Consider the following 57,671-nt stretch of genomic DNA (forward strand, 5'->3'; position numbering starts at 1 on the left):
TGCCGGTAACCAACTGATATTCGTTCCGTTTAAAAACTTCCAGGCAGCATTGCTTTCTAAATATGTAGGCGAGCAGTATATGGATAACCTTGAAACATCGGGCAGTAAACTGAAAGATTATTTTATAAATGATATCAATGTTTCTTACGAGTTTAAAAACATATCGGTATTCAAATCGATTGTTTTAAGCGGGCTTGTAAATAACATTACAGATAAAAAGTATATTTCTAACGGATATATGTATGGAGCTGATCCTTATTATTATCCGCAGGCTACCCGCAACTTTTTAGTGGGGGCCACGCTTAAGTTTTAAAAAAGTTACTTAGTTGCTGAACAACTTAAAAATATCCTGCTTTGGCAACAAGGCAGGATTTTTATTTTCCGTTTTATTTTTTGTTTATTTCGCAAAGAGACACAAAGGAAACGCTAAGTTTCATAAAGAAAAAGCTGATGAAAAATATCGTTCACTAACTGTATGTGTTTAACCAGCAGTATAGCTTTGCGGGTCTGCGCCTTGGCGAGAAAAACAAATACTACACAATATGTGCTTTAAGCTCGTGCCTGTATTGTGATGCACTTTTTCCGGTTATTTCTTTAAACGATTTATTAAAGTGACTAAAGTTATTAAAACCGCTTTCATAACATACTTCTGAAATACTCATGGGCTGCTCTGCAAGCAACTTGCAGGCATGCACCACGCGGTACTCATTTACAAAGTGTACAAAGGTTTTACGCGTCATTTTTTTAAAGTAGCGGCAAAAGCTGGGCACGGTCATACTCGCTATTTCGGCAACGTCTTCCAGCGGTATGGCTTCCCTGAAATTATCTTTTACATAGTTGAACACCATGTTAATACGGTCGTTGTCCTGCACATGGGTTTCTATGGCAAAGCCTTCGGCATTAAGCACTTTATAATCATCAGCCTGCTCCAGATCGTGCAATATGCTTATAAAACCCATAAGCCTTTCAAACGGATGTTGCCCGGCGAGGGCTTCCATACGCTCGCCTACCAGGTAGCGGGTATCGGCACCAAAGGCTATGCCGCCCCTGGCCCTTTCAAAAAGCGCCTGTATGCTTTTTGTTTCGGGCAGATCCATAAAGGTAGTTCCTAAAAAATCAGGCTTCATCTGTATTACGGTTTCGTTACGGTTACCCGTAGTATCATCGGTAAAGCCACAGTGCGGCAGGTGGCTGCCTACGAGTATAAGGTCGCCATCGGTATAATAAGACAGGTGGCTGCCTATTTGCCGCTTTCCCGAACCGCCATTTACAAAAACCAGCTCAACCTCAGGGTGGTAATGCCATACATGCGATTTTATATTGGCATTTTGCTCATAACCCGTATAGGTAAAAGAACTACCAAAAGAGGGCTCTATAACTTCGAAGGAAGGCTTCAAGTTTTTCATAAAATTGGTATATTTTTCTCTGCAAAAATAATCAAAACAGGTCAATATTCGCTCAATTTAACTAAAAAACGTTTTCGTAAAGTTAATATAGCATACAAAGTGGAAAATATTGATGTAACTATATTTAGATAACGGGTGTAATTTAGCAGTATAGAATAAGTGATTAACCAAAAAGGTTTAAGAGTATGAAAAATCTAATGAAATTCGGAGTAGCCCTTGTAGCAATGTTTGCAACAGTTGCAATGCACGCTAGTGACAATGATTTTAATGTTAAGGCTAAAGAAGGCGCAGGTAAAGCAATCAGCTTTACGATAAACGATACTAAAAACGTTCACGTTTCCCTATATGCAAAAGACGGTTCTGAAATTTTTGACGAAACCCTAAAAGGTAAAGACGGCAAAATAAGCAGGACTTATGATCTTAACGCACTTCCTAACGGAACTTATTACCTTGAAACTGAAACTGCTGTAAAAGTAGCCCGCCACGAAATTACTATCGAAGGCAAGAAAGCTACAGTAAGCGAGCAGGTAGTAGCTGAAATATACAAGCCGGTTGTAGTAACTAAAGACGGTATTGTAACAGTAAGCATACTAAATAACGATAAAAAGCCGGTTGACATAAAAGTATATGACGAAAACAACAACGAGGTTTACAGCGCTACTGCTGACTCTCAAACAGTTGCTAAGCGTTTTGACATCACTAAGTCAACAGCTAAAAATTTCACGCTGGTTATGAGCTACAACAACAAAACGTTTGTTGAAACTGTAGCCGCGAGATAAAAATGAGGTTTGGTTATAAAAAGCCGCACAGCAATGTGCGGCTTTTTTGTGCTATAAATTTCCGGATATCTTATCCATGACCCAGCTGGTGTGCGCAGCAGTTGCTCCGGTAGACGGGTGTAACTCACTACCATTCAAATGATCGCGCATATTTTGCACATGGTATAGCTGTATGTTTTCAGGATGTGCTATTACCACCTCTTCGTTACCGTTAGCGGTTGAAAGCAGCAGCGGTACCTCGTCAAATACGGCAAAGGTTATTGTGCCTTTACTACCATATATGGTAACCTTATCTTCACGCTCATAAGCCCCGAAATTCCAGTTTCCGGAACCCGTAACATTGCTACTGTGCAGCCAGTTAGCCACAAGTGCATCTTTAGCAGTATACAACCCTTGCTGATTGAGGTTGAGCCCGTTAACATCAGTAATATTACCCAATAAGTAGGTAAACAGGTCGAGCCCATGACTGGCCAAGTCGTCAAAGTAGCCACCTGTGGCAATGGCAGCATCTGTACGCCAGTTATACTCTCCGGAAAGGTCTCTGGGTGAAGGTGTTCGCATCAGTTTCCAGCTAATATGGCGCACTACTCCTATTGCTCCGTTATCTATCCATTCTTTAACTTTTAAAAAGCGTGGAAGTGACCTCCTGTAATAAGCCACAAACAGCGCAACACCCTTATCTTCAAAGGACTTGCAAATATCCAGGCACTCCTGCCAGGTGGGCGCCATAGGCTTTTCTATACAACAGGGCTTACCTGCGGCAGCAACCTTAAGAGCATAGTGCTTGTGGCTATCGGGCGGGGTGGCTATATAAATGGCATCTATTTCAGGGTCGTTTATAAGCAACTCTGCGTCAGCGTAATACTTCTCTACATTATGCCGCTGCGCATAATCAGCAGCTTTAGAAGCATCGCGTCGCATAACTGCTTTTAGCGCAAAGCCTTCAACTTTTTGATAGGCCGGCCCACTTTTACGTTCGGTTACATCGCCACAGCCAATGATACCCCAACGGATAACTTTTATATCGTTGCTCATATTTATTCAGAAGTTATATTGGCTAATGTACATATTTTTGCCGGGTGAAATTTTGGCGTCCAAAATTTTCAACCGACAGTACTTTACCATCCAAAACCACTATTTTGTGATATTTTTATATTACTAAACGTCAGCGCTTTATGTTTTCAATTTCCACAATTGGTATATGTTTTTTCAAAGTACTCAAAAATTTACAATTGAAAATCAGGCGCTTATAAACAGTATTCCACATTTGCAGTGTTTTTTTTCTCAAAAAAGGCGGTGTTTCAGGACTGAAACAAGCACTTCAGTACACGATACCTAAAACTTTCGTATGGCTGTAGAATGAGGTGATTATAATTTTTTTATACTTTAGTAGTCCAAAAAACCACCAAATTATGAACCGACGCCTCTTTATAAAAAATACTGCCACAGCGGGTTTTGCCTTACACTTTTTAGGCAGTAAATTTATTCCTGATATTTTTTCTGTGGATGATACCTCAAAACCATTTTTTAAACTTTCGCTTGCGCAATGGTCTTTGCACGATGCTATTTTTTCCGGCAGGCTGGATGCACTCGATTTCCCAAAGAAAGCAAAGCAACTGGGCTTCGGGGCTGTAGAATATGTGTCGCAGTTTTACAACAAACAGGCCGAAGATGCCACAGCTTTCAAAAAGCTTATAGGCGAACTCAAAACCCAGAGTAACAGCGAGGGCGTGCGCAATGTACTTATTATGGTAGATGGCGAAGGAGCTTTGGCAGCCGCCGATGAAATTGAACGTAACCATGCCGTAGCTAACCACCGCAAATGGGTAGATGCCGCTGCCACATTGGGTTGCCACAGCATACGCGTTAATCTTTATGGTGGGCCTGAGCATGACACAGCAGCCTGGAAAACAGCATCTGCCGACGGGCTCACAAAATTGTGTACCTATGCCGCTACCCAAAAACTAAATGTAATTGTTGAGAACCACGGTGGCCTGAGCAGCAATGCTGCCCTACTGAGCGATGTGATGCAGCTGGTAAACCTTAAGAACTGTGGTACCCTGCCAGACTTTGGTAACTTTTGCATTCAGCGTCAAGATAATGGTACGTCATCAAACGCCTGTATTAATGAATACGACCGCTACAAGGGCGTTACAGAGATGATGCCGTTTGCAAAGGGTGTTAGTGCTAAGAGTTATGATTTTGACAGCACTGGAAATGAAACTACTATAGATTACCTGCGGATGCTGAAAATAGTTAAGTCATCGGGGTATACCGGGCATATTGGCATTGAGTATGAGGGGCAAAGACTTGGTGAAGAAGAGGGGATTATAGCTACAAGGGAGCTGCTGATGAGGGTAGCTAAAGAGATTAAATAATACACAAAATGAGGTACGTAATTGCATTCTTTTTTCCGTGGCTGTCATTGTTCTTCCAGGGAAAAATACTTAGCGGCATCATTTGCCTTATACTCCAGATAACAATTATCGGTTGGATCCCCGCATTTATATGGGCGGTAACATCACTTAACCGCATGTATGCCGACAGGAGAACCAGCAAAATAATAAGGGCAATGAAAAGAGGATAAGGCTTTAGGTCAGGGTAATGATTGCGGGCTGGTATGCAATTATATGAAAGTCAATAGTCGAACAACCTAATACTTGTCTACTTCGTGCAGGCTTACAATTTGGTCGCCCATAAACCAGCGTCCTTTAAACTGTATGGCCTTAGGCACTACAAAGGCATATTTTACGCCACCCGATGTAAAATAGAGTGATATGAACTTATTATATACCGCACCTATTTTCTTTTTATTCTGCATAATCTCAATGTCGTTATCAACCATATCGCTGCCGGTTATCTTAATGTCGTTTACATTGAGACCAAACTCTTTTATGGCTTTCTGGAAAAGCTCAAAACCATATACTGCCCCGGCCAGTCCTTTTGGATAGCAACGGGTAACCACATCTTTAGGAAACACCTTTTTTTTATCGCTTACCTTAAAGTATGTGGTAAGTATAGACTCTGACGGATACATGCGCTTAAAGCCGTTAAGGTCATTTTTAATACACGCCGTAAAAACCCTGCGTGCCAGTTCTTCTCCCGTTTTTTGCGCGAAGAGGCCCAGGGGTAACAATATAAGTAACAGCAGGTAAACCGTTTTCATGTTTGTATATTTTTGGCTTAATACAAAACGTTGTACTTTTTAAAACATTGTTACTGCAAGTTAATAAAAAAATCCCGGTGCCTGCAAGCTCCCGGGATTTTCGTGTATTGTTCTTAACAGAAAACTGTTTTAAAATGCAGTGCTTATTTGTAACGATACACCGGTACTTTCGGGCACATAACGGCACACACCACCCACACAAACAAGCCCACCCCTTTGGCGGCCATAATTTGCGGCAATGCGCGTTGCACCTATACGGTAGGCACCGCCCACGTTATAGTAATGTATCTGCTTATTAGGGTCGTCATTACCATAGTTATAAATATCCCATACATAAAAAGAGTATTTATCGTCTATATTAAGCTCTAGAGTAGCACCAGCCCAGTTCTTTTTATCGGCATCGGCCCACATGTGCTCTGCCTCCAGGCGTATCGACCTGTTTGGTGTAAAGTTATAAGTAGCCTCACCGGTAACAATGTTGGTATTAACCTTATCGCCACCTTCTATCCAGGCCTTATTATAAAACTGCCTCATGTAGTAAAATGCCGTATGCCAGCTTTCGCTAAACTGTTTGCGCACCTCTACGTTATAATCAGAAAAATATTTTTCACCTACACCAAAAAGCTTAGTATCATAATATGCGGGGCTAAGGCGGTAAGTACCCGCAAGGTTGTACCAGCTACTAAGGTTAGCGGCCAGTTTAGTACCATACTTGCCCCCCAGCGGTGTATCTTTTGCAAAGTCATAAAACAGGTCTATCTGTCCGCCGGTTTCACCCGCTTTTAATATGCTGGTGGTGCTAAAATCTACTTTGCTTTGCGCCTGGTAAACATAAATGTTAGCCAGGTTACTGTGGTGTTGTTTAGTAAGTGCCGGTGTAAAGTTAATTACCCTGTCGTTATAGTTAAGGCTTGATGAGTTAATGTCGTAAGACACGGGTTCTCGCTCGCTCAAAAATTTAAAATTCTCTGTACGGCGTAGTGTAGCATCTATACCAAGTCCTTCTTTAGAATAGCCAAAATTAAGCAAGATGGCATTGCCGGGTTTAATAAAACCGGGGTCTATAAGGTTTTGCACATTAAGCACACCATCTTTTTGCTTATAATCATACTCTCCGCTCAGGTAAAATGAATTGTGTATAAAGTTAAACCTTGCTCCCACAGCATTAGTCAGGGCATCAAAGCCTGCAATACTTTCGGGAAGTTTCTCATAACGCCCTATATAACTTGCGCCAAAAGAAAGGTCTGACACTTCAAACTTAAACAGTTTACTAAGGTTGAAGTCAGAGTCAAAACCATAAATATCGCCACGGGCTACATCAAAACCGGTACGCTGGCGGCCATATAATGCGGTAAACCTTACATTATCGCTGGGACGGTAAACAATTCTGCCACCACGTAGCGCAGTATTTATACCCAGGGCGCGGTCTTCCCACGCGCGAAACAGCATACCGCTGCCAAACTGCTCATAAAAATAGCCACCGGTAATTTCAAATTTATCCGTTTTATAAGCGGCATACCATGTACCTACATTAGTGCCCTTAAAACCGGGATTGTAGTTAAGCAATGCGTTAGGCTCATAAGCTTCGCCCTGCACACCCGCGCTAAAGCCTTTATACTGGTAGTTTACAAGCAGGTAGCTGTTAGACCTGATGGGCTTACCATTTATAGGATCAGTATCCTGGTTTACGCCCGTGCCTTTATCATTAAGGTACCATTGCGAGTTACTTTCAAAACCGCCATATACACGGCCATAATCTTTTTTCTCAGGTATAGAATCGGTTTCCTGTGCAAACAGTGGTGCTACAGCAAACATTGGCAGCAGCCATAATAGTTTTTTCATCAAATTAAAGCTGCTTCAGTTTTTCATAAAGTTCATTTTCAGCACCCTGGCTATAGCCATTGTGTATGTACACCACTTTTTTATTTTTAACTACTATGGTGTAGGGTACATTAGCTATTGCCAGCGCCCTTTTTAGGTCCTGGTTAGCATCCAGTAACACTTCATAAGGCCATTTTTTGCCATTTAGCAGTGGCTTTACCCTTTTTTGTGTGCGTGCGTCATCTATAGATATGGCTACAACCTCCATATTAAGTTCTTTGCTCCATTCGGCATAATGCTCGTTAATAGCATCAAGCTCATTAATACAGGGCACACACCAGGTAGCCCAGAATGAAAACACATACAGCTTGTCTTTCTCAGCAAAGTCTGTCTTTACGTTATAGCTTTTATTACTAACAGATTTGATAGAAACGTTAGGCATTTCTTTTTGGGCATAAGCACCTGCAGAAATCAGGAGCAGCAACATTAAAAGCTTTTTCATGAGGGTAAAAATTTGAATAAAATTGTCGTGTCGCAATATTAAAAAAAATTTAAGGTAAATTCCCTATAAAGTATAAAAAATGATACCCTATCGAACATATAGATTTATAGAAATCACAATTTTAACAATAAATCATTAATATTTAATCAACTTTTCGCGCAAAACCCTAATAATAACATCTTCAATAAACATTTTTACTTATTTTTTTTCACTTAACATTTTTTTTACATAATTTTCGACTCTATTCGAAAAAAACAACATAAAAAACTAAGGGTACATGAAAAGAACTTTACTATCAGGCTTACTATTATTTGCTGCCGGCATAGCAAACGCACAGCTTGCAGATGGCAGTGCCGCACCGGACTTTACGGTTAACGACATCAATGGGGTATCGCGCAGCCTTTATGCCGATTACCTAAATCAGGGAAAAACTGTAATTATTGACATTTCGGCAACGTGGTGTGGCCCGTGCTGGAACTACCATAACAGCCATGCCCTTGAAGATATGTACCAGGCTTATGGAGCAGACGGATCTAATGAGGTAGCAATATTGTTTATTGAAGGAGACAGGACTACATCTGTACAAAGTTTATATGGCACAAACGCCGCTTCAGACACAAGTACTACACAGGGTAACTGGGTAGCAAACACACCTTACCCCATTATTGACGATGGTACAGGAGCAATTGCAAGAGCATATAGTGTCCCATATTTCCCTACAGTATATAAAATATGCCCGGATGGTACTACCAAGCTAATGAACCCTACAGGCGTAGGAGCACCTAGCGCGGCTACCTTAAAAACGAGCATTAACAGCACCTGCCAAACGCTTACGGGCTTATCTGACTACCCTGTAGTAGCAGAGGCTAATGACCTTAGGCTTTGTGAACCAAACGGTGTAATGAAAGTAAAAATAAAAAACTATGGTGCTAACAGGATTACGGCTGCCACAGCAGTAATTGAACAAAATGGCGCGGTAGTAGCTACAAAAGAATATACAGGAAACCTGTCGCAGTTTAGCACTTCAACCATTACATTTAACGCTGCCGACTTTAACCCCAGCCTGCCGTATGTAGCTAAAATTTCGAATGTTAACACCGTTGCACCACACAGTGTTAGCCTTGCGCAAAAAGAGTTTAACGTTATAGTAGGCCATGAAACCGGAAACCGTATAGAGGTAAGAGTATATACAGACAGTTATCCGAAAGAAATAAAATGGGATATAAAGAATAGTGCAAATGTTATTGTAGCTTCTGGCGGGCCTTACCTTGGTGCAACGGGCAGTGCAGCGGGCGGTGCAGATGCTAATACAATAAAAACATCAACCTTTGAAATTCCTGAAGGAACAATTGATTGTTACAAACTTACACTTACTGATACTTATGGCGATGGCTGGGCTCTTGGCTCGCAAGAATTTAAGGGTATAAGGCTTTACAACAATGGCAATCTTATAGACGAATTTGCCGCAGATCACGGATTTGCATCTGAACCTATAAATGCTGCATTTAAAACAAATGGCACACTTAGTACAGTAAGAAACGAGCAGGTTAAATTTGCTCTATACCCTAACCCTACTACAGGCATACTAAATATAAGCACTACCGAGAATGTAAGCATTAGCATTGCAGATATTACAGGAAAAACAGTGTACAGCGCCGGCAACCTTGTTAACGGAAGCAGCATTAACCTGAGCAACCTTCAAAAAGGTATTTATATAGCACAGGTAAAAGGCACTGCTACTAATACAACACAAAAAATAGTGATTGAATAGCAACAGCCATTTTAACAAATAAAATTTTACAGAAAGCTATCGGATGCGGCCCTCTGCCTCCGGTAGCATTTTTTACTTAATACAAATTGCAAATAAATTATTACCACATTAAAATGAAAAAAATTATCCTTATCGCGGCACTGGCACTAAGTGCCCTTACACAGGCACAACAAATATCAGTAGTAAGGCCGGGCGGCGCAGAACTGCATGATGGCGATACCTTTATTACTAACAGCATTGTTTCTACAGGCAGTCCTGAAAACAAACTACGTTTTAGGGTTACAAACCTTACCGAAGATGAGCTTAATGTAGGTGTAAAAGTATTAGGTTTTAGCAGCAATGTAGACGGCTCGCACGTGCAGCTTTGTTTTGACACCTGCCTTTATGAAATTTGGCCTAACCTTATTATACCTGCGGCAACGTTAGATGCAGGCGCAACTACACCGTCTACTGACGACCACTTCTGGAATTTTAATGCCGGTACAGATGGCCAGCCGGTAACCTACCATCTTGCTTTTGTAAAAGGCACTAAAAATGAAGACGGAGATTTTACAGAAACCGAAGAGCTTTTAGACTTTACCTATACATATGACAGTACCGCAAGCATTAACACCCTGGATGGGCTTCAGCAAATGGGCGTTACACTGCAAAATACAGTAATAAAAAATGCGCTTAACATTACCGCTACCCAAAATGCAGGCCTGCAAATACTTGACATTAACGGAAAAGTAGTAAAAACGGCGAGCGTAAAAACAGGAGCCCAGGCAGTAGACCTTTCAGCATTTACAACAGGTGTTTACTTTGCACGTTTTACAACGGCAGCAAATAAAACTGCTACCGTTAAGATCGTTAAAAACTAAGTAACGGATATTTTATAAAGATGCCGCTGTTATAGCGGTAAATAAGATACATGAAAATGAAAAAAATATTCGCGCCGGTATTTGCTTTTGTACTGTTACTGGCAGGTTGCGCATCAGATTATGAAGTGCTGCAGTCTTACGATTCGGTTATCCTTACGGCAGACAGTTCTAATAAACTGGCCGGGCAAACCATAACTTTTACGGTAAAGGATAATAATGGTACAGACCACACTGCCGACGCGCACTTTTTTGTAGATGGCGAAGAAATAAGTACCAATACACTAACATCAGACAAGCTACAGTCTTATGAAGTTAAAGCCACTTATGGCAGCCTGGACTCTGAACCGCTTACGGTAACCTTTGGCGATGGTAGCGAGCTTAACTACCGTAAACGCCTTTTGATAGAAGATTATACCGGTACCTGGTGTGGTTACTGTACCCGTGTGGCCTGGGCTATAGAGCTTGTAAGGGCACAAAGCGATAATGTAGTACCTGTAGCCATACACAGGCCAAGCAGCAACCCTACCAGTGCTAACTACGACCCTTATAACTATGATGCAAGTGTGTTAGAAAACACCCTAAGTGCGGTAGGATATCCTAAAGGCTACCTTAACCGCCGCACCCGTTGGTCTAACCCAGAGCCTAACAATGTAGCGCAGGCCATAGCCCTTACCCAGGGCGAAAACCCAAAGTTGGGTCTTGCACTTAACCCTGTAGTAAAAGATGGCAACATTACAATTGATGTAAGCGCTCAGTTTAGCCGCGACTTTACAGGCCTTAAATTAGTGGTCTATGTGCTAGAGAACGGACTTATTTATGAGCAGCATAACTATACCGATTTTTATAATGGGGTAGATGTTATAGAAGACTGGCAACACAACCACGTTTTGCGTGCCTGCCTTACAGATATTATGGGCGATGCAATAAGCAGCGACCAGACAGCTATTTACAAAACCTTTACACGCAGCTTTAACACTGCCATACCAGCTAATGTTGCAAATAGCGCAAACCTTGAATTTGTTGCCTTTATAGTAGGCGAAAATGGCAGGGTCATAAATGTACGCAGTGCACATGCCGGCGATACACAGGAATTTGAAATTCTACAATAACCTTAGTTTTTTAATAGTAAGCCGCCCTTTTAGGGCGGCTTTTTTGTTTACAGGCTCTTGATATTTGCAAAAAACAGGTATTTCCACCTGTTTTTAAAAGGTCTTATTTCTAAATATTTGCACATGTTTAATATGAGCCTACCCTTTATAAATAACCGGGCAGGTAAAAAAACACCATAGCTACAGATTTTAAAGAGAGTGGCAGGTTGGGGCTATTATGGGAATGCAAAAAATCCCCATTAATGGGGATTGACACAGGTAGCCCTGCTTGCTATCTTGCACCCAGTAAAACCAACGAACCAATCGACAATTTTAGAATATAAATCCTGAGAGGCGTCCTGCCTTTCGGGATTTTTTATTTGTTGTAGTACGGGCTGTTCCAGATGTTGACATTAAAGTTCTTGCCTTTCCAAAAGCAATAATAGAGCGCTATGCCACAAAACGATTTAAATGTAAACAAAAAAGCCATTGCCATAAACTGTCCGGTTTGCGTACCATAAAAAAAGAGTTTTGTTATAAGCAGCGTAAATAAAATGCTTACAAAAAGCAGGAACAACAACAATGTACCAAAGCTACGCATGGGGCTTACCATAATTTTACGCAGCGGATGCAGGTCATTTCCCCACTTGTGTACCAGGTAATAATAGCCGTTACCTATGGGTGCGAACAGTAACGGATCGTCATAATTTTCAAGATGAAACTGTTTAGAGGGTGCCACGATCATAAAGCCGCCAAGCTTTGTTTTATGATTTTTTTGTAGCTGATTTATTTTAGAAATCGCTTCTTCCGGTATTATGCTTTTATAAAGGTGGGTGCTTAAAAACCTAAGCCGATAATCAATACAAACGGCGCGTATCTGGTCAATATGAAAAATACGGTTGGTTTCGAGCAGGTCAAAATTAAAGGTATTGGCACCAGTATCGGGGCTGCTCTGCGCAAGACTTTTCTTTATCGCGCGGCGTTCCGTTTCATTTTTTTCAAGTATTGCCCGCACTTCACGCAGTAGCGCTGCTTCGGCTATATCATGCTGCCGCTTTTGCATCAGGGCATCAAACAGGCTTTTGTTTCCCCATAACATACCATTGCCATTTTAAGGTTCAGTTTATTAAAATTAATAAATTATAAAATGCAACGTATCAGGGGCTGCGTTAAAAGTTACTAGGTTTTTAAAGCAATGTCATACTGAGCGCAGCCTTCCTCTCGACAAATAAATAGGTCAGTGTGGATAAACCGCATCCGGGTAGCGTCTTCAAGACCATCGCTCAGTAACCACATATGTCATAAAACTTCAACTTCTGACATTAATCTAAAATTTATATCTTTATAGAAACTTTGGCGCCATGAATGTGAAAGACCTCAACAAATATAGCAACGCAGAAAAAATAATTTTGGCTGAAGAGCTTTGGGACAGTGTCTCAAAAAAAGATATTAGTGTACCTGATGACACTAAAAAAGAGCTGGATATACGACTTAAAAATCTTGAAGAAGGTAAGAGTAAATTATATTCGTGGAGTGAAGTCAAGGCACATATGAAAAAGCTACGGTAATGTTGCCTGTTCATTTTATACAGGAAGCACTTTACGACATTGAAGATATTGTTATTTGGTATGAAGAGCAGCGTGAAGGCCTGTCCTTTGACTTTGAACTCTGCCTTGAAGCAGGAATTGAAGAGATTGTTAGAAGTCCAAAAGCTTTTCAAAAAAGGTATAAAAATGTAAAGATACTCTTCATTAAAAGATTTCCATACGGCATACATTACATCATACGTCCAAATGAAATTACTGTAATTGGTATTTTCCACACTTCAAGAGCCCCAAAAAGCTGGGCAAAGAGATTATAATATTTCATAAAAATAAACTAGCATTTATTTTCACATTACTCCATAATCCTCGCTTTGTAACCACAAACTATAAACTATAAACTTTCGAAAATACACTACTTTTGTACTTTTTGAGTTTATAGGGTTAAGATGCTAAAAAACGGGCTTTTATGGTTGATGTTGTTTTGTGCCGCGGCAGCGTATGCGCAGGACAACCCTACGCCCTATAAAACCCGCAGGGCACTGCCCGTTCAGGATACCATTCGTATTGACAGCATTTCGGTTAACCCCGCTTACTTTTCCTTAAAAGATGCCGCAGGTAAAGAAATTGACAGCACTAACTATAGCGTTGATTTTAGTACCGCTACGGTTGTGCTTAAAAATGGCTACACCACAGAAGACAGCCTACAGCTAAGCTACCTGCCCTACCCCGATTATCTTACCAAAAAATACAGTATTTACGAAAACAGCCGCGTAATACCTAACGATGCCCTTACCGGACAACGGTATGCCATACAGCAAAATTCGCAGGGCACCTTTAAGCCTTTTAACGGCCTTACCACATCGGGTAGTATAACCCGAGGAATAACTGTGGGTAACAACCAGAATGCGGTGGTTAACTCTAACCTCGACTTACAGGTTACCGGAAAATTATCTGATAAGGTAAGCCTGCGCGCGAGTATTCAGGACAGTAACATTCCGTTACAGGAGGGCGGCTACTCACAGCGGCTTGATGAGTTTGACCAGATATTTATAGAAATGTTCAGCGATAATTGGAACGTGCGGGCGGGCGACCTCTTTTTAGAAAACCGGCAGTCGCGATTCCTTAATTTCAATAAAAAAGTACAGGGACTCAATACCACATTTACCTTTGGCAAGCCCGATAGTAAAACAACCATCAATGCGGCGGCGGCACTCGTTCGTGGGCAGTATGCGCGCAGTACCTTTACGGGCACAGAGGGTAACCAGGGGCCGTATAAGCTTACCGGTAATAATGGCGAGTTGTATGTACTGGTCATCTCGGGCTCAGAGCGTGTGTATGTAAACGGGGTACTTTTAGAACGCGGCGAGAACAATGATTATGTTATTGATTACAACGCCGGTGAGATTATATTCACCTCCCTATTCCCCATTACCAGCGAAATGCGTATTAACGTAGAGTACCAGTACACCCAACAAAACTACACCCGTTTTGTTACCTACGGCGGTATTACCCACCAAGAAGAAGACTGGAGCATAGGCGGGTATGTGTATAGTGAGAACGACATGAAAAACCAGCCGCTGCAACAAAGCCTTACGGCAGAACAAGTGGCTACGCTGCAACAGGCAGGCGACAACAACAACTTAATGACAGCGCCGTCTGCCTATGTAGACAGCTATAGCGAAAACAAGATACTATACCGCAAAGTAATTATTGATGGTGTAGAGGTTTTTGAACAATCCAGCAACCCTGAAGATGAGCTGTACAACGTGCGCTTTACCCTTGTGGGGGCAGGCCTGGGCAATTATAACCTTTCTAACGCCAACGCCATTGGCAAAATTTATGTGTATGAAGCTCCGGTAGGCGGGGTTATGCGGGGCAGCTATGAACCTGTAATTCGCCTTACACCGCCAAGCAAAATACAAATTGCCACAGTACTGGGAAAATACAATCCGTCAGAAAAAACGTTGCTTGACTTTGAGGCCGGTATGAGTAATAACGACCTCAACCTGTATTCGCCCATAGATGATGGTAACAACAACGGCGTGGCTCTTAAGTTTGATGGTAAACAGCGCATTTTTACTCGCGAAAACCTTGCCCTTGATGCCTTTGCCAATTATCAGTTTGTGCAAAAAGACTTCAGGACGATAGAGCGTTTGTTCAACATCGAATTTAACCGCGACTGGAACCTTACCAATATTGTTACTACCGATAATAACCAGAGTTACCTTATAGCAGGTACTACCCTTAAACTGCCTAAGAACGGGCAGGCTACCTACCAGGTAGAAAAGCTTGATTTTGGCAACACCTTTACCGGTACCCGCCATGTAGCTAACGCGCAAATGAAATTTGGCAGCTTTACCGTGCAAAACAACGGCAGCTTTATGGATAGCGATGGCGCTTACAGCAAATCGACTTTTTTAAGGAACGAGGCGTTATCAAAATACCATTTTGGCAAGAACTGGGTGGGTGCGTCGTTAAGGTTAGAAAACAATAAAGAGAAGCTAAAAGAAACCAACCAGTACAGTACCCTGAGCCAAAGCTTTACAGAGTATGGCGCTTTTGTAGGCCGTGGCGACAGCACTAAGGTATATGTCGAACTTGGCTACCTGCAACGGGCAAACGACAGTCTTGTGGGCACCCTGCTGGACCTTGTTAACACATCACGCTCGTATTACTTAAAATCGCGCCTTTTAAAGACCGAGAAAAGCGACCTGAGCCTGTTTGTAAACTACCGTAACCTGAAGTTTACCGATCCTGCCTATAAAAACCAGCCATCGCTTAACTCACGCCTGTTATATAATGACCGCTACTGGAACCAGCTGGTACAGGTTACTACCGCTTTTGAAACCCTCTCCGGACAGATTGCCGAACAGGAATTTACCTATATAGAAGTTGCCCCCGGGCAGGGCGTGTACCGCTGGAACGATTATAACAACAACGGCATACAGGAATTGCAGGAGTTTGAAGTTGCCCCTTTCCCGGATCAGGCTATTTACGTTAGGGTATACCTGCCTAACCAGGTGTATCGCGGTACCCACCAGAACAAGTTTGCACAGTCAGTAACGCTAAACCCTACGCAGTGGCAAAGCCAGGGCGGGTTTAAAAAGTTCCTTTCATATTTTTATGACCAGGCTTCCTACCAGGCCGATCGAAAGATAGAACGCAACGGCAGCAACTTTGACCTCAACCCGTTCTCATCATCCGAAGAAAACCTGTTGGGGCTAAACGTGGCCTTTCGCAACAGCCTTTTTTATAATCGTGGCAAGCAAAAGCATTCTGTTACTTATACCTACCTCAACAGCCGCAGCAAAAGCCTGCTTTCGGTAGGTTCGCAGGATGGTACTATACTATCGCACCAGTTGCAGTATGCCCACCTTATACAAAAGTTGTGGCTGCTGTCGTTCGCCGGGCAGGCAGGCAATTCATCCAGCCACGCCAGTAATTATGATGCTAAAGATTATGACATCAGTAACTACCTTGTGGGGCCTAAAGTATCTTATATCTTTTCGCGCGATGCCAGCTGGGATGTGTTTTATGAATACCAGAATAAGGAAAATACCATTGGTGCCCTCGAAACCCTGAGCCAGCAACGCATTGGTACTTCGTTTACTTATGCTTCTGCCAAAGGTTTTACTACCAGCGGCGAATTTTCGCTATACAAGAATGATTTTACAGGCGAGCAAACCACTGCTGCTGCCTACCAGATGCTTCAGGGGCTTACTGCCGGTAACAACACTACGTGGCGCCTGCTGCTGCAAAAAAGCCTTACGCAGTTCCTGGACATCAACGTTAACTACCAGGGTCGGAAGAGCGAAACCAGCAAAGCCGTGCATACCGGAAGTGTGCAATTGAGGGCGTATTTTTAACAGTTAAATATTTGTTAACACACACAACAAAAGCATAAATACCAATACTTTAGCAGCGCAAAATAGCAAGCATTAGATGAGAACATAGACCCTCCTAAAATGCCGGAAAACATGATCTTTACTAAAGTAAACTAAGCATTGAAAAAAACACTAACCATATTATGTTTTATTATGGGCTGTATTTCTTACAGCCAGGATGTGGTTGCTGTAGAAAATTTTTTAAATAATTTGCCAGACTACACGACAATGAAGTATTATGCAGACATAAACCGTGTATTAGATAAATTTCTCGGTTCATGGAAGTACCAAAATGCATCTCAAAATCCAACGGAACATATAGAAGTTGTATTTTTTAAAGGGAATGTAGAATATCCAGGGGCAAATTATAGCCGCGATATTATAGATGCCCGGGTAAAATATAGTAAGAATGGACAGGTAATATTTAATACGCTTAATAGCAACGAAATCATGTATGATATATATGGCAGCAGTTTTTTAAACCCACAAAATACAAATAAAATAAGATTGCTTTATAGTGAGCCGGATGCGCCCGGTGCGAAGTATAGAGCATGGTTGTATCTTGAATTTATGCCCGGCACTCCTGCACAGCTAAAATGGCATATGGAATGGCAGGCATTAGATGAAAATATAGACCCACCAAAAATGCCGGAAAACATGATCTTTACTAAAGTAAACTAAGCATTGAAAAAAACACTAACCATATTATGTTTTATTATGGGCTGTATTTCTTACAGCCAGGATGTGGTTGCTGTAGAAAATTTTTTAAATAATTTGCCAGACTACACGACAATGAAGTATTATGCAGACATAAACCGTGTATTAGATAAATTTCTCGGTTCATGGAAGTACCAAAATGCATCTCAAAATCCAACGGAGCAAATAGAAGTTGTATTTTTTAAAACAAATGTAGAAAGCCCAGGAGCTAAATATAAAGAAGATATTATATATGCTCGTGTAAAATATAGTAAGAACGATCAGGTTATTTTTAACACGCTTAATAGCAACGAAATCATGCATGATATATATGGCAGCAGTTTTCCAGACCCACAAAATACAAATAAAATAAGATTGCTTTATAGTGAGCCGGATGCGCCCGGTGCGAAGTATAGAGCATGGTTGTATCTTGAATTTATGCCCGGCACTCCTGCACAGCTAAAATGGCATATGGAATGGCAGGCATTAGATGAGAATATAGACCCACCAAAAATGCCGGAAAACATGATCTTTACTAAAGTAAACTAACTATTGAAAAAAACATTAACCATATTATGTTTTATTACTTGCTGTATAACCTATGGCCAGGATGTGGTTAAACCCATTGAGCAATACTACACTTATTCTGACCAAAACAATATTTACTTTAAGGATGTAAACCTCATCTTGAATAAATTTTTAGGGAGTTGGGAATATAGTACCCAAAATGAATACTTCAAAATTACACTTGTAAAATACGAAAAAACAAAAGTTCAGGCTACTACACTCAGTCAGCATACCGACAGGATTAACACCGATTTTATTTATAAGCAAAAAATAAACAACGAATGGGTTACCGTTTATAACACCTATAGCAGTCAGGGAAACCCTGGTTCTTTCTATATTTGGGGTGATGAGGTCAAAAATTTTTCTGTTATTATCCTATTCTATACCGAGCCTCCAGTTTCAGGAACATGCGAGCGCAACAGGTATGGAAATATAGTTTTGGACTTCGTGACATCAGCACAAGGCTCAGCTCCTAAAATACAGTGGCAACGGCAGGAAATTTCTTTAGGCTATAACCCAAACGAGCCTTGCCCTGATGGCACCGCCAGAGATGCAACATCTTTTAAGATTCCCGCCGAAATGCTGCTTACTAAAATAAACTGAGTATTGAAAAAAGCACTAACCATATTATGTTTTATTACTGGCTGTATTTCTTACAGCCAGGATGTGGTTGCTGTCGAAAATTTTTTAAATAATTTGCCTAACACAAACACGACTAAGCATTATGCAGACTTAAACCGTGTATTAGATAAATTTCTCGGCTCGTGGAATTATCAAAATACCCCTGTGAACCCCACTGAACATATAGAGGTGAAATTTTTTAAAACCAATCGCGAGTATAGAGGTGGAAATTATAGTCGGGATATTATATATGCTCGTCTAAAGTACACTAAAAATGGTCAGGTAATTTTTAACACTCTTAATGAAAGCGGCTTATCAGACTATATCAGCGGTAGCTCTTTCCTGAATCCTCAAAACACTAACAAAATAAAACTAATATACTGGGAGCCTGATGCGCCCGGATCTAATTATAAAGCATGGTTGTATCTTGAATTTATGCCCGGTACTCCCGCACAGCTAAAGTGGCATATGGAATGGCAGGCATTAGATGAGAATATAGACCCACCAAAAATGCCTGAAAACATGATCTTTACTAAAATAAATTAAGCCCTGAAAAAACATTAACCACATTCTGTTTTACACCCAACGATAATTTATTTGAACTTCAAGAAAACGACAAAGCCGCCTTTCTCTGGGAGAAATAGCGGCTTTGTACCAACCAATATAAAAAAACCTGATAGTATTTATTGCTTTACAATGCGTACAGTTGCCGTAGCACCATTATCGGCTGAAGCCTTTATAAGATAAGTACCTACAGGCAGTTGTGCCATATTAACTTCGGCACTTGTGCCCGCAACTTTTTGGGTAAGCACCTGCTGCCCCAGCATATTATTAATAGTGATGTTTGAAAGGCTGCTGTTAGCACTTAGCGTTACCACACTGCTTACCGGATTAGGGTAGGCTTTAAGCCCTTTAAGGCTAAAGTTTTCAATACCCGCGGTTGCGTTTACAGTAATTCCATAATAAGCACTTTCGCAGTTGTTAAACACCTGGGTAACGTAATAGGTAGTACCGTCAACAAGTGGTGTTGTGTCAGGCACTCCGGTATATTCAGTTCCAACAAGGGTATACCAGCTAACAGCAGCCCCTGCAATAACACCCACAGTAAGGTCGGCAATGGTTTGGCCTTCAGTAAAATCCTGCGTCTGGCTGCCTGTTACTGACGCTGTAGTAGTTATCGTTACCGGAACCGGTGTAGCAGCACTTTCGCAGCCGTTAAGCGTGTGTGTAGCATAATATGTGCCGGTGGCCAGTGGCGTTGTACCGGCAAGCTCTGCACCGCCAATAGTACTGTACCATTTAATATTGCCGGTATTCGTCCAAATTGCCGACACAGTAACACCCGCACAAAATGTTTGCTCAGGAATAGTAGGTGCGGCAACAGTAGTAACAGTAACCGTTACAGCAGCCCTTGTACTTGAACAAGAACCTACGGTTTGTTCTGCATAGTAAGTACCGCTTGCAAGTGCAGCAGTATCCGCAAGTGCCGTGCCACCTGTTGCAGCTGTATACCAGCTTATAGTAGCACCGTTTGCACCTGTAGCTGTTAAGTTAGCCACAGTGCCTGAATTACAAAATGATTGCGAAGCAGCCGTAGGTGCGTTAACTGTAGTTACAGTAACCGCAACCGGTGTACGTGTACTTTCGCAAGCACCTGCCGATTGCGATACATAATATGTTGCAGATGTTAAAGCTGTTGTAGCAGCTAATGCCGATCCGCCTGTCGCAGCACTGTACCAGTTAAGGCTACTACCTGTAGCGGTAAGGTTAGCTACGGTAGCGCCACCACAAAATGCCTGAGGCTGTGCAGCAGGGGCATCCGGGGCAAGGCAATTGAAGGCTTTGTTAAGCTGGTAGCCACGGTTACCGCCATGGTTAGCAATTGAAAATGAAGCGCTTGAACCACGAGCCCATGCAAAATCAATATTGGCATCGGCATAGTTAAATACATAATCATTAGCACCGCCTGCAAAAGACCGGGTGGCTACAAGGGTACGGGTGCTGCCGCTTGTGGTATTGCTGGTTACAGTCCAGTCATTCGTATCTGTTGAAGGCATTGCACCAATACCGTTTTGGGTTGCATCTACAAGGGTAGTACCGTTAAAGTAAACCACATCAGTACCGTCCATCATTCCGCCTCCGGTAGCAAACGAACCAAATTGAAGGGCAAACCAGCGGTCTGATGGGCCTGCAAGGGTAAGTGTAGCTGTACTGGTGCCACTGTTAAGGTCCAGCTTTGCAGTATAGCCACTGCTAAGGGTAACAACCCCCGTAGTTTTGCTTTGGGCGAATGCCCCTAAAGCCGAAACCGCCATTAATGCTGTGAGTAATAATTTTTTCATGAGCGTTTTATTTTTTGAAAAGGTTTATGATTTCCTGGTTTTTAGAAATTACGGCATGGTCATAAGGTGTATGGCCGTCGTTATCTTTAATGTCGGTTTTTGCCTTATGCTGTAGCAGGAGCGTTACAAGGTCTTTATTTTCAAACTGTATGGCATATACAATAGGCGTCATGCCACCGCCATCGGGCAGGTTTGGGTTGGCTTTGTTTTCCAGCAGCAGCTTTGCGAGCGCCGTGTTTCCCTTTACGGCCGCCGCCGCCAGTGCAGTACCGTTACTACTGTTGTAGTTTACGTCCTTTACGTTCCTGGCAAGGTATTCTGCTACGCCATTGTTGCCACGGTAGCAGGCCAGTATCAATGGCGAAAATCCGGCAGCGTTGATCGCGTTAATGGTATCGGTATTTTTTTTGACCAATACCTTCATCTCTTCTACTGTGCCGGTACGGGCAGTATCAAACACATCTTTGCCCTGTGCCATACATAAGGCCGGGAGTACAACGGTTACAAAAAGGATAAATATTTTTTCCATAACTACTTATTTTACAAGTTGCAGGTTGTAGGCCACCTTAATTTTATCGGCCACTTTTTTGCTGACTAATGCCGGTATCTCTATGGCAAAATCTTCGGGCTTTACATCAAAGTCGCCTGTAATTACAAGGCTATTGCCCTGTTTTGATATTTTGGCAACATCGGTAATATGTTTCGTTTTTCCGTGCAGGGTAAGGTCGCCGGATATGGTAAAGGTTTTAGCTTCCGCCGAAACCTTAGTAATGTCAAATCCCTCGATCTTACCTTTAAAAGTCGCCTTCGGGAATTTATCCGACTCCACGTAGTTTTCATTAAAATGCTCCTCCATAAGGGCTACTTTAAAACGGAAGCCTTTCATGAGGGCAAGCACGGCAATGTCTCCCGTTTCGGCTACCACTACAGCACTGGCGGTTTTGTTTTCGCCTGCCACCTCCTCAAAAGACGGTACGCTGGCCTCAAATTTTATACTACCTGTTTTAGTGGTATATTTCTGGCCGTAAAAAACGGTCGTAGCCAGCAGGGTAAGCAGTAACAGTATATTTCTCTTTTTCATAGCAATTCTTATTTAATTTTCACGAAGGCCATCGGCACTCCATTGCAATATCACGTTAATATCACTTTGCGGCATGCGCCCGGTTTGTGGCATAATGCCGTCTTCGCCATTCTGGCGCTGTATACGGTCCAGTACTCCTGAATTTTGCACGGCATCCTTAACCTCAGCATAAGTAGTAAGCGGACGAAATGATGCCGATCGCCCATTAGCATGGCAGCTTACACAATTAGCATCTATAATGCTTTTTACATTAGCAGTGTAGGTAATTGTATCTGTAACGGGTACCGTATCTTCAATATCTTCATAGGTGTGCGATTCGCAACTCAGCAAACCCACGGCAAGTAATGGCAGTACTATATATTTTTTCATCTTTAGCAACTTTTAAAAAACCCTGTATAAATTAAACCCGAAAAAGAAATCGCCCTTGCTCCAGTCGCCCGCAGCATTAGTAAGGTAACCACTCTCTGTCATGGCCTGTGAATTGCTGAATACCATCTGGAAAATGTGGCCGCCGGTTTCTATATCAAGGCCTACAGATAATGGGTTTTTATAATAATCGGGCTTATCAACATTATAGGCATACTCCAGGTTAAGTGACATACGCTTGGTAAGCTTTATCCTGCCCCCGGCACCTACAGAGAACTGGTTTTCTTTTTCGTTAACGGCATCGCGCAGGTTGCGGTGAATGAACGATGGCACTAACTCAAGCGACAGCGCATCGCTAAACTTGCGCGATACTATAAGCTGCTGCACATAAGTAAGCCGGTCTGAAAATTCTATTTTGGGGTATGCTTCTTTTTCAAGGAACGTATTAATATCCAGCGTGCTGTAGCCTGCAACCTCAAACGGAAATGCAGCACTTTGGCGTGCCAGCCTGTATTTTAATGACCCTTCATACATTTTAAGCATGGTGTGGCGGGAAACACTTGCCGATAGCCAGTTCGTTACCCCATATATTGCCCCCAGTTTTGTTGTAGCATTATCAAGCCCAAAAAAGGTATCAAAGCCATTCTTTACGGTACCAAAGCGGTGCGAAACCACCACATACCATTCTTTAGCCGCGGGCATTTTAGTAGTTTGCAGCGTTACTACCTGCAGGCCTTTAAAGGCTGCAGCGGCATAGGTATCCTGCACCTGTGTACTATCCAGCTCGTTGAGCAGGTCGTCCTGCGCGTGGGCAAAAAAGCCGAACATAAGGCATAGCGCCGGTAAAAATCTCTTCATTGTATTTAGGTAATTATTTAAGTGTACACTGGTCCAGCTTTACTTCGCCAAAAAGCTCGTCGTAGCCTATGCACCTGCCCTTTACAGTAATGGTCTTACCTTCGGGCTGGTCCATCTTTTTATCAAAACCACAAAACACTTTGCCATCAAGCGTTACAACAGAATCGTTTACGGTAGTTACCACCCCACTTACTGCTATGGTCTTGTTCAGGTACTTGGTATCGGCAGTTTGCTGTGCGGCTTCATAATCTGCGGTCAGGTTTTCTGCGGTCAGGCTATAGGTTGCTTCTTCATCGCTTACATTACGGGCATCCTTATATAAATATCCATACCATATAAAAGCACTGGCAAGGCCTATTATCAATACAACAGCAATTATGGCAAAACCTTTCTTTTTCATTACAGGATGTGTTTAAAATGGGACAACAAGTACAATCCGTTAACAAAATTATCAAACTACTCCGCCCACAAGCGGGGTTACAGGCATACACCCGCTATGGTTTAGGATTTGGTGGGTTTGGGTTAGAATTTGAAAAATTCTGTAAGAACATCACTTTTATAGTGGTTGCGTTTCTAAGACGAAATGAAAATATGATACAGTTGAAATATTTTTTTTCTAGCAAAGGCGCAGAGGCGCAAAGCTTTACTCTCATTAAGTTCTGACACAACCGACTGATAACTCGCAAAGCTTTGCGCCTTCGCGTGACATTTAAACCATTTTGGACTATACTAAATATGTAAGTGGTGTAACTTTAACGGTAGCATAACAGCAACACATTAAAATAAAAGTGAACTTTATGATAATGCCATTTACTGTTATAAACAGTTCGCTGAAATATATTTTAACCACAGAGAACACAAAGGGTTTCACTAAGAGCACAAAGAGGCATAATAAAGACTCTGTAAAAGTGATAATGGTCACAAAGCTGCCATACAGCTTTGTGTACTTTAATCCTTAAAAAAAGTTGAAACCTTTAGAAAGATATTCAGGGTTAGCCTTGTGATCTTAGTGAAACCCTTTGTGTCCTTTGTGGTGAATTACTGTCTAACAAACTATTATTTATAATAATTACTATAAACACTAAAAATAAAAATTTGCCATGAGTAAAGTACATAACCTTTTAGCCGGGCTTGGCGGTGCGGTAGCCCTGAACATACTACACGAAAGCCTGAAGAAAACCGACAAGAATATGCCCCGCGTAGATAAGCTGGGTGAAGAAGCCCTGCAAAATACCCTGCGTTATTTTGGCACCGAAATTAAAGATGAAAAAGTATTATATGGTGCTACCCTGGCGGGTGATATTATAAGCAATGGTATTTATTTTAGCGCCATAGGTGCGGGCGACCCAAAGTATATATGGCAACGTGCCGTAACCATGGGTATATCTGCGGGTGTGGGTGCCATTACCCTGCCCGAACCAATGGGGCTGGATGATGAACCCGTTACCAAAACACCAAAAACAAAAGCGCTTACAGTGGGCTACTATGTACTGGGAGCTTTAGTTACGGGGGCGATACTTAGCGCGCTGAGTAAGAAAAATAATTTATGAGGCACTTAGCCATTACCATAATCTATAGTACGGGCATTATGTTTTAGTTTATCTTTGAATGTTAGAGGGAATATAAATCATGGATAGAAAAACTACACCACCTAAATGGGCTGCCCGTACAAGCGGATACCAAAAACTCTTCATTTCGTTATTTTTTGCCGCGGGTGCTTATGGCATAACGCGGGTGCTCGATCTAAGCAATATAACAAGCATTATATTGTGTTGGGATGTATTTGCCCTTACCATGATAACGCTTAGCTGGCTGTTATTTTTTAATACTACGGCTGCCCAGCAGCATACTATTGTAAAAAGGCAGGACGAAGACATAAGGGTAATATTTACCCTGGTGCTTACAGCTGTATGTGTTAGCTTTTCAGGAACCATATTACTACTGTTAAACACCCAAAATTCAGCATGGGATAAAGAACTGCTGACTGTAGTTACCATACTTGCGGTAACCACCTCGTGGATATTGCTCCACACCATATTTACCATTCGTTATGCGCACCTGTTTCATAACTACCACGATAAAAAAACCGGGGCTGAAGGCGGCGGTATCGACTTTCCTAATGCCGAAAAGCCCGATTATATTGACTTTGCTTATTTCTCGTTTGTAATAGGCATGACGTTTCAGGTATCAGATGTTACTATTTCATCTAAAACCGTAAGGCGCTACGTGCTTATGCACAGCCTTATATCTTTTGTATTTAACACCATAATTGTAGCGTTAACGGTAAATATAATTGCGGGTATTAGTAAATAAGCTATTAACCTCAACACCTATTTCTTTGAATTGATTAACTTTTGAGAGTATGGTTGGTATTTTATTCGGGGTGGCTTTTTTATTCTAACAGTCTTATCTCTAAATTTGACAGGTAGTTTTCGATGTTGGGCTCATTAATTACATTAAATTTCCTGGTTAATTTATAAACCTCAATATAAAAATCATCTGTTAAAGCTGACTCAACATCAGACCTTTCAGAAAATAAAAAGACATTTTGTAATTTCTCCCGCAACAGTAATTGGTATTCGTTTAATAACTTTTCGGCTTCGATTTTAAACAACTCTACATCTTTCATCTTGAAATTATTATATTAAAAAAAGCCACCTGCCGAAAGGTGACTTTAAATTACAACTTAACTAACTATTTTATTTTCTCTCCGCAAACTTACGCCGTATCGCAATCCTAATATTATAACATTCTGCAAAAACGTTATGATGCAACCACGTAGTGTTGCACATCTCCATTATTCATTTACATTTGCCCCGTAAGAGCTTCGAACCCTCTTGCAAAATTATATTGTTTTGCCCCTGCTTTTTGCAGGGGCTTTTATAATCCCCAACGCTACCAATACCAGTAAAGTTTACCATTTACCAAACCTTTTTTAATCATACTACAAGGCTCCGTTAACAAACCGGAGCTTTTTATATTATATTTGAAAACCTGTTACAAAAGCACAATTTATTCGTCTTACCTAAAACACCAACAACATGAACACAACACTACGTTTTATTGCAGTAGCATTACTGTTATTTCCACTTACTGCCCTTGCGCAAATCGTTACCGGTAAGGTGGTCGATGCAAACCAGCAGCCCGTTCCCTACGCATCGGTACAAATAGGCCCGTTGTATGGCGTGGTTACCAATACCGAAGGTGATTTTGTTATTGATAAAAAAGATAAGACAGATGCTGATAAGGTTATCTTTTCGAGCATAGGTTTTGAAACGCTTACCATTAAATTATCCGAACTTAAAAACGGTACCTACACCCTTAAAGAGCAGGTAAATGTTTTAGATGAGGTGTTTATTACCAATAAAAAATACACTCCTACAGAACTGTTGACTAAAGTAATGGAGAACGCATCTAAAAACTATCCATCTGAAACGGCAAAACAAACAGTGTTTCTACGCACTTCTAACGAAACCAAATTGCTGGACAGTAAATTTGAACTTATAAAATCGTCGCTGGAAAAAAAATCGGTGCTAAAGGATATCAACAAGGAGATAGAGGTCATGAACAATAGCGCTAAAAAGAGAACCTCTCAGGATTATTCTGAAGTGTATGGCTATTTATATACACAAAACAACCAGTCTAAGCTGGATGTAGAAAAAGCCATTGAGCTAAAAAACAAGGATAAGGATGTTTCTGGCGATCAGTTGAACGGTAAGGCAATGGAGGTTATTAAAAAGCATCTTGACCCTACTGCAACCTATAAGGTGAGGTCTGGCATCATACCTATTTCTGATACCTTTAAGATTGACTCGCCAAAGTCTGATATAAAAACCGATGTAAAAACGGCTTCGTTAAGAACTACCTTAACATCGCTGAGCAATACGCTTAATAAGTTCTACACCAATGAAGACCTTGACTTTTTTACCGAATTTAAGCGATATACCTATACCCTTGAGGGATACTCGACTTATAATGATGAAACCATTTACATAATCGACTTTAAACCTGCAAAAGGTTCAGCGCATTATTATGGCAAGATCTATGTAAATGCATTTGACTTTGCTGTGGTTAAACTGGATTATAACCTGGTAGACGGAGAAAATGAGCATAAGATAAATCTTAAGCTGCTACTGGGGGTAAAAATGGTACAGGACCGCACGAAGGTATCAGCAACCTATGCTAAAAACGAGGCAGGGCAATATGCCGTAAATTTTGTAAAAAAGCAGACCGGCACCTATATGTACATTGACCGGTCTATGAAATTTACCCAGAATAAAAAGACAAAAGACGAAGAAGAGCGTATGCTTAAATTAGGCCTTATGGCAGAAATGGATCAGATTACCACAAATGAGCTTTTTGTTATTGCCAAGACACCTATTAGTGCAGAGGCATACACTGCGATTACCGAAAAACCAAAATACAACATTAACTACATTGCTAAATACGACCCGTCTATCTGGAAAGACTATAATGTACTGGCACCGGTAGATGCGATTAAAAATTATAAATAATAATTCATAAAACATACAAAAACAAGATGCTGTAAGGATTATATCTTACGGCATCTTGTTTTTTATATTTATGTGCTGTAGCATTTTTTGTCATTCCGACGATAGGAGGAATCTCAATAAATCAATTATCTTACATTAGCCCATCGATGAATATAGAGATTGTTATTCTCCTACTGTCCCATCTGAATAATACCTCTAAAACAGGCTCTTTTGTTTTATCTTTGATGCCTAAATAAAATATGCCATGTCAGATAAAATACCACAGGAAAAAACAATGCTGCACTCCCGAAATAAAAACAGGGATAGGTATGACCTTGCAGCACTAATAACCGCGGTACCTGAGCTGGCAGCCCATGTAAAGCCTAATAAGTTTGGTGATGAATCGGTAGATTTTGCAAGTCCACAAGCGGTGAAGCTGCTTAATAAAGCATTGCTTAGCCATTATTATGGTATAAAAAAATGGGAGTTTCCTGAAGGCAATCTTTGCCCACCCATTCCGGGCAGGGCAGACTACATTCATTATGCTGCAGACCTGCTTGCCGAAAGCAACTTTGGGCGTATGCCTGCCGGAGATAAGATCAGGCTTCTTGATATTGGTACGGGTGCAAACTGCATTTACCCCATACTGGGTGTTGCAGAATATGGCTGGAATGTTACCGGTGCAGATATTGACATCACATCGGTAGCGGCAGCGCAACAAATAGCAGTAGCTAACCCACAGCTTACAGATAAGATAGTAATAAAGCTGCAAAAAGATAAAACCCGCTTTTTTAGTGGTATTATAGATGCGAACGAAAAGATAGATATAGCCGTATGTAATCCGCCTTTTCATGCTTCTGCCGATGAGGCGCAGAAAGGCACACAACGCAAGGTGCAAAACCTTTCGGGTAAAAGAATAAAGACTCCTGAATTAAACTTTGCAGGCATTAGTAACGAACTGGTGTATGAGGGTGGCGAACATGCCTTTATCCATAACATGATAGCAGAGAGTAAAACCTTTGGCAGAAATATATTCTGGTTTACCACACTGGTCTCTAAACAGTCTAACCTTAAAGGCATCTATAAAGCCCTGGATGGCCTTAAAGCCGTGCAGGTAAAAACCATTCCGCTGGGTACAGGCAATAAATCAAGCCGCATTGTAGCGTGGACGTTTCTTACCAAAGATGAGCAAAAACGCTGGCAGGATACAAGGTGGAAGTAGTAAATAAGAGTAGTCAGGTTACAAACAGTGTAAACGCATTATAAAAGATAAGCCACTTAGAATGTAACAAATTTAATGATTCTTAAAATTTGTAAAAATTCGAGAAATTAGTGGCAAAAAATTTAAGCAAATTAAATGATGCGTTTGCCCTGAGATTACAAAGAATACGGGGAAACTTTAAAGAAAGAGACGCTATCTTTTACGGGTAGTTTCCGGCTTTTTAGACGTATAAACGGCATCATCCAGTACTTTGTACATACCCATCCGAATATTTTCAAAATCCTTTGTGCGCCAGTCAATATAATCTTCAAGAGTAAACAGCAATATCGATTCGCCCGTAACCTTGGCCAGGCTCAGTTTTACGGTTTGCTCCTGCGGGGCATTTTTAAGATAGCCGTGCCATGCCATTACAAATTCGCCATCCTGCATTTTGCGCCACTGGTTTCCGGTGCTGGTAAGGTTCTCAGGCGTGCGTGGTTCGGTTTGTGCTGCTGTTGTATATTTAGCAGATACATAGCCCAGCCTTATAAGGTCTTTATAAGGTGCAGTTAACGGATCGCGATCATATTTTGGGTCAACCGGAAAATCTGTATTTTTAAGTGTCTTTACAGTATAGGTTCTGCCATCAATAATTACCTTACCATCTTGCTGTACCTGCGATGTTTTTGGGAATAAAATATCAATACGTTCGGTATTGGTATCCAGTGCAAAAGCCACATTATCGGCAGTAAGGTTAGTATCTTGTTGTGCTTTGGCAAATAAAGAAAAACACAGGACACACAGTAGTAAAATTTGTTTCATAAGGCTGTTTAGGGGCGCAAAGGTAATTCATTTTTTTAATTGCCAAAATCAGTTTGTAGTTTACCGTTTTATGCTGTCCCCCGTTAAAAAGGACACTACACGCAAATAAACCAAATCTGGTTGCTATATTTGCGGCATAAGTTCTTTACTTTATTTCTTTTCAAACGGAAAAGGTTTCCGGCGAAAGCCGGGACTAATAGGGAATCGTGTGCAAATCACGAACTGTCGCGCAACTGTAAGTAACCTCTAAAGTTTTTACCCTTGTTGCCCACTGTTTGCCAATGGCGAATGGGAAGGGCGGTAATAATGTTACAAGTCAGGAGACCTGCCTTTACCAACTTGACAATGCTTTCGCGGTTTGAAGCTATTGGTTAAAAATGTTCATGGGCATCGTGTGCCCTTTTCATTCCCCACCCCTATCTTCTTAAGGCATTGTGAAATCTGGCAAAAGAGCTTTTAAATCATTCATTAATTTTTTAAAAGCACTAAAATGCGTACAAACAATCTTGGCTACCCGCGCATCGGGGGCAACAGGGAACTTAAAAAGGCCTGCGAAAGCTACTGGGCCGGTAAGTCTCCTATCGAACATTTACTGCAAACCGGTAAAGACATCCGCCTGCACAACTGGAATCTTCAGAAAGAGGCAGGTATCGACCTTATTCCGTCTAACGATTTTTCGTTTTACGACCAGGTGTTAGACCTGTCGTTAACCGTGGGCGCCATACCTCCCCGTTATGATGCACTTAAAAACGGCAACATTCACGACCTTTATTTTGCCATGGCAAGGGGCTATCAGCAAAATGGGCTGGACCTTACTGCTATGGAAATGACAAAATGGTTTGATACCAACTACCACTATATAGTGCCTGAGTTTTATAAAAACCAGGAATTCTCACTTTTCTCAACTAAAGTTATCGAGGAGTTTGCAGAGGCTAAAGCCGCAGGTAGTATAACTAAGCCTGTGCTTATAGGCCCTGTGTCGTACCTGTTGTTGGGTAAAGAAAAAGAGGCTGGTTTCCACCGGATATCTTTGCTAAATAAATTATTACCTGTTTATATCAAGATTATAGAGCAACTGGTAGCACAGGGTGCAGAGTGGATTCAGTTTGACGAGCCTTTCCTGGCACTTACCCTTACCGAAGAGGAAACCAGTGCACTAAAGCAGGCGTATGCATTGATAAAAGAAAAATTCCCGCAGGTAAAGATATTATTGGCAACCTACTTTGAAAGCCTTGCAGAAAATACCGCCCTTGCCGCATCACTACCGGTTTGTGCGTTACATATAGACCTGGCGCGCAACCCGGAACAGCTGGATGCCATACTTGACCACCTACCCGAAAACCTTTCATTATCACTTGGAGTGGTAGATGGCCGTAACATCTGGAAAAATGATTACCAAAAATCGCTGAAACTGATAGACAGGGCAGCAAAAAAAATAGGCAAAGAGCGCCTTATGGTAGCACCATCATGCTCATTGCTGCACGTACCGTGCGACCTTGTAGCCGAAACTAACGATACTACCCTTACACCCGAAATAAAACAATGGCTAGCCTTTGCCCGACAAAAGATTGATGAGGTTGTCGTAATAAAACAGTTGGCAAACAGCGAAAACATAACCGATGCCGCCAATAAACTAAAGGCAAACATTGCTGCGTGCGAATCGCGCAAAACGTCGGTGCTCATCCATAACCCGCAGGTCAAAGAACGGGTAGGTAATATTACCGATGCAGATGCCCGACGCAACAGCGTTTTTGAAATGCGCAAAGCATTGCAGGTAGCGAGCCTTAAGCTGCCTTTGTTTCCTACCACAACCATTGGCTCGTTTCCGCAAACGGCCGAGGTAAGGGGCTGGAGGGCGCAGTTTAAAAAAGGCGATCTTACGCAAAAACAATATGAAGAACTCCTTAAAAAGGAAACCGAAGAAACCATTCGCTTTCAGGAAACCACAGGGCTCGATGTACTGGTACATGGCGAGTTTGAGCGCAATGATATGGTAGAGTACTTTGGCGAACAGCTACAGGGTTTTACCTTTACTAAAAACGGCTGGGTACAAAGCTATGGCAGCCGCTGCGTAAAGCCTCCGGTTATTTATGGCGATGTAAGCCGCCCGCAACCCATGACGGTGTTTTGGACACAGTTTGCGCAGTCGCTTACCGCCAGGCCGGTTAAGGGAATGCTTACCGGGCCTGTTACTATATTGCAATGGTCTTTTGTAAGGGATGACCAGCCGCGTGCCGAAACCTGTACGCAAATAGCACTTGCCATTCGTGATGAGGTTGCCGACCTGGAAAATGCGGGCATTAAAATAATACAGATAGACGAGCCCGCCATTCGCGAAGGGCTACCGCTTAAAAAAGACGACTGGCAGCAGTACCTTAACTGGGCCATTAAGGCGTTTCGTATTGCGGCATCGCCGGTGGCCGATGCCACACAAATACACACGCACATGTGCTACTCTGAGTTTAACGACATCATTAAGGATATTGCCGATATGGATGCCGATGTTATAACTATAGAATGTTCGCGCTCGCAGATGGAACTCTTAGATGCTTTTGCCAATTTTAACTATCCAAACGATATTGGCCCGGGTGTGTATGACATCCATTCGCCACGGGTACCGTCTAAAGACGAAATGGTACACCTGCTTAAAAAAGCAGCTGCGGTACTGCCGGCCTCCCAAATTTGGGTAAACCCTGACTGCGGACTGAAAACCCGTCATTGGGACGAAACTAAAAAAGCACTTACCGAAATGGTGGCTGCTGCTAATGAAGCTAAAGTTTTATATGCAGAAGCATTAGTATAATACAGATAATGGCGGTACTTTTGTGTACCGCCATATTTTAATTTACTATAATGGCATGTCATGAAACCAAATACTGCCCACGCTGCGAGAGCCCCTTTGAATGTAAGGTGGGTTCTATAGTGCTATGCCAGTGTACTACCGTTACCCTAACGGAAGCCGAAAGGGGTTTTATGAGCAGCAATTTTAACGACTGCCTTTGTGCTGCCTGCATGAAAGAGATGAAGGCTGAGTATCACCAAAAAGAATTTCAGGACAGGCTGGAGCATATTTCGCCACTCTTTAAAAAGTAACCATGGGAAAAGATGATCTGCATAAAATGATGGCGCTGGATATATACCTTTCTTCCCTTAGTGATGAAGCGTACCACAATGTTATGAAGCAGATGAAAGAATCAGGATCCCGATTTCCGGTTATGAGTTGGGATATATCGGGCGAGGCCTACCGGCAAACCATCCTTAATGCAAAAAAACAGGCCGATGCCGCAAAGCTGGATCAACTGGCTACAAAGTACAACTGGTCTTATAACCCGGTGCAGTTACTACACCAGTCTTATGATGCGCTTGTAGTTACAGATACTGCTCTCAAAATACTATGGGTAAACCCCGGTTTTGCAGATATGACAGGTTATACCGCCAAAGAAGCACTTGGCAATACGCCAAAATTTCTTCAGGGTGCAAATACCCTGGAAACATCGCGCCGCGAAATACGCCGAAGGCTTGATGAAGGCGAACCTTTTAGGGCAGTAATAACCAATTACAGAAAAAACAAAGACGAATATTTATGCGAGGTAAAAATTTACCCGCTTACAGGCCCTAATGGGCGAACAACACATTTTATAGCATTAGAACAGGAAACAGCATGACATTAGAAGAAAAGATTCAACAATCTGAAACACATATTTTTAAAGCAATATTCCCGAATACCACAAACCATTATGATACGCTTTTTGGTGGTGCTGCAATGCACCTTATGGATGAAGTAGCTTTTATTACAGCTACCCGTTTTAGCCGCCAGCGCGTAGTAACAGTAAGCAGCGACCGTATCGACTTTAAAAAGCCTATACCGGCAGGTACCTTTGCCGAACTGATAGGCAAGGTAGTACATGTGGGTAATACAAGCTTAAAAGTACATGTAGAGATATTTGTAGAAGATATGTATACCACAAACCGCGAAAAAGCAATAACAGGTAATTTTACCTTTGTAGCAATAGGCGATAATAAAGAGCCCGTTGCTATAGAAAAATAGCGATCATAAAACTTTACAGAAGCTCCGTTATCGGGGCTTTTTTTTGTGTAAGCCCCGGCGGGGCGTTATATCTATAGGTTATAATTTGGAATTGGTACATGAGCCCCGGCGGGGCGGGGCCTATTATAAACCTATTTCAACACAGCCTTTTCCTTTTCAGAAAAAGCTTCAGATTGTAAAATATACGCTTTAGCAAAAACCTTCAGGTCTTCAGGTTGTGCAGCATAATTTTTCAGTAAAAAGACTTTGTCTGTTTTAATATCGCCGGTGTAGCCTGTTATCCACGGCACATTATCCTGAATATTGAGGCGGATAAGGCGGGCTTCATAATTGTCGCGGTCTTTATTAATAGCCGTTTCCAGCAGCTTTGTACCCCGGTTAAACAGGCGGGTTTTGCTTATCAGGCCGCCCTCATATTTGGCGAGCAGTACTATAGATGCTGCTTTGTATGCCAATAGTGTAGCATCGTTATGGGTATCGCTTATGTTTTCAAATGTTTTATGAAAGGTCTCTGCCTGTGTCTCAGAAATAGCAGCACTAATGTATTGTTTGCGAACCGATGAAAGCTCGGGACTGGCAGTGGCAAAAAACACAAATAAAAAGCAAAGCGACAGTAACTTCATGTAAGGTAAATTTAAAGGGCAAAGCAAATATATTGTTTTGCCCTTTATATATCAAGTGGTATGCCAAAAGCCTTATTTTATTTACAGCTGATTTTTACCACAAGGCACACGAAGACTTCACAAGGGTCACAAAGCTGTATCTGTTTTCCCAGAATAAGAAACAACAAATTATTTTCTAAGGTCACAAAGCGGTATATTTAGATAAATATGCCATATAGCTTTGTGTACTTCCGCCAATGGCGGTCTACGTTGTGCACTTTGCGAAGCCTTTGTGCACCTTGTGGTTAAACTATTAACTAATGTTATCGTTTTAAAAGGTAGGTGTTTTAGTCTTTTTAAAGCGAGTTAATAAATGCCAGTAAGTCTTCCCTTTCCTGTGCGGTAAGCTGTTTGAATTTTTCTTTAGCGTTAGCCGCTTCGCCACCGTGCCATAAAATAGCTTCGGTAACATTTCGGGCGCGCCCGTCGTGCAGCAGGCGTGTATGTCCGTTTACGGTATTTATAAGTCCAATGCCCCATAGTGGCTGGGTACGCCATTCGCTTCCTGTAGCTAGGTAATCAGGTGCATTGTCGGCAAGGGCATCACCCATGTCGTGTAGCAGCATATCGGTATACGGGCGAATGGTCTGGTTGCGCAGTCCCTCTATATAATAACTGCTGCCGGTTTGCATTTTAGGAATGTGGCAGGCAATGCAGGTAATGCTGGTAAAAAGTTCTTTTCCGCGCAATACATTTTGCTCAGAATAATTTCGGCGCACCGGTACTGATAGTGTTTGCGAGTATAATACCACACGGTTAAAGGCTACATCTGTAATTTCGGGAGTACCGCCGTTAGGGTATCCGCTAATATCTGCACCCACAGGAGCATACTCATCAGGGAAAAGTGAAGAGGTAATACCCATATCGTTAAGAAAAGCGGCGCCTACTTGTTGCTTAACGCTTGGCTGGTTTGCCTTCCACCCAAACAAGCCCATTTTAAGGCTGTTGCTTTCTTTATCATACACATAATTTGCCCTGCCGGAAATGCCATCGCCGTTAGCATCAAACTCATCGGCAAAAGCCAGGTAGGTACTTTGCGGAACGGCCTCTAATAAACCAAGCCCAATGATCTGGTTAGCCACGCGGGGCGAAACAAGTAATCCGGCAGCCAGTGGGCCATATCCCGGATTATTTATGGTGTATACTGGTTTTTGAAGTGCTACGACTGTACCGTCAGCAAGGGTTTCGTTTACGGTTTGATAAGTAACGGTATATGTGCCTTTTATTATAGGGCCAAGAATAGCGTTATCCTGTAGCTGGTGCCCATAAATGGGATCTGGCAATGCACCGCCCCAGGCATCTGCCCCATGAATGCTAAGGCGTAATAGTAAGCCTTTACCCAGTTCACCATCAAATGCTGGTGGCCGCCCGCGGCCATCTTTAAAATGGCAGGCTGAACATGATATGGCATTATAAAAAGGGCCAAGGCCATCGCGCGCGGTGGTAGATGAAGGTGCTGTAACCCAACTTTGCCTGAAAAGTGAGTTACCCACCCCAAAGTCTACCGACTGTTCTGCGGTAAGTGTAGCAGAAGCAAAGCCAAAAGCCTCAACAGTAGCATTTAAAACTGTAGAAGATCCGCCGCCATACTCCTCACCGGTTTCGGCTGCAAGGGGTTTGTAGTCATTTTCATTATCGGTACAGGCCATAGCCAGAAAGCCAAATAAAGCAACCGCGGCAATTTTTTTAATTTCCATAATAGGCAAAAACAATAAAGAGCGCCGCAAATGTACGGCACTCTTATTAGATAAATAACAAAATATCAGTAAATAACTTTACAAGCCGTTAACAGTCACACCTATAGCGGTAGCGCCGCCAAGCAGTTCCTGAGAAAGCGAATAAATTTGCAGGTACGCTACTTTTACTTTAGCACCATCTGTACTGGTAGGGCCCGCTACAATAGCCCAGTCAAACGGTGTGCGCATAGCAGCAATATCTGCCGTAGAAGCATTTATAGCCGTATTAGTACTGTCATACTGGTCTTTGTTGGCTTTTTTTACAAGGTCTTCAAGAGATGCACCGCTTATGTTGCCGTACTCACCTTTATATACGTTTATAATACCTTTAAGGTTAAGTGCAATATCACGGTGTGTGTTATCGCTAAAACAAGAGTGCTCATCTTCCTGGTCGCCGTTTTCTAACGCTACAGACATACGCTCTATAGGAAGCTCAGATGAAGCAAGGGTTACAATACCAAGGTAAATGTTTTGAAGCGCTTTATCTTCTGGCAGTGCAAGGAATTTAGTCCTGTAATCTCCGCCTTCTTTCCACTCGTCTACAAGATATGTAAGGTGGTCTGTAAGCAGATCTGCAGCAGCATTAAGGTATGCTTTTCTCCTGTCTGCATTAGTTGCCGTAGTATAATCTGTAAATGCCCTTAGTCCCGGTTTGTTTTCTGCCGGAGCAGTAAGATCCTGGCCCCAAAGCAAAAACTCTATAGCGTGGTAACCTGTAGAGATACTTTTTTCGTCTTCACCTTCGTTAAGGTCTACTAAAAGATTTTTGTTGATTGTTGGGTAATCAGCAGGCCTGTTGATGATTCCTCCCTGGTAGTCCGGAGAGTTGGTATCGTTTACATAATCAATATATGCTTCATCCAGCGGCCATGCGTTAATAAGCCCTTCCGGAGCTTCATATTCAATATCGTTATCAATAGGGCCGTTTGCAAAACGGAAAGCCTCTGTAGTACCATAGCTCTCACGTGCTTCTTTCCATTTGGTTTTTGCAGCGTCAAAGTTTGCCTGTGTAGGTGTAGTGGTAAAGGTGTTGATGGCCGTTTCAAGCTCAGCGGCATCATCCAGCGCATCCTTATAGTTTTGGTAGACAATTTTAGCGTAGTTTTCTACTACAGCTTTTTTTGTTACGTTATTGTCTTTTTTAGAGTCGTCATCGCTGCATGCTGTAGTTAAAAGACCCAGGGCTGCAACAAGTGATAGGGTTAGTGTAAGTTTCTTCATTTCGTTTTATGCTTATTTAGATTTAGTAAAAACAAGGCAAAAGTAATGGTTTTTTGGAACCGTGGGCAAAAAAGATTAAAAATTTTAATGTTGCATGTAAATTATTTAGAATAATTATAGATAATATCATTTCTGTTTATACCTTTGCCAAAATTTTTTTCATGAAAAAGTTGCTTATAGCATTAAGCCTCACTGCAATTATTGCAGGATGCTCATCGTCAGATGGTGGAAATGACAACAATAGCGGAACCTACGACCGTGCTGCGTTAATGACCAGCTGGGCAGATAATATTATCATACCGTCATTCGAAAATTACCAGGCAAAACTAAATGCTCTTAATACTGCAGCTACTGCTTTTACTGCCGCTCCGGCAACACAAACACTTACCGATGTAAGGGCTGCCTGGCTGGATGCTTATAAGGCATTTCAGCACGTGGGTATTTTTGACGACCCAAAAGCCTTTGAACTGCACTTAATAGAAGGCAGTAACACCTACCCTACTGATGTTACAGGAATCAACAACAATATATCATCGGGTTCATACAACCTGGCGCAACCGGTTAATTATACTAAAGAGGGCTTCCCGGCACTTGACTATTTGCTTTACGGCACCGGTACCGACGATACTGCTATAATAGCTTACTTTAATGGCAACGCTAAAGCGAAAACCTACCTTACGGCTCTTACAGCCCACCTTAAAAGTGTTGCCGATGCAATACTAACAGAGTGGAAAGGTAGCTACCGCGCTACGTTTGTAGCAGGTACAGGTACAGCGGTAAGCGCTCCTATAAACCAAACGGTAAATAACTTTATCAAAAACCTGGAGAAAGATGTACGTACCCCAAAACTGGGTATACCTGCGGGCTTGTTTAGCAACGGCACTACTTTTCCTGATAAGGTAGAGGCATATTATAACAAGAATGTAAGCAAAGCCCTTTATGTAGAAGCCGTAACAGCTTCGCGCGACTTTTTTACAGGTAAATACTTTGGCTCGGCTACTAATGGCCCAAGCCTTAAGGGATATCTTGACGCGGTGAATGCAAAACGCAGCGGGCAAAACCTTAGCGACATTATCACTGCGCAATATGCCACAGCACTTACAGCAAGCGATGCGCTTAACAACAACTTTACAACGCAAATTACTACTGATAATGCTAAAATGGTTAGCGCTTATGATGCCCTGCAACAGGTGGTGATCTACGAAAAAGTTGATATGCTGCAAGCACTTAATATAAGCATTGACTATGTAGACGGCGATGGCGACTAAACCATGCACCAAAAAATAAAATCATACCTAAACTCTGATACCGATGCTGCCAGCCTGGCTTTTTACAGGCTGGCTTTTGGCATTATGATGTTTCTGGGTATGGTGCGTTTTGCTCTTAACGGGTGGATTGACAAGTTTTATATAAAGCCTGTTTTCCATTTTACGTATTACGGTTTTGGGTGGGTTAAACCCTTTGGATATGCCACCTACGGCTTGTTTGTGGTTTGTGCCGTCGCTGCGTTAATGGTTGCCTTTGGTTATAAATACCGATTGGGCATCATCTTGTTTTTCCTAAGCTTTACTTACATAGAGCTGATGGATAAAACCACTTATCTTAACCATTACTACTTTATATCGGTTATGAGCTTTGTGCTCATCTTCCTGCCTGCGAATGTGTTTTTTTCGGCAGATGCCAAAAATAATCCACAACTGCACAGCGAAACCGTACCACGTTATACCGTAGATGTGCTTAAAATACTTTTAGGCATCGTCTATTTTTATGCCGGGCTTGCCAAGCTAAATTCTGACTGGCTTATAGATGCCATGCCACTAAAAATTTGGCTCACAAGCAACACGCATCTGCCCATTATTGGCCCGCTATTGGGTAAGGAGTGGGTTGCCTATGCATTTAGTTATATAGGCGCAGTGTACGACCTGTTTATTGTATTCCTGCTGCTTAACCGCCGCACACGCTGGTTTGCATTTATACTCGTGGTGGTGTTTCATGTGCTTACGCGTATATTATTCCCCATCGGGATCTTCCCTTTTGTAATGATCGTTTCGAGCCTGGTGTTTTTTAGTAGCGGGTTTCATAGAAGAATACTCTTTTTTGTTCAGGATTTATGGTTTAGAGTTAACACATCCCTCCTTCGGAGGGCAGCTGTTTTTCCTCACCCCCAGCCCCTCTCCGAAGGAGAGGGGAGCAGCTTCACTCAGGCTGCAGCAGAGTCAGCCATTTTAGAATCAAATTCTACAACAAATAACGCCCAACAAAGTGCGAGTGAAATCCGCCAAAATCCGCGCCTGCGCAGCATCAGCGAAATCCGCGTTCCAAAAATTGAAGGGAAGCTCCCAACAACCTACAACCAACAACCAACAAACCGCCTTATCCCCGCGTTCCTTGCGCTGTTTATACTATTTCAGCTTATATTTCCTTTCAGGTACCTTGCCTATCCGCAGGAATTATTTTGGTCAGAAGAAGGCTTTCGGTTTTCATGGCGGGTAATGCTTATGGAAAAGGCAGGGTACACCCAGTTTAAGGTAACAGACAGCATTACAGGCAAAACCATATACATAAACAACCACGAGCACCTTACCGCGTTCCAGGAAAAACAAATGTCTTTCCAACCCGATTTTATACTGGAATACGCACATTATTTACACGACCTTTATGCCCGTAAAGGCATGGCCGACCCAGCCGTATATGCCGATAGTTACGTTGCATTAAACGGCCGCCTAAGCACAAGATATATTGACCCTAAAGTAAACCTTGCCAAACAAGATGAATCATTTAGCCACAAAACATGGATACTCCCTTTTAAAGACACTATTACAGGTTTTTAGTTTTATTATAATATGCATGGCGGCTACAAATGCCCATGCACAGCAGTTTACCGTAGAAGGTACTGTTTTGGATGAAGTGAGCGCACCTGTAGCCCGTGTTGAGGTTACTAATAATGCTACCGGGATCAGGACAGTAACCGATGCCAATGGTAAATTCAGCATTTTGGTTAGCCTGGGTGAACGTGTTTCCTGCTATAAAGAGGGGTACGATTATACGGACAAAGAAATCAATATTCGCGAAGAGGGCGTTACAACCGTTATTATACCACTGACTAAAGTTACCGTACTTAATGAGGTGGTTATCCAAAAGCAAAAGAACAGGATGTTTGCTCTAAAACACCTGCGCGATATTGAAGAAACCGCTATCTATGCGGGTAAAAAGACGGAGGTAGTTGTAGTTGATAACCTTACGGCAAACAAGGCAACCAATAACGCACGCCAGGTATATGCCCAGATCGTAGGGCTTACTTTTAACGAAAACAGCGATGGTGGCCTGCAACTTAATATTGGCGGCCGCGGGCTCGACCCTAACCGTACCTCTAACTTCAACACCCGCCAGAACGGGTACGACATTAGTGCCGATGTACTGGGTTATCCTGAAAGTTATTATACGCCACCGGTAGAAGGCCTGGGTGAAATACAGGTTATTCGTGGGGCGGCATCATTGCAGTATGGTACGCAGTTTGGCGGACTGGTAAATTTTAAAATGCATGCACCATCGGCTAAGCCTATAGAATTGATAACGCGTAATACGGTGGGCAGCTACGGCCTGCTTACTAACTTTACCAGCCTTAGCGGTACTAATAGCAAGTTTAGTTACTACACCTTTTTTAATTATAAGCAGGGAGATGGCTTTCGCCCGAATTCGGCATTTAACAGCCGCAATGTCTTTGTTAATCTTAACTATGCTTTTAACGATAAAACATCGGTGCATCTTGATTATACCCTGTTCGATTATCTGGCGAAACAACCTGGCGGCCTTACCGATAAGATGTTTTATGAAGATATGTACCAGAGCAACCGCACACGCAACTGGTTTGATGTAAACTGGAACCTTTTTGCGCTGCGCCTTAAGCATAAATTTACAGAGAATGCCGATTTTTCATTACAGCTTTTTGGCCTTGATGCCGGCAGAAAAACAGTAGGTTACAGGCCACTAAGCCCCGCGCAGGAAGATACACCCGGCACGGTGCGCGACCTTATTAGCGGTAAGTTTGTAAACTGGGGTGCAGAGGCACGCTATTTACAAAAATATACTATTGGCAATAAAACGAGTGCATTGCTTATAGGGGCTAAATATTACCAGGCAGACAATACCAGTACACAAGGACCGGGAACAGCGGGCAGCGGGCCTGATTTTAGCTTTGCGCACAATCAATTCCCAAATTATCTTAGCCAGTCAGACTATACGTATCCTAACCTTAACTTTTCGTTGTTTGGCGAAAATATTTTCAGGTTATCAGATAAGTTTACGGTAACGCCGGGCTTCAGGATAGAACACATAAGTACAAAGGCACAAGGCTATGTGCGCAAGATAAACTTTGACAATGCCGGAAACGTAATACTGAATCAAAAAATAGATGAGGATGTAACTAAAGACCGCGACTTTATATTGCTTGGCGTAGGCCTGAGCTACAAGCCCACAAGTACTACAGAATTTTATGGTAATGTGTCGCAAAACTACAGGTCGGTTACCTTTAGCGATATCAGTACGGTAAACCCCAGCCTTGCAATTGATCCCAATATAACCGACGAAAAAGGATTTACTACAGATGCCGGTATACGCGGCAGGCTTGGCGATAAACTGACTTATGATACCAGTGTATACCTTTTGTATTATAATGACAAAATAGGGCAGTATCTTAACTCAGACGGCCAGCCTTTTCGCACCAATCTGGGCACAGCCATTACCTACGGCTGGGAGGCTTTGGTAAACTGGAATGTGAAAAATGCTTTTTTTAGAGGTAATGAAAACCTTACCTGGAATGCCTTTGTAAACAATGCCCTTACAGGATCTGAATATACCAAGTCGGAGATTGCCAATACGCAGGGTAAAAAGGTAGAATTTGTGCCGCTGTATAACCTTAAAGCCGGTACAGGTGCAGGGTATAAAAACTTTTTGGCATCAGTACAGGCTACTTACATTTCATCTCAGTTTACAGATAGCAGTAACAGCACGGTATACCGTACTGATAACCGCACGGGTATATCGGGCGAAATACCATCGTACTTTGTTGCAGATTTTTCTGCATCCTATACCTGGAGAAACTTTAAACTGGAAGCAGGGATTAATAATTTTACCGATACAAAATATTTTACCCGACGCGCCACAGGTTACCCAGGGCCGGGCATATTGCCCAGCGAACCGCGTACGTATTATGCTACATTGCAGATAAAACTATAACTCCATTGCGTTATCACCCGGCTTTAACGGGTATGTTTTACCTTTCCATATAAATGTACCTGATGTTTTTGCCGGCAGGCTTATGCTTACCTTCCATTTTTTACCTTCAAGACTGTAGGCTACTGCTACTTTACCTTCAGGATGCGGAATTGAGCCACTTACTTTTGTTAGTATACCCAGATGCGGTGCCACTTTTACTTTAGCAAAGCCAGGGGCATCACTGTCTATACCCAACACTGTACGGTAAAATTCTATATTAGGACTAGATCCCCAGGCGTGGCATTCAGACCGCACCGTTTGCAGGCTCGAATCTTCAGCCCAGGTAGTAAGTCCCATAGCTATGTTTTCGCGCCATATGCCCAGCCATTTGTTATAGTCATCTCCCCTGCCAGCCTTTACAAGTGCCTGGTTTAGGTAATATTTAAAATATACGGTACATTGGGTAAGGTTTTTATCATTCAGCATGCCATTAGCTACATCGTTCATATTTGCTTCACTTACCAGTCCTGTAAGTATAGCAAGGGCATTAACGTGCTGCGAGTAGCCTGTTTTTTCTACCGTATCGGCATATAATCTTTTAGAGGCATTCCAGTATTTACGTTCTATTGTAGCCTTTAGCTGCGCGGCTTTCTGTCCGTATAGCGTGGCATAATCCTGCATACCCAGTTTAGCTTCCATTTCGGCAGCTACCTGGTAGGCCCACAACAATTGCAGGTCATAAATGGCAGCACTACCGTCTGATCCCGCAAGTCCACCACCAAGGTTACCTGCCCAGTCTACAAACGTCCAGTACGGAGTACCTTTTAGCGAACCGTCTGCCTGTTGGTATTTGCTAAAGAAATCGAGAATGCCCCTTGCGCCCACTAATTTATCTTTTATAAAATCGTCGCCCCCACGATACATCCAGTAATCATGCAGCATACAAATGTACCATAATGAAAACGGTGGAATTATCTGTGTGCCCTTTGTAGGGAAACAGCTTTTTGTAACCCCCTCAGGCAGGCGCGAATGGTCTATCTGGGTAAGCGCATTACGCGCCAGGAGATCGTCGTGCGTGTTGTAATACGATATCATAGCCTGTATGCGGGTATCTCCTATATATTGCAATTGCTCATAATAGGGACAGTCCGTATAGGTTTCCCAGGCATTAAGACGTGCCGTACGCCAGCCAATGTCGAGTATTTGACTAATCTCTTTATCATTGCTGTTAAAAACAGCTTCCTGATTAAAGGGATAGCCTGTAAATGTGCCATAAATATCATCTATAACAAGCGGCTCATTTTTTGTTTTTACATATATCTTAAGGTAACGATACGTACGGAAGTTGAGTGTGGTAAATGACTGCCCGGTAGTTCCGGCAGAAATTAAGCTGTCCTTCCGCCCGATAAACTCTTTTCCTTCTACATTATTACGGTTGCTTTTACGGGTACCGTTAGTGCCTTTATCATATAATGTTTCGGCATATGCCAAAGAAATACCGGCATCTTTGCCGCCACTAAAATTAAAGGTCACATAAGCATTAGTCAGCACTTCATTATCCAGTAGGAATGAAGCTGTAGTATTAGCGGGAATAGTTACTGCCGTTTTCCTGGCAGGGAAATTGGCAGGTAATTTAACACCCACCTCAGTGCGGAGTTTGGCAATACGCTGGTAGGTCATTTCACGTGCAGGTAGTATAGAAGGTACAAGCGCCCAGTCTAAACCCCATGCCATACCCTTTGGCCTGCCGTCTGCTATTTTATTGGCCTGTGGCCAGGCAGTGTCATCAAAATCTTTAGCTTCCCAGTTGTCTTTAACAGTAAGGTTCATATCAACAAACTGGCCTTTACTTGCTGCGAAAAAATATCCGGGAATAGGCTGATACCCTATATCGCGCTTGCATTTCCAGCTGCCGTTTGTATTAAGCACTTCTTCCGAGGCTGAACTACCCTGTAACACAAATCCCGTACGGAAACTAATTTGTGCTTCGGGGCGATACTCGGCTTCGTTCCAAACTAAAGCCGCTATGCTATTTTTTCCTGCTGTAAGATATGGAGCAAGATCTACGGTTTCATAATTCCAAGAATAGCTATCGCCACGGGCAGGGCCAAGAGATACAAGCACACCATTTACATACAGCTTATAGCGGTTATCTGCGGATACATATACGGTAAAGGCCGATGGTTTTGCATTAAACTCAATGCTCTTGCGAAAGTAATATATCCCATACTCATTCCCCGTCATATTTGGTGCGGCTATCCATTCGGCGTTCCATTGCCTTGCAGGTTGTGCATTAGACTGGCTGTAAGCAGCTGTTTCAAAACATATAATTAGTGCTATGAAAATATTGGTAAGAAACTGTTTCATATTGTGAATTATGTAAAACGTTTTAGCAAATATAGTAAGATTAGCAAAAATGTAATAATCGTTTTACTTGAGCATCCTGTAGTGTCCTGTCTGTATGTAATATGTAAAAAGTGTCTCTGCCTTTAAATCAAAATAGCATAGTGACTGAGAGAAGGCTTGTACTCGCTTTAGGGCAAATCCGCTTACTTCGCAGTAATGTTAAGCCCAGCATGTTGCAGACCTTTTGGTTTTATAATGATAAATCTCCTGTCTTCAGTCTTTGCTTTCATGTGATACATGTAGGCCATTGTCTTTAAGGTTCCGTTAATAACGACGACAGTATTCCCGAACCCCTCAATCTTAAATCTGTAAATCCTAAAGATTTTGGTATTGATCCAATACTATTTTAAGCAGTCTTTTCCAAAACAAAAAGTCCCCTTCATCTTTGATGAAGGGGACTCTAAAAAAAGGCGATGACATACTCTCCCACAAAATGCAGTACCATCTGCGCAGGCGGGCTTAACTTCTCTGTTCGGGATGGGAAGAGGTGAGCCCCGCCGCAATAATCACCTTAAAAGGTTCATTGCTTTGGGCAATGCGTTTATTGATGATGCTGTAGTATAACAACATTCAACCATAAACCAATATCTTAACATACTGAGATAAAAATTCAAGTACTATTTTTTAGAAAGTTCTCCCTGCCCCTTGCGGGGCAGGAAAGACGTACATAAGCTAACGGGTTATTAGTACTACTCGACTATGACATTACTGCCTTTACATCTATAGCCTATCAACGTGGTCATCTTCCACGACCCTTAAAAGAAATCTCATCTTGTGGTGGGTTTCGCGCTTATATGCTTTCAGCGCTTATCCCTTCCCGACGTAGCTACTCTGCGGTGCTCCTGGCGGAACAACAGATACACTAGAGGTCAGTCCAACTCGGTCCTCTCGTACTAGAATCAGATCCACTCAAATTTCTAACGCCCGCAGTAGATAGAGACCGAACTGTCTCACGACGTTCTGAACCCAGCTCGCGTGCCACTTTAATGGGCGAACAGCCCAACCCTTGGGACCTTCTCCAGCCCCAGGATGTGACGAGCCGACATCGAGGTGCCAAACCCCCCGTCGATATGAGCTCTTGGGGGAGATCAGCCTGTTATCCCCGGCGTACCTTTTATCCTTTGAGCGATGGCCCTTCCATGCGGAACCACCGGATCACTATGCTCTACTTTCGTACCTGATCGACCTGTATGTCTCTCAGTCAAGCTCCCTTATGCCATTGCACTCTACGCACGGTTACCAAGCGTGCTGAGGGAACCTTTAGAAGCCTCCGTTACTCTTTTGGAGGCGACCACCCCAGTCAAACTACCCACCAAGCAATGTCCCCCACAATATGGGGTTAGGCCTCAGATAACCAAAGGGTGGTATTTCAACAATGACTCCACAACGCCTAGCGACGCCACTTCATAGTCTCCCACCTATCCTACACATCAATTATCCAAGGTCAATACTAAGCTATAGTAAAGGTGCACAGGGTCTTTTCGTCCCACTGCGGGTAATCGGCATCTTCACCGATACTACAATTTCACCGAGCTCATGGCTGAGACAGTGTCCAGATCGTTACACCATTCGTGCAGGTCGGAACTTACCCGACAAGGAATTTCGCTACCTTAGGACCGTTATAGTTACGGCCGCCGTTTACTGGGGCTTCAATTCAATGCTTCTCCGAAAATAACATCTCCTCTTAACCTTCCAGCACCGGGCAGGTGTCAGGCCCTATACTTCATCTTACGATTTTGCAGAGCCCTGTGTTTTTGATAAACAGTCGCCTGGACCTTTTCACTGCGGCCAGCATTGCTGCTGGCGACCTTTCTCCCGAAGTTACAGGTCTATTTTGCCTAATTCCTTAGCCATGAATCTCTCGAGCGCCTTAGGATACTCTCCTCGACTACCTGTGTCGGTTTACGGTACGGGTTCTTATAATCTAAGTTTAGAGGTTTTTCTTGGAAGCCCTTAGGCACACTATCACTTTGCCCGAAGGCTCCGTGTACTATCGTATTTCACCAGGATCTGCGCATTTGACTACAAATCCTATAGTTAGGTACTTCAACGAACTATTCCGTCAGTTCGCGGTGCTTTCATCACTCCGTCGCCCCATCACAATTATAAGAAGTACGGGAATATTAACCCGTTGGCCATCGACTGTTCCTTTCGGATTCGCCTTAGGTCCCGACTAACCCTCAGCTGATTAGCATAGCTGAGGAAACCTTAGTCTTACGGCGGGGGTGTTTCTCGCACCCCTTATCGTTACTTATGCCTACATTTTCTTTTCTAACCGCTCCAGCATAACTCACATTACACCTTCGACGCTGTTAGAATGCTCCCCTACCACTTGTATATAATACAAATCCATAGCTTCGGTACTATACTTATGCCCGATTATTATCCATGCTCGTCCGCTCGACTAGTGAGCTGTTACGCACTCTTTAAATGAATGGCTGCTTCCAAGCCAACATCCTAGCTGTCTGGGCAGACAAACCTCGTTTTTTCAACTTAGTATAGATTTGGGGACCTTAGCTGATGGTCTGGGTTCTTTCCCTCTCGGACATGGACCTTAGCACCCATGCCCTCACTACTGGTAATCATTTATTAGCATTCGGAGTTTGTCAGGAATTGGTAGGCGGTGAAGCCCCCGCATCCAATCAGTAGCTCTACCTCTAATAAACTAAGCCAGCGCTGCACCTAAATGCATTTCGGGGAGTACGAGCTATTTCCGAGTTTGATTGGCCTTTCACCCCTACCCACAGGTCATCCGAAGACTTTTCAACGTCAACCGGTTCGGACCTCCACTGTGTGTTACCACAGCTTCATCCTGCCCATGGGTAGATCACACGGTTTCGCGTCTACCATTACTGACTAAAGCGCCCTATTAAGACTCGCTTTCGCTACGGATCCATACCTGAAGTACTTATCCTTGCCAGCAACGGTAACTCGTAGGCTCATTATGCAAAAGGCACGCCGTCACACCACAAAGGTGCTCCGACCGCTTGTAGGCGTATGGTTTCAGGATCTATTTCACTCCGTTATTCACGGTTCTTTTCACCTTTCCCTCACGGTACTGGTTCACTATCGGTCTCTCAGGAGTATTTAGCCTTAGCGGATGGTCCCGCCAGATTCAGACAGGGTTTCACGTGCCCCGCCCTACTCAGGATACCACTATCATTTACATCTCTTACTTATACCGGGCTATCACCGTCTATGGCCCAACTTTCCAGATGGTTCTAATTCAATTTGCAACAAATGTCGTGGTCCTACAACCCCAAAATTGCCGTAACAACTTTGGTTTGGGCTATTCCGCGTTCGCTCGCCACTACTTACGGAATCACTTTTGTTTTCTTCTCCTCCGCCTACTTAGATGTTTCAGTTCAGCGGGTTTGCCCTCCTATCGGAGTAGTATGTCTTCAACATACTGGGTTGCCCCATTCGGATATCTGCGGATCAATTCGTATGTGCCAATCCCCGCAGCTTTTCGCAGCTTATCACGTCCTTCTTCGCCTCTGAGAGCCACAGGCATCCCCCATACGCCCTTATTTTGCTTATTGTACTTACGGTTGAAGTTATAATGTTGAACGTTATAAAGTTTTGCAACTTTTAAACTTTCAACTCTTAAAACATTTCAACACTTTACATGCTTTCTATATTTTTCTTGTTTTTCTTATCTCAATATGTCAATGAACTTTTTTCAATTTGAAAATTTGAAAATTCAACCATTTGAAAATAAATCTTCAAATTATCTAATCTTCAAATCGACTAATCGATTTGTGGAGAATATCGGAGTCGAACCGATGACCTCCTGCGTGCAAGGCAGGCGCTCTAGCCAGCTGAGCTAATCCCCCATTATTTGTATTGAAATTCTAAGTATCAAATCCCAAATTTCAATTAATAAGGCACTCAACCTCCAGAATTTCCTTTAATAAGTGTAAAATTAGTAGTCCCGGGCAGACTCGAACTGCCGACCCCTACATTATCAGTGTAGTACTCTAACCAGCTGAGCTACGAGACTATATAGTATCCTCTTTTACTCCTTATTATATTATTTGAACTAACAGCGAGAGTAAGATGTATCCATCTTTACTTCTTTAATTTTACCTAACGGTCGTGTCTCTAGAAAGGAGGTGTTCCAGCCGCACCTTCCGGTACGGCTACCTTGTTACGACTTAGCCCCAGTTACCAGTTTTACCCTAGGCAGCTCCTTGCGGTCACCGACTTCAGGTACCCCCAGCTTCCATGGCTTGACGGGCGGTGTGTACAAGGCCCGGGAACGTATTCACCGGATCATGGCTGATATCCGATTACTAGCGATTCCAGCTTCATGGAGTCGGGTTGCAGACTCCAATCCGAACTGAGACAGGCTTTATAGATTCGCTCCTCCTTGCGAAGTGGCTGCTCTCTGTACCTGCCATTGTAGCACGTGTGTAGCCCAGGACGTAAGGGCCGTGATGATTTGACGTCATCCCCACCTTCCTCACGGTTTGCACCGGCAGTCTCGTTAGAGTTCCCGACATGACTCGCTGGCAACTAACGACAGGGGTTGCGCTCGTTATAGGACTTAACCTGACACCTCACGGCACGAGCTGACGACAACCATGCAGCACCTTGTAAAGTGTCCGAAGAAAAAACTGTTTCCAGTCCTGTCACTCTACATTTAAGCCCTGGTAAGGTTCCTCGCGTATCATCGAATTAAACCACATGCTCCACCGCTTGTGCGGGCCCCCGTCAATTCCTTTGAGTTTCAGGCTTGCGCCCGTACTCCCCAGGTGGGATACTTATCACTTTCGCTTAGCCACTCAGTCTTACGACCAAACAGCTAGTATCCATCGTTTACGGCGTGGACTACCAGGGTATCTAATCCTGTTCGCTCCCCACGCTTTCGTCCATCAGCGTCAATCCATTGTTAGTAACCTGCCTTCGCAATTGGTATTCCATGTAATATCTAAGCATTTCACCGCTACACTACATATTCTAGTTACTTCACAATAATTCAAGTTCTACAGTATCAATGGCAGTTCGACAGTTGAGCTGCCGGATTTCACCACTGACTTATAAAACCGCCTACGGACCCTTTAAACCCAATGATTCCGGATAACGCTTGGATCCTCCGTATTACCGCGGCTGCTGGCACGGAGTTAGCCGATCCTTATTCTTACGGTACCGTCAAGCTGCTACACGTAGCAGTGTTTCTTCCCGTACAAAAGCAGTTTACACACCATAGATGCGTCATCCTGCACGCGGCATGGCTGGTTCAGGCTCTCGCCCATTGACCAATATTCCTCACTGCTGCCTCCCGTAGGAGTCTGGTCCGTGTCTCAGTACCAGTGTGGGGGATCTCCCTCTCAGGACCCCTACCCATCATTGTCTTGGTGTGCCGTTACCACACCAACTAACTAATGGGACGCATGCTCATCTTGTACCGTTGGAACTTTAATAATCAAGTGATGCCACTCAAATATACTATGAGGTATTAATCCAAATTTCTCTGGGCTATCCCCCTGTACAAGGTAGATTGCATACGCGTTACGCACCCGTGCGCCGGTCTCAAAGTCCGAAGACTTCTACCCCTCGACTTGCATGTGTTAGGCCTGCCGCTAGCGTTCATCCTGAGCCAGGATCAAACTCTTCATCGTATATTTTTATATTTTTACGACCTTTGTTGCTAGGTATTCTTTAATTCAATAAAAGCTAGTAGTCTTACTCTCTCTTATGCTGTCAATCCAATATGTCTATGAACGTGTCTTTCTGTTTGTCATTTAAAGATTTAAAATTTAAAGATTCAAATATTGTTTCTTTATCTTCTCATTCTCTAAGCGGCTGCAAAACTACAACTTCTTTTTAAACTCACAAGCTTTTTTTTGAAAATTTATTTTCTTTATTTTAACTTCGTTTTAAAGTCTGTTTCGCTTTTCAAGCTATCCCGCTTCTCGCGGTTTGGGAGGGCAAAGATACTATCTTTTCCTTTTCAATTCCAAGCTTTTTTTAAACTTTTTTTTCGATGCTTTTTTTAAAGGCTTTTCATAACTCATATATATGAGTAAATGATTTCTTTTCAAATCCGTCTCGTGTTTCAGTCTCTCAAAGTACGTCGCCGTAGTTGCGGGTGCAAAAGTAGTAAACTTTTTCTCTTCTCCTAATGTTTTTCTAACTTTTTTCAAATTTATTTCGAAGCGGATAACCAGTATTTACTGGGTTTTCCTGAAGTTTAGAAGCTAAGATCGTTTGCCGTAGTTGCGGGTGCAAAAGTAGTAAACTTTTCGTTATCTTCTAATCTTTTTTTTACTTTTTTTTGAAAGTGGTTTCCGGTTAAAAACCTTCTGCCTTATTAGTATCATCGTGGTAAAGAACGTCTGCTGTATTGCGGGTGCAAATCTACAACTCTTTTGCTCTTTTACAAGCCCTTTTTAATCCCTTTTTTGAAACTTTATCTTAACGGTTTGTTAATCTGAACATTGGGAGGGAAAGTTTTTTTATCTTTTAATAAGTTTATCACGAAAACAGCCGTTTTGATTGCGTTTATTCAAAAATAACAGGGTTTTGAGAAACGTTTTTGCGGAGTTTGCAGGTTTTAACTCTATTTTTCTGCTCGAGAAGAAACAAACAACCAAGTACTATCATATATTATACACACTCTACTATCATTATTACTAAAAATTGAATTTCTAAGATACATACCTTTAAATTCATCAGAGAAGTTACGTTGTAATTGTACTGGTTTATCTATTGTAGCCAAAATTTCTAATTTAACCCAGATCTCTTTATTCTAAACAGTTTTAACAATAGCAAATCTAGACCTTTAACACTAGCCCCTTTATAAGTTAGAGTCATCTATAACATTCCGGCGCGTCATTACTATGATTAATGACAGGAGTCGCCCGGCTATGCCTGCATGTACAGACCATATATTAGTTAAATCATTAAGCATTGCCGGAGGATAATCAAAAAGCTTAGTCTTTAAATAAGTATATTCATATCTCGTAAGGTTTAACTTCTTCTTAAAGTTTAATACTTCTTGCATTTTCCATGTTTCAATTGCCTGATCTAATGTTATAGCATTAACCTGAGACACAAAAAGCAGGTCTTTAAAATGAACTTCGAAAGTATAAATATTAAACGAAAAGGTATTGATTTCCATATTGCCAAAAATGCCTTCGCGCTATGATGATAAAACTACAGTCATGCATAACGGATTATTTTTAGAGATAATCCCCAGGTTATTATTCCATGTATTGATTAAGCCCTCATGCAATACTGGAGTCGTTATCTTGGTTTTCTTAACTATAGTGTCGCGTTCATACCTCGAGAGGTTTAATAATTTTTTCAGAAAAGAAAGTTCTTTACCTCTCCATTCTTCAATTGCTTCTTGCAATGTCAGGGCATAAATTTGCGAGACACAACTAGCTCCATCATAATGAACTATAAAAGTAAATTTTCCTTTTTCTTCCATATAGCTACCAGCCTTTAATCCTTCCCCGCGATCTTGCTTTAACAAAAGTGAGTGCTGAAACAATATTAAACAAAAAAAGCTCCAGTTTTCACTGAAGCTTTTAAAAAGTGGAGAATATCGGAGTCGAACCGATGACCTCTTGCATGCCATGCAAGCGCTCTAGCCAGCTGAGCTAATCCCCCATTTTGCGAGGGCAAATATAATGTAAAATAATTCCAATCTGCAAACAATTACACAAAAACATTTTTAACGGCATATAATTATCAGCCGCCTGTTTTAAGCCATCCGGTAATACTAAGGCGTTCACGTTGTACCGGCTTTACCTCGTGTTCCAGCAGCTGGCTTTCAAACACAACCACCCTGCCCTGTAGCGGGTATACGGTAACGGTATCTTCAACTCCGCCGGTCTTAGGCAGGTAAATAGCCAGTTCGCCGCCATATTCCGGCTGCCAGTCTTCAGTATTCAGGTAGCACACTATAGATAGCTTACGGCTGCTGTCGTTCTGGAACGTATCCAGATGACGTTTATAAAACGTACCGGGAGGGTAAACTGCATAATGAAATTCCTGCTTTCTAATACCCATGTAACAGGTACGGTTAAGGTACTGCACAAAATTAGCCACCTTATCAAAAAAAACACGCTCAGTACCCTGAGCTGCCTCATCCAGCCAAAGGATAAAATCGCCACGCACGGCATTAACCACCTGCTCGGCAGTATTGTTACCTATGGCACTCTTCTTAAAAACAGATTCTTCATATTTTTCCAACAGGCCGCTGCGCAATGTAGCTACCTCATCTGGAGTAAAAAAATCGTCTACCACACAATAGTGCTGTTGCATAAGGCCATCAATAACCTTTTCATATAGCGGGTTAAGCTCTAAATCGTCCATAAAAGCATTGTAATATTGTGCTCCAAAGATAACCTGAAAACCTGTATAACCGTACTGTTGTTTTTATTGAGCTCATCCTGGCTTTTTTCAATTGGCTGCAAACTGGTCTTTTCGCTCCATATTTCACCTGTTTTCTTACTCCGTAACGCTGCTATGCAGTGCAAAAAAGTCAAAATCTGAATCAAAAATCCCTATTTTTCGCATCAATCAAAAAAGTCAGGATGAGTTCACTAACTTTGCAGCTTCAAAATAGCCGTTATGAGCAAAATCAGGATTACCAAGCAATTTAATTTCGAAACCGGCCATGCCCTTTATGGCTACGATGGCAAATGCAAAAACGTACACGGGCACAGTTATAAGCTCTCAGTTACCGTTATTGGCACGCCCATTACCGACGTAACTAACGTAAAGTATGGTATGGTGATCGATTTTGGCGACCTTAAAAAAATAGTGAAAGAGCAAATTGTTGATGTGTTTGACCACGCTACCGTTTTTAATAAAAACACACCGCATATAGAGCTTGCCAAAGAGCTGAGCGACCGTGGGCACGATGTAATACTGGTAGACTACCAACCTACGTCAGAAAATATGGTTATTGACTTTGCCGCTAAAATAAAACACCTTATTCCGCAGGGTATCGAGCTGCACTCTTTAAGATTGCAGGAAACCGAAACCTCTTTTGCAGAATGGTACCAGGCAGATAACCTTTAATTTTCAGGGCATACCGCCTGTAAATATCTAATTATAAAGCCTTGCTATCTTTGCAGCAGCATAACTGACACATGAAAGAAAACCCGAAAATATATTTTGCATCAGACCAGCACTTTGGCGCGCCAACGGCTGAACTTAGTTTTCCGCGTGAACAAAAATTTGTAGCCTGGCTTGATGAGATAAAAAAAGATGCCGACGTGCTTTTCCTGCTCGGCGACCTCTTTGATTTTTGGTTTGAATATAAAACCGTGGTACCGCGCGGCTTTGTGCGCGTATTGGGCAAACTGGCCGAACTGAAAGACAGCGGTATAGCAATACACTTTTTTATTGGCAACCACGACCTCTGGATGGAAGACTATTTCCAGAAAGAACTGCGCATACCTGTTTACCGCCGCCCAACGGAATTTACCTTTAACGGCAAAATCTTTTTGATAGGCCACGGCGACGGCTTAGGCCCCGGCGATAAAGGCTATAAACGTATGAAAAAAGTGTTTACCAACCCGTTTTCTAAATGGTTGTTCCGATGGCTGCACCCGGATATTGGCGTAAAGCTTGGGCAATACCTGTCAGTAAAAAATAAGCTGATATCGGGCGATGAAGATGTGAAATTTTTGGGCGAAGATAACGAGTGGCTGGTTTTGTACAGTAAACGCAAGCTCGAAAGCAAACACTACGATTATTTTATATTTGGCCACCGCCACCTGCCCATGGCGATACCTTTAGGGCCAAACGCTGTTTATATGAACCTGGGCGACTGGATAGGTTATTTTACCTACGCCGTTTTTAATGGAGAAACTTTAGAGTTAAAGGAGTACAAGGGGTAACCTCAATAGTAAATTTCTTTAACTATTTGTCTGACATTTCAAACATCTGCTATTGCGGGCAATGCATCTATATGATTAATTCTTACACACATCGCTAAGATAGCTCATCAGGTCGATATTAAAAAGGGCACCGCTTACAAGGTCTTTAATTTGCAGGTATTCATTAAAGGTAACTGCCATGTCAATTTCCGGTAGCGGGGTTTTTAGCAAAAATTTATGGCACTGCATCTTTACACCGCACCCTTCGCAGCAGTCATCCGGGCAAGAGTTATTTATAGTATCTGCAAAACTACGCAGCTGGTTTTCGGTAAGGTAAAAACCCGTTTCCTTAAACACCATCTGTACACGCTCGGTTAGCAGTTCGCCGCCTTTTCTCCAGTAAAAAGCCACCCCAAAATTATTATGGTATAATTGTGCTATATCTTTCATTTGCCCAAAATTTCTTCGTCACAAATATATTAATTATTTATACTCATTCTAAATTAAGTTTAAAAAAATAGTTAAACTTAGGCATGGCAATATATTTGTGTTTACTTTTGCAACCATGAAAAGAAAGTTTGCCATATTTAATTTGGTCCTGATGGCTATAGTGCAGTTCACTATCGCCTTTCAGTCTTTTCACGCATTTACCCACAAGCACGAGCATAAAACCGAACACATTACCGCAGCCCACGGCAAGCATATTGTTACGGCTTCAGAAAAAGAAGAATGTCATGTTTGTGATTTCCACTTCGACTTTTTTACCGCGCCACAGCAATTTCACCTAAAGCTTGATTTTGCCTACACGCATATCCCTTACAGCTACAGCGTAGTTGAAGGCACTCCCTCTTTCGGCGGAAGCCTTTTTTCCCTGCGGGGTCCCCCATCATTGGTTTAGAACGGTATTGCATCTTTAAAATGCCTGCACAGCCATAGCTATGCATTGTGCACTTTATTGCAACATACCTGCATTTGCCGCAGCACAATAGTTTTGTGCCTGCACTATCGCATTTCAATTTTCTAAATCATATTCCATGCGAATTTATTTCACGCTTCTGGCTATCTTATTGGCCGGTAGCTGGTGCGCACATTCCCAGTCTGTACTAAGCGGGAAGGTTACCACCCTGCAAAACCAGCCGCTGGACGGCGCCCATATACACATAGGCCAGAGCCTGCACGCCATGAGCCTGCCCGACGGCACCTATACCCTGCCCAATATACCCGCCGGAAGCCACCGTCTTGTGGCCTCATTCATTGGCTTTAAAACTCTTGATACCCTTGTAGATATTTACCACAACAGCATACTGGACATTAGGCTTAAGCCCGAAAGCACCCAGTTGCAGGAGGTGGTACTTACTGAGGGTGCTGTGGCTAAAAACACCCTGCACGAGCAAAAGCTAAAGACCGAAACCATAGAGAAATACAGCAACGCCACACTGGGCGATGCGCTAAAAGAGATTGCCGGGGTAAGCACGCTTAAAACCGGGAGTACCATTGTAAAACCTGTTATTAATGGATTACACAGTAGTCGCGTGCCGGTTTTTACTAATGGTGTGCGCCTGGAAGACCAGCAGTGGGGTACTGAGCACGCGCCCAACCTGGACGTGAATGCTGCCGGAAAAATATCGGTAATTAAAGGTGCCGGCGCTCTGCAATACAGCGGCGATGCCGTGGGCGGATTGGTACTCGTAGAACCCGCGAATGTTTTAAAGGATACGCTTTTTGGTAAGACCATTATAACGGCAGACAGCAATGGCCGTGGCACTACCATAGCCAGCAGCCTGCATAAAGGTACCGAAAAAGGCTGGGCGTGGAATGCCGGCGGAACGTTTAAATATTATGGTGACCGCGAAGCTCCGGATTATGTGCTTTCTAATACCGGTAATCGCGAAGCTAACTTTTCGGGTGATATTAAATACATTGCCAGCCGTTATACATTAGGCGCATCGTACAGTTTTTATAACGCTACGATAGGCATTGCCGAAGCTACACATATAGGCAACGTGGCCGATTTGGTACGTGCCATCAACGGGCATGAGCCTACCGTTATACGTCCGTTTACATACAACATTGGTGCGCCACGCCAGGAGGTACAGCACCACATAGGCAAGATAAATTATAACCGCGACCTCGCCGCCGGCGAAACCCTTAACCTCCAATATGCCTTTCAGCTAAACAGGCGCGAGGAGTTTGACCTGCGTCGTGGTGCACTTACTAACGTTGCCGCGCTGGATCTTACACTGGTTACGCATTCTGTTAATGCCGACTGGAAAAAAGAAACCGGAGACAATACCTATAAAGCAGGTGCAAGCGCCGCCTACCAGCATAATGATGCCAGCCCCGACACCGGAATACGCCCCCTGATACCTAACTACTCCAAAATCGATGCCGGGGCCTATGGCATTTTTACCCACCGTTTTAGCAATTCCCTTACGGGAGAAGCCGGCCTGCGGTACGACTTTAGCCATGTAGATGCTACCAAGTACTACCAGGTTTCCCGCTGGAATGATTTGGGTTATAACGATGGCTCTTTCAATAATATAATCGTAGAAGATTTAGGATCGCAGTATCTTACCAAGCCAACGTTTACCTACCATAACATTTCGGCAAGCCTGGGCATACGCAAAAAACTGGATGAAGGCTTAGACCTGCTGGGCAATGTAAGCCTTGCCAT

At 42.6% G+C, this 57,671-nt stretch carries 51 protein-coding genes, 3 tRNA genes, 3 rRNA genes and 1 riboswitch (2 of these 58 running past the window's edge); of the genes, 29 read left to right on the plus strand and 28 right to left on the minus strand.

The features are described from left to right. Positions 1-313, plus strand: the final stretch of a protein-coding gene (locus tag DYH63_RS16180; RefSeq protein WP_116789782.1) for a TonB-dependent receptor. 1,871 nt of this gene lie to the left of the window's left edge; 313 of the gene's 2,184 nt are visible here — the last part of the coding sequence; the start codon falls outside the window, past its left edge; it ends in the stop codon at positions 311-313. 220 nt (positions 314-533) lie between these two features. Here the strand turns inward: DYH63_RS16180 and DYH63_RS16185 are convergent, their stop codons facing one another. Then, positions 534-1,406 carry an AraC family transcriptional regulator gene (locus DYH63_RS16185; protein WP_116789783.1) on the minus strand — a complete coding sequence of 291 codons (873 nt, stop codon included), beginning with the start codon at positions 1,404-1,406 and terminating at the stop codon, positions 534-536. 197 nt (positions 1,407-1,603) lie between these two features. Here DYH63_RS16185 and DYH63_RS16190 point away from each other — a divergent pair, with 197 nt between their 5' ends. Next, complete coding sequence (locus DYH63_RS16190) at positions 1,604-2,185, plus strand: T9SS type A sorting domain-containing protein (protein ID WP_116789784.1); 582 nt, start codon at positions 1,604-1,606, stop codon at positions 2,183-2,185. Between the two features lie 51 nt (positions 2,186-2,236). Here DYH63_RS16190 and DYH63_RS16195 read toward each other — a convergent pair whose 3' ends face one another. Continuing rightward, the gene (locus DYH63_RS16195) at positions 2,237-3,220 is read right to left on the minus strand and encodes a Gfo/Idh/MocA family protein (RefSeq protein WP_116789785.1); all 984 of its coding nucleotides are present in this window, start codon (positions 3,218-3,220) and stop codon (positions 2,237-2,239) included. A gap of 377 nt (positions 3,221-3,597) precedes the next feature. On the opposite strand from DYH63_RS16195, the gene DYH63_RS16200 reads away from it, so the two are divergent. Both DYH63_RS16200 and DYH63_RS16205 read left to right on the plus strand, forming a co-directional pair. Beyond that, entirely contained in the window at positions 3,598-4,563 is a 966-nt protein-coding gene (locus tag DYH63_RS16200) for a sugar phosphate isomerase/epimerase family protein (protein ID WP_116789786.1), read from the plus strand. An 8-nt stretch (positions 4,564-4,571) separates the two neighbouring features. Continuing rightward, the gene (locus tag DYH63_RS16205; protein ID WP_116789787.1) at positions 4,572-4,772 is read left to right on the plus strand and encodes a YqaE/Pmp3 family membrane protein; all 201 of its coding nucleotides are present in this window, start codon (positions 4,572-4,574) and stop codon (positions 4,770-4,772) included. Positions 4,773-4,838: 66 nt separating this feature from the next. On the opposite strand, the gene DYH63_RS16210 is transcribed toward DYH63_RS16205, so the two are convergent. From DYH63_RS16210 to DYH63_RS16220, 3 genes are all read right to left on the minus strand, one after another. Then, on the minus strand, positions 4,839-5,351 hold the full coding sequence (locus tag DYH63_RS16210) for a hypothetical protein (RefSeq protein ID WP_116789788.1): 513 nt from the start codon (positions 5,349-5,351) through the stop codon (positions 4,839-4,841). Between the two features lie 129 nt (positions 5,352-5,480). Further along, positions 5,481-7,193 (minus strand): DUF6029 family protein, encoded by a 1,713-nt coding sequence (locus tag DYH63_RS16215; RefSeq protein WP_116789789.1) that lies wholly within the window; start codon positions 7,191-7,193, stop codon positions 5,481-5,483. A 4-nt stretch (positions 7,194-7,197) separates the two neighbouring features. Continuing rightward, positions 7,198-7,674 (minus strand): TlpA family protein disulfide reductase, encoded by a 477-nt coding sequence (locus DYH63_RS16220; RefSeq protein WP_116789790.1) that lies wholly within the window; start codon positions 7,672-7,674, stop codon positions 7,198-7,200. Positions 7,675-7,951: 277 nt separating this feature from the next. Here DYH63_RS16220 and DYH63_RS16225 point away from each other — a divergent pair, with 277 nt between their 5' ends. The 3 genes from DYH63_RS16225 to DYH63_RS16235 all read left to right on the plus strand — a co-directional run bounded on the left by DYH63_RS16225 (position 7,952) and on the right by DYH63_RS16235 (position 11,414). Beyond that, complete coding sequence (locus tag DYH63_RS16225) at positions 7,952-9,445, plus strand: T9SS type A sorting domain-containing protein (protein ID WP_116789791.1); 1,494 nt, start codon at positions 7,952-7,954, stop codon at positions 9,443-9,445. Between the two features lie 113 nt (positions 9,446-9,558). After that, positions 9,559-10,305, plus strand: coding sequence for a T9SS type A sorting domain-containing protein (locus DYH63_RS16230; RefSeq protein WP_116789792.1), 747 nt, complete (start codon positions 9,559-9,561; stop codon positions 10,303-10,305). Positions 10,306-10,361: 56 nt separating this feature from the next. Next, positions 10,362-11,414 carry an Omp28-related outer membrane protein gene (locus DYH63_RS16235; RefSeq protein WP_162927063.1) on the plus strand — a complete coding sequence of 351 codons (1,053 nt, stop codon included), beginning with the start codon at positions 10,362-10,364 and terminating at the stop codon, positions 11,412-11,414. A gap of 355 nt (positions 11,415-11,769) precedes the next feature. Here DYH63_RS16235 and DYH63_RS16240 read toward each other — a convergent pair whose 3' ends face one another. Then, positions 11,770-12,492, minus strand: coding sequence for a hypothetical protein (locus DYH63_RS16240; protein WP_116789794.1), 723 nt, complete (start codon positions 12,490-12,492; stop codon positions 11,770-11,772). A gap of 262 nt (positions 12,493-12,754) precedes the next feature. Here DYH63_RS16240 and DYH63_RS16245 point away from each other — a divergent pair, with 262 nt between their 5' ends. From DYH63_RS16245 to DYH63_RS16275, 7 genes are all read left to right on the plus strand, one after another. Next, positions 12,755-12,961: an addiction module protein gene (locus tag DYH63_RS16245; protein ID WP_116789795.1), complete on the plus strand. Its 207-nt coding sequence runs from the start codon at positions 12,755-12,757 to the stop codon at positions 12,959-12,961. Beyond that, positions 12,961-13,254 carry a type II toxin-antitoxin system RelE/ParE family toxin gene (locus tag DYH63_RS16250; RefSeq protein ID WP_116789796.1) on the plus strand — a complete coding sequence of 98 codons (294 nt, stop codon included), beginning with the start codon at positions 12,961-12,963 and terminating at the stop codon, positions 13,252-13,254. Before DYH63_RS16245 ends, DYH63_RS16250 begins: the two co-directional genes overlap by 1 nt. A 129-nt stretch (positions 13,255-13,383) precedes the next feature. Further along, positions 13,384-16,803, plus strand: coding sequence for a DUF8818 domain-containing protein (locus tag DYH63_RS16255; protein WP_116789797.1), 3,420 nt, complete (start codon positions 13,384-13,386; stop codon positions 16,801-16,803). A 138-nt stretch (positions 16,804-16,941) separates the two neighbouring features. Next, a complete protein-coding gene (locus tag DYH63_RS16260) occupies positions 16,942-17,502 on the plus strand; it encodes a DUF6705 family protein (RefSeq protein ID WP_162927064.1) in 561 nt (186 codons plus the stop codon). 3 nt (positions 17,503-17,505) lie between these two features. Further along, the gene (locus DYH63_RS16265; protein ID WP_162927065.1) at positions 17,506-18,066 is read left to right on the plus strand and encodes a DUF6705 family protein; all 561 of its coding nucleotides are present in this window, start codon (positions 17,506-17,508) and stop codon (positions 18,064-18,066) included. 3 nt (positions 18,067-18,069) lie between these two features. Continuing rightward, positions 18,070-18,687 (plus strand): DUF6705 family protein, encoded by a 618-nt coding sequence (locus DYH63_RS16270; RefSeq protein ID WP_116789800.1) that lies wholly within the window; start codon positions 18,070-18,072, stop codon positions 18,685-18,687. A 3-nt stretch (positions 18,688-18,690) separates the two neighbouring features. After that, complete coding sequence (locus tag DYH63_RS16275) at positions 18,691-19,251, plus strand: DUF6705 family protein (protein ID WP_162927066.1); 561 nt, start codon at positions 18,691-18,693, stop codon at positions 19,249-19,251. Between the two features lie 137 nt (positions 19,252-19,388). On the opposite strand, the gene DYH63_RS16280 is transcribed toward DYH63_RS16275, so the two are convergent. From DYH63_RS16280 to DYH63_RS16305, 6 genes are read right to left on the minus strand one after another with little or no spacing between them, the layout of a single operon-like run. Next, positions 19,389-21,047: an Ig-like domain-containing protein gene (locus tag DYH63_RS16280; protein WP_116789802.1), complete on the minus strand. Its 1,659-nt coding sequence runs from the start codon at positions 21,045-21,047 to the stop codon at positions 19,389-19,391. A gap of 7 nt (positions 21,048-21,054) precedes the next feature. After that, complete coding sequence (locus tag DYH63_RS16285; protein WP_116789803.1) at positions 21,055-21,576, minus strand: ankyrin repeat domain-containing protein; 522 nt, start codon at positions 21,574-21,576, stop codon at positions 21,055-21,057. A 6-nt stretch (positions 21,577-21,582) separates the two neighbouring features. Continuing rightward, complete coding sequence (locus DYH63_RS16290) at positions 21,583-22,128, minus strand: YceI family protein (RefSeq protein ID WP_116789804.1); 546 nt, start codon at positions 22,126-22,128, stop codon at positions 21,583-21,585. Between the two features lie 12 nt (positions 22,129-22,140). Further along, complete coding sequence (locus tag DYH63_RS16295; RefSeq protein WP_116789805.1) at positions 22,141-22,497, minus strand: cytochrome c family protein; 357 nt, start codon at positions 22,495-22,497, stop codon at positions 22,141-22,143. A 12-nt stretch (positions 22,498-22,509) separates the two neighbouring features. After that, complete coding sequence (locus tag DYH63_RS16300) at positions 22,510-23,352, minus strand: DUF5777 family beta-barrel protein (protein WP_116789806.1); 843 nt, start codon at positions 23,350-23,352, stop codon at positions 22,510-22,512. A 13-nt stretch (positions 23,353-23,365) separates the two neighbouring features. Further along, positions 23,366-23,752 (minus strand): OB-fold protein, encoded by a 387-nt coding sequence (locus DYH63_RS16305; RefSeq protein WP_116789807.1) that lies wholly within the window; start codon positions 23,750-23,752, stop codon positions 23,366-23,368. Positions 23,753-24,452: 700 nt separating this feature from the next. On the opposite strand from DYH63_RS16305, the gene DYH63_RS16315 reads away from it, so the two are divergent. Both DYH63_RS16315 and DYH63_RS16320 read left to right on the plus strand, forming a co-directional pair. Next, positions 24,453-24,902 carry a hypothetical protein gene (locus DYH63_RS16315; RefSeq protein WP_116789809.1) on the plus strand — a complete coding sequence of 150 codons (450 nt, stop codon included), beginning with the start codon at positions 24,453-24,455 and terminating at the stop codon, positions 24,900-24,902. A 79-nt stretch (positions 24,903-24,981) separates the two neighbouring features. Beyond that, entirely contained in the window at positions 24,982-25,665 is a 684-nt protein-coding gene (locus DYH63_RS16320) for a DUF1345 domain-containing protein (protein ID WP_116789810.1), read from the plus strand. 79 nt (positions 25,666-25,744) lie between these two features. Here the strand turns inward: DYH63_RS16320 and DYH63_RS16325 are convergent, their stop codons facing one another. Then, complete coding sequence (locus DYH63_RS16325; protein ID WP_116789811.1) at positions 25,745-25,981, minus strand: hypothetical protein; 237 nt, start codon at positions 25,979-25,981, stop codon at positions 25,745-25,747. Positions 25,982-26,393: 412 nt separating this feature from the next. On the opposite strand from DYH63_RS16325, the gene DYH63_RS16330 reads away from it, so the two are divergent. Beyond that, a complete protein-coding gene (locus tag DYH63_RS16330; RefSeq protein ID WP_116789812.1) occupies positions 26,394-27,866 on the plus strand; it encodes a carboxypeptidase-like regulatory domain-containing protein in 1,473 nt (490 codons plus the stop codon). Positions 27,867-28,110: 244 nt separating this feature from the next. Beyond that, positions 28,111-29,067, plus strand: a complete 957-nt coding sequence (gene rlmF, locus DYH63_RS16335; protein ID WP_116789813.1) for a 23S rRNA (adenine(1618)-N(6))-methyltransferase RlmF — start codon at positions 28,111-28,113, stop codon at positions 29,065-29,067. Between the two features lie 192 nt (positions 29,068-29,259). Here the strand turns inward: rlmF and DYH63_RS16340 are convergent, their stop codons facing one another. Then, the gene (locus DYH63_RS16340) at positions 29,260-29,868 is read right to left on the minus strand and encodes a hypothetical protein (protein WP_116789814.1); all 609 of its coding nucleotides are present in this window, start codon (positions 29,866-29,868) and stop codon (positions 29,260-29,262) included. 154 nt (positions 29,869-30,022) lie between these two features. Further along, a riboswitch (cobalamin riboswitch) is annotated at positions 30,023-30,215 on the plus strand. Between the two features lie 143 nt (positions 30,216-30,358). Here DYH63_RS16340 and metE point away from each other — a divergent pair. From metE to DYH63_RS16360, 4 genes are read left to right on the plus strand one after another with little or no spacing between them, the layout of a single operon-like run. Next, positions 30,359-32,671, plus strand: coding sequence for a 5-methyltetrahydropteroyltriglutamate--homocysteine S-methyltransferase (gene metE, locus DYH63_RS16345; protein ID WP_116789815.1), 2,313 nt, complete (start codon positions 30,359-30,361; stop codon positions 32,669-32,671). Between the two features lie 50 nt (positions 32,672-32,721). Then, on the plus strand, positions 32,722-32,961 hold the full coding sequence (locus DYH63_RS16350; RefSeq protein ID WP_116789816.1) for a cysteine-rich CWC family protein: 240 nt from the start codon (positions 32,722-32,724) through the stop codon (positions 32,959-32,961). 2 nt (positions 32,962-32,963) lie between these two features. Beyond that, complete coding sequence (locus DYH63_RS16355; protein ID WP_116789817.1) at positions 32,964-33,533, plus strand: PAS domain-containing protein; 570 nt, start codon at positions 32,964-32,966, stop codon at positions 33,531-33,533. After that, positions 33,530-33,916, plus strand: coding sequence for an acyl-CoA thioesterase (locus DYH63_RS16360; RefSeq protein WP_116789818.1), 387 nt, complete (start codon positions 33,530-33,532; stop codon positions 33,914-33,916). Before DYH63_RS16355 ends, DYH63_RS16360 begins: the two co-directional genes overlap by 4 nt. A gap of 131 nt (positions 33,917-34,047) precedes the next feature. On the opposite strand, the gene DYH63_RS16365 is transcribed toward DYH63_RS16360, so the two are convergent. The 3 genes from DYH63_RS16365 to DYH63_RS16375 all read right to left on the minus strand — a co-directional run bounded on the left by DYH63_RS16365 (position 34,048) and on the right by DYH63_RS16375 (position 37,535). Then, positions 34,048-34,539, minus strand: coding sequence for a hypothetical protein (locus tag DYH63_RS16365; protein WP_116789819.1), 492 nt, complete (start codon positions 34,537-34,539; stop codon positions 34,048-34,050). 335 nt (positions 34,540-34,874) lie between these two features. Beyond that, positions 34,875-36,275 carry a di-heme oxidoreductase family protein gene (locus DYH63_RS16370; protein ID WP_116789820.1) on the minus strand — a complete coding sequence of 467 codons (1,401 nt, stop codon included), beginning with the start codon at positions 36,273-36,275 and terminating at the stop codon, positions 34,875-34,877. Between the two features lie 78 nt (positions 36,276-36,353). Then, positions 36,354-37,535 (minus strand): imelysin family protein, encoded by a 1,182-nt coding sequence (locus tag DYH63_RS16375; RefSeq protein ID WP_116789821.1) that lies wholly within the window; start codon positions 37,533-37,535, stop codon positions 36,354-36,356. A 161-nt stretch (positions 37,536-37,696) separates the two neighbouring features. On the opposite strand from DYH63_RS16375, the gene DYH63_RS16380 reads away from it, so the two are divergent. The 3 genes from DYH63_RS16380 to DYH63_RS16390 are packed head-to-tail and all read left to right on the plus strand — an operon-like array spanning position 37,697 to position 42,770. Further along, positions 37,697-38,803, plus strand: a complete 1,107-nt coding sequence (locus DYH63_RS16380; RefSeq protein WP_116790869.1) for an imelysin family protein — start codon at positions 37,697-37,699, stop codon at positions 38,801-38,803. A 3-nt stretch (positions 38,804-38,806) separates the two neighbouring features. Further along, complete coding sequence (locus tag DYH63_RS16385) at positions 38,807-40,366, plus strand: HTTM domain-containing protein (protein WP_116789822.1); 1,560 nt, start codon at positions 38,807-38,809, stop codon at positions 40,364-40,366. Positions 40,367-40,382: 16 nt separating this feature from the next. Continuing rightward, positions 40,383-42,770: a TonB-dependent receptor domain-containing protein gene (locus tag DYH63_RS16390; RefSeq protein ID WP_116789823.1), complete on the plus strand. Its 2,388-nt coding sequence runs from the start codon at positions 40,383-40,385 to the stop codon at positions 42,768-42,770. Here DYH63_RS16390 and DYH63_RS16395 read toward each other — a convergent pair. The 10 genes from DYH63_RS16395 to DYH63_RS16445 all read right to left on the minus strand — a co-directional run bounded on the left by DYH63_RS16395 (position 42,765) and on the right by DYH63_RS16445 (position 53,483). Next, positions 42,765-45,116, minus strand: coding sequence for an alpha-L-rhamnosidase-related protein (locus DYH63_RS16395; protein ID WP_116789824.1), 2,352 nt, complete (start codon positions 45,114-45,116; stop codon positions 42,765-42,767). The genes DYH63_RS16390 and DYH63_RS16395 overlap by 6 nt on opposite strands. 444 nt (positions 45,117-45,560) lie before the next feature. Beyond that, positions 45,561-45,669: ribosomal RNA gene (gene rrf / locus DYH63_RS16400) — 5S ribosomal RNA — on the minus strand. A 149-nt stretch (positions 45,670-45,818) separates the two neighbouring features. Next, a 23S ribosomal RNA gene (locus DYH63_RS16405) occupies positions 45,819-48,697 on the minus strand. A 220-nt stretch (positions 48,698-48,917) separates the two neighbouring features. Beyond that, positions 48,918-48,991 (minus strand) — tRNA-Ala (locus DYH63_RS16410). A 93-nt stretch (positions 48,992-49,084) separates the two neighbouring features. Continuing rightward, positions 49,085-49,158 (minus strand) — tRNA-Ile (locus DYH63_RS16415). Between the two features lie 105 nt (positions 49,159-49,263). Continuing rightward, positions 49,264-50,779 (minus strand): 16S ribosomal RNA (locus DYH63_RS16420). The 16S, 23S and 5S rRNA genes sit together here with 2 tRNA genes alongside, the layout of an rRNA operon. A gap of 1,178 nt (positions 50,780-51,957) precedes the next feature. Further along, entirely contained in the window at positions 51,958-52,164 is a 207-nt protein-coding gene (locus tag DYH63_RS21370; protein WP_162927067.1) for a hypothetical protein, read from the minus strand. A gap of 138 nt (positions 52,165-52,302) precedes the next feature. Continuing rightward, positions 52,303-52,638: a hypothetical protein gene (locus DYH63_RS16435; protein ID WP_116789826.1), complete on the minus strand. Its 336-nt coding sequence runs from the start codon at positions 52,636-52,638 to the stop codon at positions 52,303-52,305. A gap of 63 nt (positions 52,639-52,701) precedes the next feature. After that, positions 52,702-52,775, minus strand: a tRNA-Ala gene (locus DYH63_RS16440). An 81-nt stretch (positions 52,776-52,856) separates the two neighbouring features. After that, positions 52,857-53,483 carry a 2OG-Fe(II) oxygenase gene (locus tag DYH63_RS16445; protein ID WP_116789827.1) on the minus strand — a complete coding sequence of 209 codons (627 nt, stop codon included), beginning with the start codon at positions 53,481-53,483 and terminating at the stop codon, positions 52,857-52,859. A 258-nt stretch (positions 53,484-53,741) separates the two neighbouring features. On the opposite strand from DYH63_RS16445, the gene DYH63_RS16455 reads away from it, so the two are divergent. Together DYH63_RS16455 and DYH63_RS16460 are read left to right on the plus strand one after the other, a co-directional pair. After that, positions 53,742-54,194, plus strand: a complete 453-nt coding sequence (locus tag DYH63_RS16455) for a 6-pyruvoyl trahydropterin synthase family protein (protein WP_116789829.1) — start codon at positions 53,742-53,744, stop codon at positions 54,192-54,194. Between the two features lie 71 nt (positions 54,195-54,265). Continuing rightward, positions 54,266-55,018, plus strand: coding sequence for a UDP-2,3-diacylglucosamine diphosphatase (locus DYH63_RS16460; RefSeq protein WP_116789830.1), 753 nt, complete (start codon positions 54,266-54,268; stop codon positions 55,016-55,018). A 75-nt stretch (positions 55,019-55,093) separates the two neighbouring features. Here DYH63_RS16460 and DYH63_RS16465 read toward each other — a convergent pair whose 3' ends face one another. After that, positions 55,094-55,447, minus strand: a complete 354-nt coding sequence (locus DYH63_RS16465; protein ID WP_116789831.1) for a hypothetical protein — start codon at positions 55,445-55,447, stop codon at positions 55,094-55,096. Between the two features lie 115 nt (positions 55,448-55,562). Here DYH63_RS16465 and DYH63_RS21375 point away from each other — a divergent pair, with 115 nt between their 5' ends. After that, complete coding sequence (locus tag DYH63_RS21375) at positions 55,563-55,895, plus strand: hypothetical protein (RefSeq protein WP_162927068.1); 333 nt, start codon at positions 55,563-55,565, stop codon at positions 55,893-55,895. 136 nt (positions 55,896-56,031) lie between these two features. Next, positions 56,032-57,671: the 5' portion of a TonB-dependent receptor gene (locus tag DYH63_RS16475; protein ID WP_116789833.1), read on the plus strand. It continues 745 nt past the right edge of the window; the window shows 1,640 of its 2,385 coding nt (coding positions 1-1,640); it begins with the start codon at positions 56,032-56,034; its stop codon lies beyond the right edge, outside the window.

This window comes from Flavobacterium psychrotrophum (assembly GCF_003403075.1).
In the GTDB taxonomy this organism is placed as follows: Bacteria; Bacteroidota; Bacteroidia; order Flavobacteriales; family Flavobacteriaceae; genus Flavobacterium; species Flavobacterium psychrotrophum.

Coding starts and splice junctions, on each gene's coding strand:
- DYH63_RS16235 (WP_162927063.1), top strand. CDS start 10,362: ATGAAAAAAATATTCGCGCCGGTATTTGCTTTTGTACTGTTACTGGCA.
- DYH63_RS16385 (WP_116789822.1), top strand. CDS start 38,807: ATGCACCAAAAAATAAAATCATACCTAAACTCTGATACCGATGCTGCC.
- DYH63_RS16240 (WP_116789794.1), bottom strand. CDS start 12,492: ATGTTATGGGGAAACAAAAGCCTGTTTGATGCCCTGATGCAAAAGCGG.
- DYH63_RS16465 (WP_116789831.1), bottom strand. CDS start 55,447: ATGAAAGATATAGCACAATTATACCATAATAATTTTGGGGTGGCTTTT.
- DYH63_RS16325 (WP_116789811.1), bottom strand. CDS start 25,981: ATGAAAGATGTAGAGTTGTTTAAAATCGAAGCCGAAAAGTTATTAAAC.
- metE (WP_116789815.1), top strand. CDS start 30,359: ATGCGTACAAACAATCTTGGCTACCCGCGCATCGGGGGCAACAGGGAA.
- DYH63_RS16205 (WP_116789787.1), top strand. CDS start 4,572: ATGAGGTACGTAATTGCATTCTTTTTTCCGTGGCTGTCATTGTTCTTC.
- DYH63_RS16320 (WP_116789810.1), top strand. CDS start 24,982: ATGGATAGAAAAACTACACCACCTAAATGGGCTGCCCGTACAAGCGGA.
- DYH63_RS16395 (WP_116789824.1), bottom strand. CDS start 45,116: ATGAAACAGTTTCTTACCAATATTTTCATAGCACTAATTATATGTTTT.
- DYH63_RS16375 (WP_116789821.1), bottom strand. CDS start 37,535: ATGAAGAAACTTACACTAACCCTATCACTTGTTGCAGCCCTGGGTCTT.
- DYH63_RS16350 (WP_116789816.1), top strand. CDS start 32,722: ATGGCATGTCATGAAACCAAATACTGCCCACGCTGCGAGAGCCCCTTT.
- DYH63_RS16330 (WP_116789812.1), top strand. CDS start 26,394: ATGAACACAACACTACGTTTTATTGCAGTAGCATTACTGTTATTTCCA.
- DYH63_RS16370 (WP_116789820.1), bottom strand. CDS start 36,275: ATGGAAATTAAAAAAATTGCCGCGGTTGCTTTATTTGGCTTTCTGGCT.
- DYH63_RS16280 (WP_116789802.1), bottom strand. CDS start 21,047: ATGAAAAAATTATTACTCACAGCATTAATGGCGGTTTCGGCTTTAGGG.
- rlmF (WP_116789813.1), top strand. CDS start 28,111: ATGTCAGATAAAATACCACAGGAAAAAACAATGCTGCACTCCCGAAAT.
- DYH63_RS21375 (WP_162927068.1), top strand. CDS start 55,563: ATGAAAAGAAAGTTTGCCATATTTAATTTGGTCCTGATGGCTATAGTG.
- DYH63_RS16355 (WP_116789817.1), top strand. CDS start 32,964: ATGGGAAAAGATGATCTGCATAAAATGATGGCGCTGGATATATACCTT.
- DYH63_RS16200 (WP_116789786.1), top strand. CDS start 3,598: ATGAACCGACGCCTCTTTATAAAAAATACTGCCACAGCGGGTTTTGCC.
- DYH63_RS16365 (WP_116789819.1), bottom strand. CDS start 34,539: ATGAAGTTACTGTCGCTTTGCTTTTTATTTGTGTTTTTTGCCACTGCC.
- DYH63_RS16340 (WP_116789814.1), bottom strand. CDS start 29,868: ATGAAACAAATTTTACTACTGTGTGTCCTGTGTTTTTCTTTATTTGCC.
- DYH63_RS21370 (WP_162927067.1), bottom strand. CDS start 52,164: ATGCAAGAAGTATTAAACTTTAAGAAGAAGTTAAACCTTACGAGATAT.
- DYH63_RS16285 (WP_116789803.1), bottom strand. CDS start 21,576: ATGGAAAAAATATTTATCCTTTTTGTAACCGTTGTACTCCCGGCCTTA.
- DYH63_RS16230 (WP_116789792.1), top strand. CDS start 9,559: ATGAAAAAAATTATCCTTATCGCGGCACTGGCACTAAGTGCCCTTACA.
- DYH63_RS16295 (WP_116789805.1), bottom strand. CDS start 22,497: ATGAAAAAATATATAGTACTGCCATTACTTGCCGTGGGTTTGCTGAGT.
- DYH63_RS16290 (WP_116789804.1), bottom strand. CDS start 22,128: ATGAAAAAGAGAAATATACTGTTACTGCTTACCCTGCTGGCTACGACC.
- DYH63_RS16455 (WP_116789829.1), top strand. CDS start 53,742: ATGAGCAAAATCAGGATTACCAAGCAATTTAATTTCGAAACCGGCCAT.
- DYH63_RS16255 (WP_116789797.1), top strand. CDS start 13,384: ATGCTAAAAAACGGGCTTTTATGGTTGATGTTGTTTTGTGCCGCGGCA.
- DYH63_RS16360 (WP_116789818.1), top strand. CDS start 33,530: ATGACATTAGAAGAAAAGATTCAACAATCTGAAACACATATTTTTAAA.
- DYH63_RS16300 (WP_116789806.1), bottom strand. CDS start 23,352: ATGAAGAGATTTTTACCGGCGCTATGCCTTATGTTCGGCTTTTTTGCC.
- DYH63_RS16190 (WP_116789784.1), top strand. CDS start 1,604: ATGAAATTCGGAGTAGCCCTTGTAGCAATGTTTGCAACAGTTGCAATG.
- DYH63_RS16380 (WP_116790869.1), top strand. CDS start 37,697: ATGAAAAAGTTGCTTATAGCATTAAGCCTCACTGCAATTATTGCAGGA.
- DYH63_RS16245 (WP_116789795.1), top strand. CDS start 12,755: ATGAATGTGAAAGACCTCAACAAATATAGCAACGCAGAAAAAATAATT.
- DYH63_RS16315 (WP_116789809.1), top strand. CDS start 24,453: ATGAGTAAAGTACATAACCTTTTAGCCGGGCTTGGCGGTGCGGTAGCC.
- DYH63_RS16250 (WP_116789796.1), top strand. CDS start 12,961: ATGTTGCCTGTTCATTTTATACAGGAAGCACTTTACGACATTGAAGAT.
- DYH63_RS16305 (WP_116789807.1), bottom strand. CDS start 23,752: ATGAAAAAGAAAGGTTTTGCCATAATTGCTGTTGTATTGATAATAGGC.
- DYH63_RS16460 (WP_116789830.1), top strand. CDS start 54,266: ATGAAAGAAAACCCGAAAATATATTTTGCATCAGACCAGCACTTTGGC.
- DYH63_RS16185 (WP_116789783.1), bottom strand. CDS start 1,406: ATGAAAAACTTGAAGCCTTCCTTCGAAGTTATAGAGCCCTCTTTTGGT.
- DYH63_RS16220 (WP_116789790.1), bottom strand. CDS start 7,674: ATGAAAAAGCTTTTAATGTTGCTGCTCCTGATTTCTGCAGGTGCTTAT.
- DYH63_RS16445 (WP_116789827.1), bottom strand. CDS start 53,483: ATGGACGATTTAGAGCTTAACCCGCTATATGAAAAGGTTATTGATGGC.
- DYH63_RS16210 (WP_116789788.1), bottom strand. CDS start 5,351: ATGAAAACGGTTTACCTGCTGTTACTTATATTGTTACCCCTGGGCCTC.
- DYH63_RS16390 (WP_116789823.1), top strand. CDS start 40,383: ATGGCGGCTACAAATGCCCATGCACAGCAGTTTACCGTAGAAGGTACT.
- DYH63_RS16195 (WP_116789785.1), bottom strand. CDS start 3,220: ATGAGCAACGATATAAAAGTTATCCGTTGGGGTATCATTGGCTGTGGC.
- DYH63_RS16215 (WP_116789789.1), bottom strand. CDS start 7,193: ATGAAAAAACTATTATGGCTGCTGCCAATGTTTGCTGTAGCACCACTG.
- DYH63_RS16225 (WP_116789791.1), top strand. CDS start 7,952: ATGAAAAGAACTTTACTATCAGGCTTACTATTATTTGCTGCCGGCATA.